The organism is Alistipes sp. cv1, from assembly GCF_900240235.1.
Taxonomy (GTDB): domain Bacteria; phylum Bacteroidota; class Bacteroidia; order Bacteroidales; family Rikenellaceae; genus Alistipes_A; species Alistipes_A hominis.
Genome location: NZ_OEPW01000008.1, coordinates 1 through 57,671, shown reverse-complemented (window position 1 = coordinate 57,671; position 57,671 = coordinate 1). Strand labels below are relative to the sequence as shown.

Annotated in this window: 48 protein-coding genes, 1 tRNA gene, 2 rRNA genes and 1 riboswitch (1 of these 52 running past the window's edge); of the genes, 19 read left to right on the top strand and 32 right to left on the bottom strand. The window is 52.0% G+C overall.

What is annotated here, in order from left to right; all coding sequences use genetic code 11:
* On the top strand, nt 1-477 hold the 3' end of the coding sequence (locus C1A08_RS11985) for a linear amide C-N hydrolase (protein ID WP_101573748.1). The gene continues 570 nt to the left of window position 1, outside the view; 477 of the gene's 1,047 nt are visible here — the last part of the coding sequence; its start codon lies beyond the left edge, outside the window; its stop codon occupies nt 475-477.
* Between the two features lie 454 nt (nt 478-931).
* Nucleotides 932-2,203: a hypothetical protein gene (locus C1A08_RS11975; RefSeq protein ID WP_055203293.1), complete on the top strand. Its 1,272-nt coding sequence runs from the start codon at nt 932-934 to the stop codon at nt 2,201-2,203.
* Between the two features lie 89 nt (nt 2,204-2,292).
* Here C1A08_RS11975 and C1A08_RS11970 read toward each other — a convergent pair whose 3' ends face one another.
* From C1A08_RS11970 to C1A08_RS11965, 3 genes are all read right to left on the bottom strand, one after another.
* Nucleotides 2,293-3,243, bottom strand: a complete 951-nt coding sequence (locus C1A08_RS11970; RefSeq protein WP_101573744.1) for a DMT family transporter — start codon at nt 3,241-3,243, stop codon at nt 2,293-2,295.
* Between the two features lie 130 nt (nt 3,244-3,373).
* Nucleotides 3,374-3,535, bottom strand: a complete 162-nt coding sequence (locus C1A08_RS13300; protein WP_172970774.1) for a hypothetical protein — start codon at nt 3,533-3,535, stop codon at nt 3,374-3,376.
* Complete coding sequence (locus C1A08_RS11965; RefSeq protein ID WP_055203288.1) at nt 3,528-4,097, bottom strand: zeta toxin family protein; 570 nt, start codon at nt 4,095-4,097, stop codon at nt 3,528-3,530. Before C1A08_RS11965 ends, C1A08_RS13300 begins: the two co-directional genes overlap by 8 nt.
* Before the next feature lie 276 nt (nt 4,098-4,373).
* Here C1A08_RS11965 and C1A08_RS11960 point away from each other — a divergent pair, with 276 nt between their 5' ends.
* The 6 genes from C1A08_RS11960 to mobV all read left to right on the top strand — a co-directional run bounded on the left by C1A08_RS11960 (nt 4,374) and on the right by mobV (nt 11,958).
* Complete coding sequence (locus C1A08_RS11960; protein WP_101573742.1) at nt 4,374-5,495, top strand: metallophosphoesterase; 1,122 nt, start codon at nt 4,374-4,376, stop codon at nt 5,493-5,495.
* Between the two features lie 483 nt (nt 5,496-5,978).
* Nucleotides 5,979-7,214, top strand: a complete 1,236-nt coding sequence (locus tag C1A08_RS11955) for a site-specific integrase (RefSeq protein WP_101573740.1) — start codon at nt 5,979-5,981, stop codon at nt 7,212-7,214.
* A gap of 18 nt (nt 7,215-7,232) precedes the next feature.
* Complete coding sequence (locus C1A08_RS11950; RefSeq protein WP_016564204.1) at nt 7,233-7,622, top strand: hypothetical protein; 390 nt, start codon at nt 7,233-7,235, stop codon at nt 7,620-7,622.
* A 310-nt stretch (nt 7,623-7,932) separates the two neighbouring features.
* Nucleotides 7,933-9,174 carry a primase-helicase family protein gene (locus C1A08_RS11945; RefSeq protein ID WP_016564203.1) on the top strand — a complete coding sequence of 414 codons (1,242 nt, stop codon included), beginning with the start codon at nt 7,933-7,935 and terminating at the stop codon, nt 9,172-9,174.
* A 254-nt stretch (nt 9,175-9,428) separates the two neighbouring features.
* A complete protein-coding gene (locus tag C1A08_RS11935; protein WP_016564201.1) occupies nt 9,429-10,397 on the top strand; it encodes a toprim domain-containing protein in 969 nt (322 codons plus the stop codon).
* 193 nt (nt 10,398-10,590) lie between these two features.
* Nucleotides 10,591-11,958 (top strand): MobV family relaxase, encoded by a 1,368-nt coding sequence (mobV, locus tag C1A08_RS11930; RefSeq protein WP_022508104.1) that lies wholly within the window; start codon nt 10,591-10,593, stop codon nt 11,956-11,958.
* Between the two features lie 89 nt (nt 11,959-12,047).
* Here mobV and C1A08_RS11925 read toward each other — a convergent pair whose 3' ends face one another.
* Complete coding sequence (locus tag C1A08_RS11925; RefSeq protein ID WP_016564142.1) at nt 12,048-13,274, bottom strand: MFS transporter; 1,227 nt, start codon at nt 13,272-13,274, stop codon at nt 12,048-12,050.
* Nucleotides 13,275-14,017: 743 nt separating this feature from the next.
* On the opposite strand from C1A08_RS11925, the gene C1A08_RS11920 reads away from it, so the two are divergent.
* A complete protein-coding gene (locus C1A08_RS11920; RefSeq protein ID WP_145996576.1) occupies nt 14,018-15,250 on the top strand; it encodes a hypothetical protein in 1,233 nt (410 codons plus the stop codon).
* Nucleotides 15,251-15,417: 167 nt separating this feature from the next.
* Here C1A08_RS11920 and C1A08_RS13565 read toward each other — a convergent pair whose 3' ends face one another.
* From C1A08_RS13565 to C1A08_RS11875, 9 genes are all read right to left on the bottom strand, one after another.
* Nucleotides 15,418-15,525 carry an Arm DNA-binding domain-containing protein gene (locus C1A08_RS13565; RefSeq protein ID WP_366465293.1) on the bottom strand — a complete coding sequence of 36 codons (108 nt, stop codon included), beginning with the start codon at nt 15,523-15,525 and terminating at the stop codon, nt 15,418-15,420.
* 139 nt (nt 15,526-15,664) lie between these two features.
* A tRNA-Arg gene (locus tag C1A08_RS11910) sits at nt 15,665-15,738 on the bottom strand.
* A 122-nt stretch (nt 15,739-15,860) separates the two neighbouring features.
* Nucleotides 15,861-16,982, bottom strand: coding sequence for a TlpA disulfide reductase family protein (locus C1A08_RS11905; RefSeq protein ID WP_101573736.1), 1,122 nt, complete (start codon nt 16,980-16,982; stop codon nt 15,861-15,863).
* A 28-nt stretch (nt 16,983-17,010) separates the two neighbouring features.
* The gene (gene ruvC / locus C1A08_RS11900; RefSeq protein ID WP_055203606.1) at nt 17,011-17,580 is read right to left on the bottom strand and encodes a crossover junction endodeoxyribonuclease RuvC; all 570 of its coding nucleotides are present in this window, start codon (nt 17,578-17,580) and stop codon (nt 17,011-17,013) included.
* A gap of 35 nt (nt 17,581-17,615) precedes the next feature.
* A complete protein-coding gene (gene lpxD / locus C1A08_RS11895) occupies nt 17,616-18,662 on the bottom strand; it encodes a UDP-3-O-(3-hydroxymyristoyl)glucosamine N-acyltransferase (protein WP_055203281.1) in 1,047 nt (348 codons plus the stop codon).
* A 29-nt stretch (nt 18,663-18,691) separates the two neighbouring features.
* Nucleotides 18,692-19,162, bottom strand: coding sequence for a pantetheine-phosphate adenylyltransferase (gene coaD, locus C1A08_RS11890; protein WP_055203279.1), 471 nt, complete (start codon nt 19,160-19,162; stop codon nt 18,692-18,694).
* 116 nt (nt 19,163-19,278) lie between these two features.
* Nucleotides 19,279-20,820 (bottom strand): glycine--tRNA ligase, encoded by a 1,542-nt coding sequence (locus C1A08_RS11885; RefSeq protein WP_055203277.1) that lies wholly within the window; start codon nt 20,818-20,820, stop codon nt 19,279-19,281.
* 29 nt (nt 20,821-20,849) lie between these two features.
* On the bottom strand, nt 20,850-21,803 hold the full coding sequence (locus C1A08_RS11880; protein WP_101573734.1) for a glycoside hydrolase family 43 protein: 954 nt from the start codon (nt 21,801-21,803) through the stop codon (nt 20,850-20,852).
* A 201-nt stretch (nt 21,804-22,004) separates the two neighbouring features.
* Complete coding sequence (locus tag C1A08_RS11875) at nt 22,005-22,361, bottom strand: hypothetical protein (protein WP_101573732.1); 357 nt, start codon at nt 22,359-22,361, stop codon at nt 22,005-22,007.
* A 335-nt stretch (nt 22,362-22,696) separates the two neighbouring features.
* Here C1A08_RS11875 and ruvX point away from each other — a divergent pair, with 335 nt between their 5' ends.
* The 5 genes from ruvX (at nt 22,697) to C1A08_RS11850 (ending at nt 27,890) form a co-directional block, all read left to right on the top strand.
* Nucleotides 22,697-23,131, top strand: a complete 435-nt coding sequence (ruvX, locus tag C1A08_RS11870; RefSeq protein WP_101573730.1) for a Holliday junction resolvase RuvX — start codon at nt 22,697-22,699, stop codon at nt 23,129-23,131.
* A gap of 11 nt (nt 23,132-23,142) precedes the next feature.
* Nucleotides 23,143-24,039 (top strand): diaminopimelate dehydrogenase, encoded by an 897-nt coding sequence (locus C1A08_RS11865; RefSeq protein ID WP_101573728.1) that lies wholly within the window; start codon nt 23,143-23,145, stop codon nt 24,037-24,039.
* A 27-nt stretch (nt 24,040-24,066) separates the two neighbouring features.
* Nucleotides 24,067-24,624, top strand: a complete 558-nt coding sequence (gene def / locus C1A08_RS11860; protein ID WP_055203269.1) for a peptide deformylase — start codon at nt 24,067-24,069, stop codon at nt 24,622-24,624.
* Nucleotides 24,625-24,801: 177 nt separating this feature from the next.
* A riboswitch (cobalamin riboswitch) is annotated at nt 24,802-25,008 on the top strand.
* A gap of 115 nt (nt 25,009-25,123) precedes the next feature.
* Entirely contained in the window at nt 25,124-27,256 is a 2,133-nt protein-coding gene (locus tag C1A08_RS11855; protein ID WP_101573726.1) for a ribonucleoside triphosphate reductase, read from the top strand.
* 1 nt (nt 27,257) lies between these two features.
* Nucleotides 27,258-27,890, top strand: a complete 633-nt coding sequence (locus tag C1A08_RS11850) for an anaerobic ribonucleoside-triphosphate reductase activating protein (RefSeq protein WP_101573724.1) — start codon at nt 27,258-27,260, stop codon at nt 27,888-27,890.
* Nucleotides 27,891-27,972: 82 nt separating this feature from the next.
* Here the strand turns inward: C1A08_RS11850 and C1A08_RS11845 are convergent, their stop codons facing one another.
* Nucleotides 27,973-28,524 carry a DUF4251 domain-containing protein gene (locus tag C1A08_RS11845; RefSeq protein WP_055203263.1) on the bottom strand — a complete coding sequence of 184 codons (552 nt, stop codon included), beginning with the start codon at nt 28,522-28,524 and terminating at the stop codon, nt 27,973-27,975.
* A gap of 264 nt (nt 28,525-28,788) precedes the next feature.
* Here C1A08_RS11845 and C1A08_RS11840 point away from each other — a divergent pair, with 264 nt between their 5' ends.
* From C1A08_RS11840 to C1A08_RS11830, 3 genes are all read left to right on the top strand, one after another.
* Nucleotides 28,789-29,106 (top strand): hypothetical protein, encoded by a 318-nt coding sequence (locus C1A08_RS11840; RefSeq protein WP_055203261.1) that lies wholly within the window; start codon nt 28,789-28,791, stop codon nt 29,104-29,106.
* Nucleotides 29,103-30,737, top strand: a complete 1,635-nt coding sequence (locus tag C1A08_RS11835; protein WP_101573722.1) for an ABC1 kinase family protein — start codon at nt 29,103-29,105, stop codon at nt 30,735-30,737. Before C1A08_RS11840 ends, C1A08_RS11835 begins: the two co-directional genes overlap by 4 nt.
* 240 nt (nt 30,738-30,977) lie before the next feature.
* Nucleotides 30,978-33,596: a fibronectin type III domain-containing protein gene (locus C1A08_RS11830; RefSeq protein WP_101573720.1), complete on the top strand. Its 2,619-nt coding sequence runs from the start codon at nt 30,978-30,980 to the stop codon at nt 33,594-33,596.
* 264 nt (nt 33,597-33,860) lie between these two features.
* Here the strand turns inward: C1A08_RS11830 and C1A08_RS13160 are convergent, their stop codons facing one another.
* The 7 genes from C1A08_RS13160 to lon all read right to left on the bottom strand — a co-directional run bounded on the left by C1A08_RS13160 (nt 33,861) and on the right by lon (nt 43,769).
* Nucleotides 33,861-34,151: a hypothetical protein gene (locus C1A08_RS13160; protein ID WP_145996575.1), complete on the bottom strand. Its 291-nt coding sequence runs from the start codon at nt 34,149-34,151 to the stop codon at nt 33,861-33,863.
* A 106-nt stretch (nt 34,152-34,257) separates the two neighbouring features.
* Nucleotides 34,258-36,072 (bottom strand): glycoside hydrolase family 2 protein, encoded by a 1,815-nt coding sequence (locus tag C1A08_RS11825; RefSeq protein WP_101573718.1) that lies wholly within the window; start codon nt 36,070-36,072, stop codon nt 34,258-34,260.
* A gap of 100 nt (nt 36,073-36,172) precedes the next feature.
* A complete protein-coding gene (locus C1A08_RS11820) occupies nt 36,173-36,793 on the bottom strand; it encodes a hypothetical protein (RefSeq protein ID WP_055203252.1) in 621 nt (206 codons plus the stop codon).
* A gap of 99 nt (nt 36,794-36,892) precedes the next feature.
* Entirely contained in the window at nt 36,893-38,317 is a 1,425-nt protein-coding gene (gene rpoN / locus C1A08_RS11815; RefSeq protein ID WP_055203250.1) for an RNA polymerase factor sigma-54, read from the bottom strand.
* Between the two features lie 171 nt (nt 38,318-38,488).
* Nucleotides 38,489-39,886, bottom strand: a complete 1,398-nt coding sequence (asnS, locus tag C1A08_RS11810; RefSeq protein ID WP_055203248.1) for an asparagine--tRNA ligase — start codon at nt 39,884-39,886, stop codon at nt 38,489-38,491.
* A 287-nt stretch (nt 39,887-40,173) separates the two neighbouring features.
* Nucleotides 40,174-41,346: a tRNA 2-thiouridine(34) synthase MnmA gene (mnmA, locus tag C1A08_RS11805; protein ID WP_153498204.1), complete on the bottom strand. Its 1,173-nt coding sequence runs from the start codon at nt 41,344-41,346 to the stop codon at nt 40,174-40,176.
* Nucleotides 41,346-43,769, bottom strand: a complete 2,424-nt coding sequence (gene lon / locus C1A08_RS11800) for an endopeptidase La (RefSeq protein WP_055203245.1) — start codon at nt 43,767-43,769, stop codon at nt 41,346-41,348. The genes mnmA and lon overlap by 1 nt, the downstream gene beginning before the upstream one ends.
* A 196-nt stretch (nt 43,770-43,965) precedes the next feature.
* Here lon and C1A08_RS11795 point away from each other — a divergent pair, with 196 nt between their 5' ends.
* Both C1A08_RS11795 and C1A08_RS11790 read left to right on the top strand, forming a co-directional pair.
* The gene (locus C1A08_RS11795; protein WP_180951580.1) at nt 43,966-44,736 is read left to right on the top strand and encodes a cellulase; all 771 of its coding nucleotides are present in this window, start codon (nt 43,966-43,968) and stop codon (nt 44,734-44,736) included.
* Between the two features lie 55 nt (nt 44,737-44,791).
* Entirely contained in the window at nt 44,792-47,419 is a 2,628-nt protein-coding gene (locus C1A08_RS11790) for a valine--tRNA ligase (protein WP_101573707.1), read from the top strand.
* Between the two features lie 426 nt (nt 47,420-47,845).
* Here C1A08_RS11790 and C1A08_RS11785 read toward each other — a convergent pair whose 3' ends face one another.
* The 11 genes from C1A08_RS11785 to rrf (C1A08_RS11745) form a co-directional block, all read right to left on the bottom strand.
* Nucleotides 47,846-48,979: a 6-bladed beta-propeller gene (locus C1A08_RS11785; RefSeq protein WP_101573705.1), complete on the bottom strand. Its 1,134-nt coding sequence runs from the start codon at nt 48,977-48,979 to the stop codon at nt 47,846-47,848.
* Nucleotides 48,980-49,724: 745 nt separating this feature from the next.
* A complete protein-coding gene (locus C1A08_RS11780; RefSeq protein WP_101573703.1) occupies nt 49,725-50,885 on the bottom strand; it encodes a 6-bladed beta-propeller in 1,161 nt (386 codons plus the stop codon).
* A 312-nt stretch (nt 50,886-51,197) separates the two neighbouring features.
* Nucleotides 51,198-52,322, bottom strand: a complete 1,125-nt coding sequence (locus tag C1A08_RS11775) for a 6-bladed beta-propeller (protein ID WP_101573701.1) — start codon at nt 52,320-52,322, stop codon at nt 51,198-51,200.
* Between the two features lie 70 nt (nt 52,323-52,392).
* The gene (locus C1A08_RS13155) at nt 52,393-52,671 is read right to left on the bottom strand and encodes a hypothetical protein (protein WP_125147129.1); all 279 of its coding nucleotides are present in this window, start codon (nt 52,669-52,671) and stop codon (nt 52,393-52,395) included.
* A gap of 401 nt (nt 52,672-53,072) precedes the next feature.
* On the bottom strand, nt 53,073-53,591 hold the full coding sequence (locus tag C1A08_RS11770; protein ID WP_118458585.1) for a hypothetical protein: 519 nt from the start codon (nt 53,589-53,591) through the stop codon (nt 53,073-53,075).
* Nucleotide 53,592: 1 nt separating this feature from the next.
* A complete protein-coding gene (locus tag C1A08_RS11765; protein ID WP_180951578.1) occupies nt 53,593-54,702 on the bottom strand; it encodes a 6-bladed beta-propeller in 1,110 nt (369 codons plus the stop codon).
* 94 nt (nt 54,703-54,796) lie between these two features.
* On the bottom strand, nt 54,797-55,117 hold the full coding sequence (locus C1A08_RS11760) for a hypothetical protein (RefSeq protein WP_101573695.1): 321 nt from the start codon (nt 55,115-55,117) through the stop codon (nt 54,797-54,799).
* Between the two features lie 273 nt (nt 55,118-55,390).
* A 5S ribosomal RNA gene (rrf, locus tag C1A08_RS11755) occupies nt 55,391-55,501 on the bottom strand.
* A 99-nt stretch (nt 55,502-55,600) separates the two neighbouring features.
* Entirely contained in the window at nt 55,601-56,776 is a 1,176-nt protein-coding gene (locus C1A08_RS11750; RefSeq protein ID WP_101573693.1) for a 6-bladed beta-propeller, read from the bottom strand.
* 180 nt (nt 56,777-56,956) lie between these two features.
* Nucleotides 56,957-57,178, bottom strand: a complete 222-nt coding sequence (locus tag C1A08_RS13150; protein WP_118458591.1) for a hypothetical protein — start codon at nt 57,176-57,178, stop codon at nt 56,957-56,959.
* 400 nt (nt 57,179-57,578) lie between these two features.
* Nucleotides 57,579-57,671 (bottom strand): 5S ribosomal RNA (gene rrf / locus C1A08_RS11745); the annotation flags it as partial.

Sequence of the window (57,671 nt, the reverse complement as noted above, 5' to 3'; positions counted from 1 at the left end):
AAGTCGTACCAGGTGATGACGAACTCGCCGGTCTTCGAACAGCAGTTGGCCCTCGACGACTACTGGAAAACCATCGGCGGCACCGTCTTCCTGCCCGGAACCAACCGGGCGGCCGACCGTTTCGTGCGCGCCTCGTTCTACATCAACGCCATCCCGAAAACCGAAGACACGCGCACGGCCCTGGCCTCCGTATTCAGCGTGATCCGCAATACGTCCGTCCCGCTGGGGATCAGCACGCCGAACGAGCCGAACATCTCGTCTACCCGCTGGAGAACCGTCTCGGATCAAAAGAACCTGACGTACTTCTTCGAATCGACCCTCTATCCGAACGTGTTCTGGGTCGATTTCAGGGACGTCGATTTCGTGCCGGGAGCGCCGGTCAAAATGCTGGATCTGGTCTCCGGGAAAACCTATGCGGGAAACGCCGCGGAACGGTTCCGCGACGCGGCCCCGTTCGAATTTCAGGGAATCGGTTGAAAACGCCCGCAACGGCGGCAATCCCCGCCGCTGCGGACAAGCGTTCCCGCCGACAGTACGCCACTCGGCAGAAGACATTGGCCGTAAACGCGACGACCGCCGAACTCCCGGATCGCAGCGCACGAAATATTTTATTCCCGATATTATTTTTTTCAAATAAAAAAACTATATTTGTCAAGACGTTGTTTTGTATCGACCGAAGTGTAAATGTCGAAGCGGACCGTACGGCGTTTTTGATTTAAATGAATGAAAATTCCAGCTTATGAAAGCATAAGTTGTCGGGGCGGTCGGAAATTTAAATACGGCGCGTGGAGTTTACATGATACGAAAGGATGTCCGTTTTCATTCTTCAAAGAATGAGTGCAATTAAAATTAAAAAAGATCAAAACTATTTTGTTTTGCCCTGCAAAAAGAGGATTTTATCCTCTTTTTTTCTATGAACCGATGAAAGGCTATGAATATTACCGTCCAGTATCCGATTACCGATTGCAGGCTTTTTCTGCATAAGTCCGGCAAATTGCGCAAGCCGTACTTCGTGTCCCCCGATACGGAAGGCAGGGAATACATCCGGCATTTCGGAGCCATGCAGGGCAGGCATTTCCAGGAGTATTATTACTGCGTAGGCGAAAATACGTTCTGCAACGCCAGACATGCCCTGCGGTTCAGCCGGCCCCCGTCTTTTTACAAAGACCAGATCGCCTGCCTGAAACGGTGCGCGAACCGTTTTTATTCGGACGGCGGCATTCTGGGAAAATTCGAGGTGAAAAGCGCTTACCGGATTCAACCCGATCGGCTGAACCCGGAGAACGGAAGCGCGTACCGGCAGTTGCTCGATTTCCATTTCGGGCACGAGGTGCGGATAAACGACGCCAAAGGGGGAAACGTACGCGCTTCGTTTTCCGACGCGGGTCCCGCCCTAGCCAAACTCTATCTATACGGCTCTACGGCCTGCGGTTCCCTGCATGAGATTCGAAAATACTGGGTGCAGTCCGGTCAATCCATCGTAATCGTCGAAGAACATGCCAAACGCGCGTCCGACTTCCGGCGCCTGCCGGCCGGCGCGACGGAAGTCCTGCTGAAAGACCAATGGAGCGCGCAGTACCTCAGGCTGTATCGCTACACGTACGACGGAATCCCCTGCTGGATCATCGAGATTCTTTCCAACGCTCCCGAAGCCAAAAAGATGTGCCGGAACCTGAAAACCCTTTTGCTCCGGATCCATGCCGAAAAACAAAGCGTCATCAAGGCCCTCGAATTCCTTTCCATCAACAAGGACAACGAAGCGGTCGATATCAGAAAAGCGACCCACTTCATTAAAAACACCCTGGTCAAACTGCAAAAAGACCGGCGTTTCGACCTGAAACAGAGCGATATCGTAAACATCGCCTTCGAAGCGGACGACAGCTTTTCACAGGACGATTACCGCAGACTGCGCCAGGCGGTGCTGGATCTGAATAACCGGTATATCATCGAAGACTTCGATTGCATATTCGCCCAAATCGACTTCGACGCCCTGTGCGAGGCTTACTATTGCCAGATCAACGAAGACGAAGACGAAATCCCCGAGGCGATCAGGGCTCCGCTCGAAGAGGTCGTACACAGCCGCAGCAAACTGAAGTTCAAACAATTTTCGAAAAGATACCGTTCGATATTAGAGGGTTGCGCCAGTTCCGCCCTGTTCGAAATCATCAAATACGGAGCCGTCTCCGTAATCGGAGGTATTTAGGATTCCTTTTGCGAACGAGATGCCCGGACAGCCGGCCGGATTCGTCGTCTGCGAATCTGCATCCCGTCGCGCGCCATCCGGACAAACGGTTATTTCCCGGCATTACGGCAACCTTTCCGATTCAGAGGCAGCCGCGGGAACAACTTGCGGAAACGCACGAGGTAAGACGCGATCCTGTTCCCCGCGACGATAAGACTCACGGCCACGATAATCAGTAAAATTCCGCACCCGATCCGCAGAGTCAGGGACTCCCCGAAAACCGCCACGCCGAAAAATACGGCCGTCACGGGTTCGAGAGCTCCCAGAATAGCCGTGGGAGTCGAACCGATGTATTGGATGGCGCGGGTCGTACAAAGAAACGATATCGCTGTCGGGAAAACGGCCAGGGCGACAAGATTCCCCCATAAATACCAGCGATCCGGAACGCTGACGGCGCTGCCGAAGTCCAGCCGGACGAAGAACAGCGACAGCCCGAACAGCAAGACGTAAAAGGTCACTTTGAGCGTCGCGACGGATTTCAGCGCCGGGCGGTTCACCCCGACGATATAGATCGCATAAGAGAGCGCCGAAACCATCACCAGGATCGTCCCCGTAAGATCGAGCGTCGCGCCGTCGCCGCTTTCGTAAAGCAGCGCGATGCCGCCCAGTGCCAGCAGGATACACAACGCCGTCCGCATGGAAAGCTTCTCCCGAAACCAGAAGGCCATAATCAGCGCCACGAAAATCGGATAGACGAACAGCAGCGTAGAGGCTATGCCTGCGTCCATGTAGTTATAGCTCAGGAACAGGGTCAGCGAAGAGAGGGCCACCAGCAGGCCCAGGACGATCAGCGGCAACACTTCCCGGCGGCGCAGCCCGAAATCGCGCCCGCGGGCCTTAAGCATAACGCCCAGAATCGGGATCGCGAAAAGATACCTGAAAAACAGCACCGAATCGGGATCCATACCGGCTTTATAAAGCGGGAGGGCGAACAGCGGGTTCATACCGTACGTCGCCGCGGCGACGGTTCCCAGCAGATAACCTTTGGCTTTTGCATTCATACCTCAGATTTTGCTGCAAAAATAGCATTTATTCCGACGTACGGTTAACCGTAAAGCGATCCGTACCGCCGTCACGCCGCAAAAAAGAAACCCCGGCCTGTTCCGGCCGGGGCACATTGGAGATTAGCCTCTATTGTAAATCCTTCGCTTTGACTTTCACGATCTTGCCGTCTTCACGCGCGAAAACGAGTTCTCCGTCCTCTTTTTTCTTCTGCTCTACGAGCCGTTCATACGCAAGGGCTACGCCCCTCAGTATGTTTTCTTCCATTTGCTGGACTTCTATGTCACTCATAATTCTTCAGCGTTTTATATATTAACGTTTCAACGATCGATTTTGTTTTATCCCGATTGCCTTTGGCGATCACTTTAGAAGGCGGGCGGGAATTGTCCAGCAAGATCCAGTAGTCGCAAACGGGAATATAAATATCGAACAGATTCTTAATTCCGCTGCGATACCGCCTCCGAACGACTTTCTGATCGATGTTATGCCCTCCCGCTTCCACCCGCATCTGTACCCTGCCGACGGCCAGTTCCGGCGAATTCAGCCAAAAATAGACCAGCGACACATAATATCCCTTGCTTTGAGCGGTTCGGATCAGACTCGCATACGAACGCGTAGCCAAAGTCGTTTCGAACGCAAAATCGACGCCGTGGTCGATCAGCTCATGGATTCTCCGGAGCATCAGCCGTCCCGCCTCGATCGCAACGCTACCCGGATTGAAAGGGGACAGCCCTTTCGCAATTTCGTCCGCGTTGACGAATTCCTTACACTCCAGCATTTCGGGCAGAACGGCGTAAGAAGCAGTCGTTTTCCCCGCCCCGTTGCACCCCGCTATGACGTAAAGGTTCGGCATATTCTCTGATTGACATCACAAATATAAACGATTTGGCGATAATGCCGCCACATCGGAATGCAATTTTATTTTCGAGACGCCCCCAATGCCTTCCAAAACCTCCCGGGCAAATGAATATTCTCCACCTCCTTCGCCCGAACAGCGGAACGATTTCATCGGATCGGCAGACTCAACACCGGGCTCCGGCTTTTACGGCGCTCGATTTTTCCGTTTTTTCATTTATTATTAACGTGCGGCAAATAATTTAACCGTATATTTGTATAAAATGTTTATCCCATGAAACGATCGGTTTATATCATTCTCGCATTGCTTTTTGCCGCACGACTGTCCGCACAAGGGCCGTTGGGTGAACCGCAAATCCCTGTGTACCCTACTCTGAAAGACAGCGGTTCTTTTACCATGATTATGGTTCCGGATCCTCAGAGTTACACCAAATTCGCCGCCAATCAGCCCTTGTTCGAATTGCAGACCGCATGGATCGCCCAAAATACAGAACGCTTACGCATCGCAGCCGCCCTGTTTACGGGGGATATGGTGGAGCAAAACAACCTGCTCACGAGCGGAGGAGTTCCCAATCCCTACAATGGGGATCAGACCTCCCGTCAACAATGGGAATCCGTATCGAGAGGACTGGCCCGTCTGGACGGCAAAATACCTTATATCATCGCCCAGGGCAATCACGACGTAGGGTACGTCGCGGCGGAAAACCGCTATTCATCCATGCCCGAGTACGTCTATCCCGAACGCAATTCGTGTTTCGCCAATTCGCTCGTCGCCACGGGCTGCAATTATCAGGGGATAAACACCATGGAAAACGCGGCATTTGAATTTCATAACAAAACATGGGGCGATATCCTGGTAATAGCTTTTGAATTCGCTCCCCGCGACGAAGCGTTGGATTGGGCCCGTCAACTGATCGAATCCGAAAAATTCCGCAATCACAAAGTCATCGTTCTCACGCATTCGTTCCTGGGCACCTCGGGAGAACGTATCAAGCAGGAAAGTTATAAATTGACGCCGCGAAACTGGGCGCAGGAAGTGTGGGACAAACTGATCTACCCCTCGAAAAACATCTCGCTGGTACTGTGCGGACATACGGGAACGCCGCCTAAGATCGATTCCTCCGACAGCATCGATTACCGAAGTACGGCCGCTTATCGCGTAGACAAGGCCGCGGACGGTCGCAATATCCCTCAAATGATGTTCAATTCGCAGAACGGGGACGGCGACTGGAATGGGAATGGCGGGGACTGTTGGTTGCGCATCCTCGAGTTCATGCCGGACGGTAAAACCATTTACGTGCGGACATTCTCTCCTTTATTCGCATTATCGAAACGTACGGCCAAATACGCTTGGCGCGTCGCGGATTACGATCAATTCGAAATAAAAATCGATTGAAATTCGACTTGCCTTTTGTTAACTTAAGGTAAACGGAGAAGAAAAACCGGTTTCGGCAAAGCGGTTTCCCGTACGGCTCCGAGCCGGATGCCTTGCCGACGAGCGCATCCTACATCTATCTGACTGACAATGCGTATTACACACCGATAGTCAAATAATAAGGCAAACAAATAAACGCGCGCAAAAGCGGAAAAAGTTTTTCTCAACGTTTTTCCTAAAATAAACACCTAACGGAATAGCAAATTTGAGTAAAGCGTAGCGAACAGACTGAAAAAGCGTTCGTTACGCTATATTTTTCTCTTGTTCAAAAGCCAAGAAGAGACAGAATATGGACAAACGCAGCAAAAGTTCAGTTACTTTATCATTACCCGTGCGATGATGCAAATTTCTTGCGAAACCTAAATTTTGCATCGTTTGGCGTTATGTGTCGTATCTGTCGGTAACTCACTATGAATTAATTTTGTAACCAAAAAAAAGTGAGTTATGAGAAGTACATTTAAGGTATTGTTCTACGTGAAGAAAGGCAGTGAGAAACCCAACGGCAACCTGCCTTTGATGTGTCGCATTACGGTGGACGGAGAGATTAAGCAGTTCAGTTGCAAGATGGATGTTCCCTTGCGCCTGTGGGACGTGAAGAACAACCGTGCTTCGGGTAAGAGTGCCGAAGCGCAAAGAATCAACCGTGCCGTTGACAAAATCAGAGTGGAGATAAACCGCCGTTATCAAGAGTTGATGCAGACGGACGGTTATGTCACTGCTGCCAAGTTGAAAGATGCCTATCTCGGCATCGGTATCAAACAGGAAACCTTGCTAAAACTGTTTGAACAACACAACAGCGAATTTGCCAAGAAAGTGGGACACAGCAGGGCAAAAGGAACATTCCGACGTTATGTTACCGTCTGCAAGCACATCCGTGAGTTCCTACCCCATACCTACAAGCGTGAAGATATTCCGTTAAAAGAGTTGAACCTCTCGTTCATCAACGACTTCGAGTATTTCCTGCGTACTGAGAAAAAATGCCGCACCAATACCATTTGGGGCTACATGATTGTGCTGAAACACATTATTTCCATAGCGAGGAATGACGGTCGTCTGCCGTTCAATCCCTTTGCAGGGTACATCAACTCTCCCGAAAGCGTGGACAGAGGGTATATTACGAGAGAGGAGATACACACAATGATGAACACCGATATGCCCGACAAGACACACGAGCTTGTCAGGGATTTATTTCTGTTCTCCACCTTTACAGGTTTGGCATATTCCGATGTCAAGAACCTTACGGAAGACAACCTGCAAACATTCTTTGACGGAAATCTGTGGATTATCACCCGAAGAAAGAAAACTAACACGGAATCCAATATCCGATTGTTGGATGTTCCCCGAAAGATAATAGAGAAGTACAGGGGTATGACAAGAGATAATAAAGTATTCCCCATGCCGAGTAACACGACTTGCAACAAGAAGCTGAAAGCCATTGCCAAGTTGTGCGGTATAAAAGTCCACTTGACCTATCATTGCTCAAGACATTCGGCAGCGACCACTGTGCTGTTATCCAACGGAGTACCCATTGAAACCGTCAGCCGACTTTTGGGACATACCAACATAAAAACGACCCAAATTTACGCAAAAATCACAGCCCAAAAGATTAGTCAGGATATGGAAACATTGTCGCACAAACTGGAGGATATGGAAAAGAACATTTGCAATGCCATTCAGTAACCCTTAAATCAAACGATAATGAAAGAGGAAAGAAACATCATAACAATGAACGAGTTCGGCAATGTAGTTATGCCGAAAGATATACAGGCAACCGCCATGAGTGAGTGGGAGCTTTGCGAGTTGTTCAATGTAACCGCCCCGACTATCAGGGCAGGGATAAAGACACTCTGCAAGAACGGCATTCTGAATGAGTGTGAGATAAGGCATACCATCCGACTGTCCGACAAGTGCAGCATGGAGGTTTACAGCCTTGAAACGATAATCGCCCTTGCGTTCCGTATCGGCACATACAGTGCGAAGCAGGTGCGCAATGCCGTTCTTGAAAGACTGTACTTGCGAAAAGAGAAAACAAGCATCTTCTTTTCGCTGAACACCAACGGCATAGCCAAAGCCGAATACTTCTCGTAGCTGAATTGGTTGCACGACTGACGGAATCCATTCATTCAGTCACGAATAGAGTAATCAAGCCAGCGTGTCAGCATATAATCTGACCGACATATCAACAGGAACTCCAATTTTTTCTCCCGAAAAGCGTAATCCCCACATTCGTTTTTTGGGAGTTTTTTCGTCTGTCCTGCCCGACTTCCGTTCCAAACCATTGAAAGTTTTTTCTTCGGGGGCTATTTGTCACCGTTCTGCCGCGTTTTGCGTAACAACTTATCCGATAAATGCTTATACTTTTGTAGCTGGTATTTTTCAAACTTAAAACCATTTGATTATGTCAGCTAACAAACAACAAGACAGCCACAGACCGCCATCGGATGGTGGCATGGCAAAGGAGGAATTCATCCGAGTGGGGACTACGCTTTACAAGATTGTGGAGCAGCCCAAACTGAACGGAGGGTATGTAAGGAAACGCATAGCATGGAACAACGAAACCCTGCGCCAAGACTACGGCAAGGACTACATCGGCAGCGTTCCCAAGTATGACGGCTTCTGCACCGTACCCGAACACATCGGCTACCATCCCGTGGTCGGCAAGTTCCTTAACCTCTATGAACCGATAGACCACCAACCTAAAGAGGGCGATTTCTCGCATATCCAATCTTTGGTAGGTCACATCTTCGGGGAGCAATACGAGTTGGGCATGGACTACCTACAACTGCTCTACTTGTACCCCATTCAAAAGCTGCCTATCCTGCTGTTGGTATCAGAGGAACGCAACACAGGCAAAAGCACATTTCTGAATTTTCTAAAACTCCTATTTCAGAACAATGTAACCTTTAACACCAACGAGGATTTCCGTAGCCAATTCAATTCCGACTGGGCCGGCAAACTGCTTATCGTGGTGGACGAGGTGCTGCTCAACCGTAGGGAGGACAGCGAGCGGTTGAAGAACCTAAGCACCACACTTTCCTACAAGGTGGAAGCCAAAGGCAAAGACCGTGACGAGATAGCGTTTTTCGCCAAGTTCGTGCTATGCTCCAACAACGAGTACTTGCCTGTAATCATTGATGCAGGGGAAACACGCTATTGGGTACGCAAGATAGACCGCTTGCAGTCTGATGATACCGACTTCCTGCAAAAGCTGAAAGCGGAGATACCCGCCTTTCTTCATTTCCTGCAACACAGAACACTATCCACCGAAAAGGAAAGCCGTATGTGGTTTGCTCCATCGCTGTTGCATACCGAAGCCTTGCAGAAGATAATCCGCAGCAACCGTAACCGACTGGAGATAGAGATGCACGAGCTGATACTTGACATCATGGATAGTGTCGGCACGGACACATTCTCGTTCTGCTACAACGACATTCTTCTGTTGCTGGTACACTCGCAGGTAAAAGTGGAGAAGCACCAAGTCCGAAAGGTGTTGCAGGAGTGTTGGAAACTTACGCCTGCACCCAACGGACTGACCTATACCACCTACCAATTCAACTACAATCGGGAGTGTCGGTATGAGCCTGTAAAACGGGTCGGTCGTTTCTATTCTGTCACGAGGGAACAACTTGAATCCCTGTAATATCATTCTTTTTTTTGTTGAATTGATGAATAAGGATATAACTATGCTGACAATAAACAATATACACTCTCAACAAAATCTCAACAATCGAAAAGAGAAGTTGAGAGAGGAACAGCACCCGATTGTTGATTTCTCTTTTGGCGAGTGGTTTGTTGAGAAGATGTTGAGCAAATATCTTTCTGTAAATAAATGTGTTATATAAGCCATTCAACAAATCAACGTTTTTACAATCATCATCAAATCTATAGAATATCATGAACATACAAGAAGTTAAACAAATCAGAATCGCAGACTATCTGCAAAGTTTGGGTTACACGCCCGTCAAGCAACAGGGCAGCAGCTTTTGGTACAAATCACCGCTGAGAGAGGAAACGGACGCATCTTTCAAGGTAAACACAGAACTCAACAAATGGTACGATTTTGGACTTGGCAAGGGCGGTAACATCATCGCATTGGCAGCGGAACTCTACCATACGGAAGATGTAACCTGCCTGTTGAAGCGCATAGAGGAACGGACACCATACATCCGCCCTGCATCGTTTTCTTTTGGCAAGCAGCAATCCGACAACCGCACTTATCGGGTATTAAGAGTTGGCGAGCTGTCATCACCTGCGCTCATTGCCTATCTGCAAGAAAGGGGGATAGACATTGAACTCGCCAAAAGGGAGTGTAAGGAACTGCGGTTTGAGAATGCCGACAAACCCTATTTCGCCATCGGCTTCCCGAATATGGCAAGAGGGTATGAAGTGCGTAATAGATACTTCAAGGGATGTGTCGCCCCGAAGGACATCACCCATATCCGACAGCAAAAAGAGCCACGAACCGTCTGTTATCTTTTCGAGGGCTTCATGGATTATCTCTCGTTCCTGACCATCCGAGTAAAGAACAATCCGCAACACCCACGATTGAATGCACAGGATTACGTCATTCTCAACTCCGTTTCCAACCTCTCGAAAGCGGAAAGCATATTGGCAACCTATACCCGAATCGGCTGTTTCCTTGACAATGACACAGCAGGACGGAACGCATACGCCAACCTGCAACGGATGTTGGGTGACCGCTTGCAGGATATGTCGGTTCACTATGCAGGGTATAATGACTTGAACGAGTACCTGTGCAAAAAACTCTTGTCCCAATCGACAGAGCCGATAAAGGAGGAGAAGCAAGTACAATCCGCAAGGCGGATGATGCAGCCACCGAAAAAGAAAGGGCTGAAAATATAGAGGGGAACAGGTTCGCTTTCCCAAGGGTATTTAGACAGAAATACCATAGCTCAATAGGGCGTTTTCTTCACGCATTACACGGTAATGCTAAAAACTCCCTATCGAGCCAAAGGGAAATCCCTTTGGAAACCCTGAGAGCCAATGCCACAGGCAGAGAATACACTCATAACAATAACCGTAAAAATCAAACTACATGGGATATTTTTCATTGGACATAAAGAAAGCAAAAGGTTCATCGGACACCGTACAATCCGACCATATAGAGAGAAGAATCATACCTAAAAACGCAGACCCGACAAGAACGCATCTGAACAGGGTACTTATAGAATACCCCGATGGCGTTCATGGCAGGGATGAAGCGATTGCCCACAGGCTGAACACGGCAGGCATCAAGCGGAAGATTACACATGACCAAGTCCGTGTAGTCCGAGTGGTTCTGTCGGGAACACATGAGGACATGATGGACATACAGGAAAACGGAAGACTTGACGAATGGTGCAGCGACAGCATCCAATGGCTGCAAGCCACATTCGGCAGGGAGAACGTGGTTGCCGCCCATCTTCACATGGACGAGAAGACACCGCATATCCATGCAGCCATTGTTCCCATCGTGACAGGTGAAAGGCGCAAAGCCAAGAAAGAGCAGGAAGACGGCAAACGGAAGTATCACAAGAAAGCAAATACCGTCCGTTTGTGTGCCGATGACCTGTTCAACCGTCAGACCTTGATTGCGTACCACGACAATTATGCAAGGGTTATGGCTAAATACGGATTACAGCGAGGTGTGCGAGGTTCCGAAGCACGGCACACCACCACGACACAGTATTATCGGGACATACAGAAAAAGAACGCTGCCCTTGATGCAGAAAACAAGCGGTTACAGGAGCAGAAAACCGAAACCGAACAGGAACTCAGACAAGCCAAGAAAGAGGTACAGACCGAGAAACTGAAAGGTGCAGCCACCACCGCAGCGACCAACATAGCTGAAAGTGTCGGTTCTCTTTTCGGGAGCAACAAGGTCAAGACTTTGGAAAGGGAGAACACCGCCCTGTATCGGGAAGTTGCCACCCATGAGGAAACCATTGAGATACTGCAAAACCGCATACACACGATGCAAACCGAGCACAACCGCCAGTTGTTGGAAATACAGCAGAATCACCGTAAGGAGATGGCGGAAAAAAGTGTCAGACACAAAGATGAAGTATCAGGTTTGAAACGCATTATCGAAAAGCTGTGTGCATGGTTTCCTATGGCAAAGGAAATTATGAGAATAGAGAGCCTGTGCCGCCTTGTCGGGTTCAATGAAAGGCAGACCACGACATTGACTTATGGTAAGCCTTTGATATACGAGGGCAAACTTTATTCGGAGGAACATAATCGGAGTTTTACGACAGAAAGAGCAGGCTTTCAAGTGGTGAAAGACCCTGCGGACAAGTCTAAACTGACACTCGTAATCAACCGCCAGCCCATAGGCGAATGGTTCAGGGAACAGTTCGACAGGCTACGGCAGAGCATACGACAGCCAATTCAACCACAAAGGAAAAGTAGAGGAATTACATAAGTAGTTAAAACAGATTGCAATAAGCCTCCGATAATCGTATTTCCCTATCAGAGGCTTATTGCTGTTTAGATTTAGTTACGTTTCATAAATCATGATTTTTGTTTTTGATTGTCGACCTTTCTAAGTTGTGGAAGACATAAGGCTATTATAGCGAGAAGCAGAATAGCCATACCTGAGAACAAAAACCAACGGTTTACCCCGATTTGGTCTGCAAATGCACCCGACACTACCAACCCAAGCGGCATGGCAAACGACATGATGCTGCCAAGAAGTCCGAAAACACGCCCTAAATACTCGGGTTGTATCTGTTCTTGAAATAGCGCGGTCTGTACTCCATTATAGAATGGGGCAGAAAAGCCCATCAACGTACAACATATCGCAAATATCATAAAACCATTGGTTGGTAGCAAGCCGGAAACAGTCAATGACACTCCCATAAGAAAGATAGAGCCGATGATATTTGCCATGCGCTTTTTGAAACCTCCCCATGCGCCCAATAGAAGTCCGCCCAACAACATACCAACTGCAAAAACAATTTCCACCACGGAAGCATGCAAGGTACTTCCCTCGAAATAATTCATACTCATCAGCGGAAATAGCGCATTGATTGGCATATAAATGAACATATTGATTGCTCCTATCCAAAGCAATGTGAAAAGAGCTTTATTTTGTCGTATTGCGTTATAGCCAATGCGCAGTTCGGTGAAAAAGTTTTCTTGCTGCAGCGCTTCAATCGGTTGTTTTGGGATGTGAACCATTGCAACAGTGATACAGGCAATTATTGCTCCGAATACGTCAAGGGCAACCGCAGAATTCAACCCCCATTTTGCATAGAGAAAAGCGGCAATTGCCGGACTTAGGATGAAACTTGCCGATTGGATGGACTGGGTGTAGCCGGCACATTTGACTAACTGTTCTTCAGGCACTAAAAGAGGTGTTACCGCACTTAACGCAGGGGAATGGAATGCAGTGCCAACGCTTCTAATGAAGAGGATGAGCATTACTATCCATACAGGTAGTTCCGCTGACAGGGAAATTACGGTAAGTACCAGTCCAGCACAAGCTATGATGACATCTGCACCAATCATGACCATTTTCCGGTTCCAGCGGTCAACAAGTACTCCGATTGCAGAACCTAAAACCGCTTGAGGTAGAAACCCAACCAAGGTCGCCATTGACAACACCATCGCAGACCCTGTTGTATTTGTCAGATGCCAGATGATGGCCATTTGAAGAACCCCACTTGTTATCAGGGACACAGCTTGCCCCGCCCATATTGTATAGAAATCTTGTTTCCAATTTCTGATTTTTTCCATTTGAATTTTTCCTTTTATCTTTTGAATGTTTCTTGATTTTATAGCACAAAAAATCTCTCGACAAGCCTGAAATAGCATGCCGGATTACAAAGACAATGACATTCAAATCGAATTAATTAGATTTGAATGTGGAAAAATTACCAAGGTTTATGATATGCAATATTAACGGTGTTTTTACCTGTTAATATTGTACAATTGTTCATAATCATATTGAAAACCACTATATATGTTGCGACTTATCTTAATTGGGATGGTATTATATGCACACCGAATCCGCTGCAAAGTTACAATAAATTATTCGATTTTTGCACTAACTAAAGTAAAGAATTTCAATGCTTCCTGAATTTTGCCTTTCCTTTTTTATCCAAATCTGCAAAAAATAACGGCATAAGCAAATAGGTATATATCGAAAGGCAAAAAATGGCGAATACTGTTTGTATTGGATACTATATCAAAGATTTGTCGTATCTTTGCACCTGAAAGAGTTATTTGATAGTAAAACACCGCAAAACGCTGAAAATCGCACGGTTTCCTAGTCGTTACCATTACTTTTCAGATACTCCGTTAAATGTTTATTCATCAAACGGTTAGACGAAACCGTTCAGAATTTAAAATAAAATCGCTAACATTTAAAGCAAATGTCCGGCTCGATAAGTCGGGGCAAACGGCAGAACAGCCCCTTCTGAAAAACAGAAGAGGCAATTGTTCGTTCAATATTTTCTAATATGAGAAATTCCCTTTGCTTGGAACTACTGGTTTCTGCCGCGGTACTGTTGCTGTCGGGCTGTGAAGTCGGGCCCCGATCCCGAAGAACCTATTTCTTTGAAAAAGAAAAAAGAGCAATCATCATTCCCGTTGCGTTCAACGACACGATTACGGGACGTTTCTTGTTCGATACCGGCGCTACCAACGGCTATCTGATCCTGGATTCCTCATTTTGCGCGACTCATCCTTTGCCGGCGTGGAGCGACAAACCCGATCACGTGTGTTTTTCACCTCACACGGCATGGGAAACTTCGGAAAGCTCCTCATTCCGGCAGGCGATTCATAAGAAGCCGACGAGAGCGGCTATTTCGAATGTCGATCTGGTTTATAATTATCTTCTGATCCGGAATCAAAAATACGGTTCGACCGAGGATTTACAGGGAACGGTCGGCTTTCCCGATAACGATTCGACCCATGTCTGGGAACTTAATTTCGAGCATAATTATCTGGAGATACACGAAGCCGAAAAGTTCCGGAGACCCGCCGACTGTTACTGGCTCCCTTTTGTCAACGAGCGAGGAAGCATGAACACGGTCCATATACAGTTTCCGTTGACCGTTAAAAGCGCGACCGGAGATACGGTGACAATCGACTATCCTTATTTGATCGATACCGGCATGGCGCAGGACTTCGTATTGCTCCCGTCTGCGAAAGAGATCGAGTTTTTCAGGAAAAGAGAGGATGCCGTTCTGATAAATCGCGGTCATGGAGGTGGCTATCGGAGTCGTTATGACGTCAATGCAATCGCTTTCGATGGTTTTAAGATCGATTCAATGCGCATCTATACGGATGAATTCGCTACGCAATTAAGCGCTTATGCACGAGGGATCATCGGTTTGAATTTTCTGAAAAGGTTTAATGTATTTTTTGACTTCGATTCACGGCAGGTCGGATTGCAGCCGATCAGGAACTTCAGCCGAATTTTCAATAATTTTTCCGGAAGATTCTATTTTTCAGTAGACACGACCTTGGACGGGAGACGAATCGTCACGATGATGCCCGATTATGTCAAGAACAATCATTACAAGGAGGCCGGCTTGCAAAAGGGAGATGAAATTGTTGCGATAAACGGATTTACCCTAAAAGACTTATCGTTCGATAATGCAGTTAAAATCAAGGAAAGTCTTACGAGAAAACTGGATATCGTCAGAGACGGGAAGCCGATGAAAATCACGGTACGCCTCGACGAAGACGATTTGAAAGGAGAATAAAAAGAGGCACGGATTGTCGACATGCGACACATGTGCAGCGTATCGCTCCGCTCGTTGGTTTTGAAGTCGACGATTTGTTTCTCGTATTCCCTGATCTTCCGCTCGATCAATGCGACAATCTTTTCCCGACCGGGATAGTGACGGCGCGGACGACTCTTGGCCGCGGTTCAAAATTGCGGGGCGAACGATAAATGCAGGCTGATATACTTCCGTTTCCCTGCTTTGGTTAATCTCAGCATCAGAGGATGCTTCCCGTTAGCGAGTGTGAGGTGTATAACACGACTCCGACCGTTGTAGTCATGTCGATTTCCGGTTTACACTTTCGTTTACAAAATCCTTTCAAAATACCCCGAAATCCACCCGAAACAACAATAAAAAACGACCTGTCGTTTCCGACAAGCCGTTTGCAATCAGTGACTCCGACAGGATTCAAACCTGTAACCTCTTGATCCGTAGTCAAGTGCTCTATTCAGTTAAGCTACGGAGCCTTTCCCTTTTGCGAGTGCAAAGATAAGCAAAAAATTATTCCTTACAAATTTTTTCCTCAAGAACTTATGAAAACCCCGGAAATCGGGAACATTCATTTCAATACGGGGAACGGACTCCCGCATTAATTCGCAGGGGCGGAGTTTTCGGAAGCGGCAGCGCTTTTTGAAGGCTGCGGCACCAGCAATTCCCCCAACTTCTGCAAAAGCGCGCTTCCCATCAGGTTACGGGCCAGGATCGTCCCATCCGGGCCAATCAACACGTTCGACGGAATCGAACGAACCCCGTAGGTTTCGGCTGCGGCGCTCTCCCAGAATTTCAGGGTGCCAACCTGCGGCCAATCCATTTTAAACATTTTGATGCCGTCCAGCCACGCCTTTCTGTTTTTGTCGAGCGATACCGCGTAAATCTCGAAACCTTTCGAATGAAATTCTTTATAAGCCGTCACGAGGTTGGGAATCTCCGCACGGCAAGGCGGACACCACGAAGCCCAGAAATCGAGCAACACGTATTTTCCCTCGCCGACAAACCGCGACAACGGCAACTCCATCCCAGCCGTATCCGGAACCGAAATATCGACATATTTTTGCCCCGGTTCGGTTCTCGCCAGCGCAGCGGCCATCTTTTCGAGCAGCTCCGCATAAACCGAAGCGCTGGCCGGCGGGGTCAGCCCGTCCAGCGCCTGACGGATCTCCTTCGCAGACATCTCGTACGAAAGGCCGCGAAACAGCACATAAGCCGCCGCCACGCTGCCGGAATGCTTCCGGACGAATACCCGGCCGAGACTATCCCTTTGTTTCTCCAGATCGAAGGCGATCCGCGTACTGGACAGCTTCACCGAATCGCTGTCCAGCAATTTCGCGACGGAATCGGCCTGCCCGAGGAACTGCCGGTAAAGGTCTTCCGTCGCCGAACCCGTCACCCGGATATCCTGCGGCCGGTCGGCCGCGCCGACGATCCGGATCATCGGGCTATTTTCGAGGAAAAACCGCACCAACGGAACGTCCGGAGTTTCGACGGCGGCAAAAATCGGCACCGCGCAGTCGCCCGAAAATTCGAACGCCCCGTTTTTTACTTCGGCCGAGTCGATCACCCGCGGCAGCTTGCCTTCGAATACGGTCAGGTATACTTTTCCGGCAACGCCGGCGATCTCGCCGGCGATCCGATAACCGGTCTGCTGTTTCGGCTGCGCGCACGAACACAACACGGCCGCAGCTACGATCGATGAAATCAAATATTTTTTCATATGCTTTCGGAATTATTCCGTTCTACAATCACTTTTTGACCCGTTCCGGATGATCGGAAATAAAACGCTCCCAACTTACGGAAGCGGGACCGCCGCCGAGCGCCTTTTTCCGACAGCGACTTTCGAGCGTCGGCACCGGAGCGGACTGGAAAAAGTGGCAAACGGCGACGGCGAGTCCGTCGGTCGCGTCGAGACGCCGCGGCAGCTCCTCCAATCGCAGCAGTTTTTTGAGAATTATCGCGACCTGTTCCTTCGACGCGGCGCCCTGACCGGTAATCGCCTGCTTGATCCGGCGCGGGGCGTATTCCGACACCGTCACGCCACGGCTCAGCGCGGCGGCCATCGCCACTCCCTGCGCCCGTCCCAGCTTCAGCATACTCTGTACGTTTTCGCCGAAAAACGGCGATTCGAGCGCCACTTCGTCCGGACGGTACTGGTCGATCAGCGCCCCGACCCGCTCGAAAATATACTTCAGCTTTTGGTACGGATCGCCGATCCGGTGCAGGTCGATATCGCCCAGCACGATGCACGAGAGCGCATTGCCCTCGGTACGGATCACGCCGTAACCGGTCGTGTTGGTTCCGGGGTCGATGCCCATAATCACCCTGCCGTCCACCGAACGATCCTCCGCAATTATTCTGCCGAAAGCTGCGCTTTCAGTTTTTCAAGTTCTTTTTCGAGCTGTCTCACCTTATAACTCAGATCGGGCAGGTTGCGGAACACGGCGTGCGAACGGTGGTATTTGATACCGGGCATCGCCGGGTTCCCCATGTAAGTCTCCCCGTCGGGAATGCTGTTCGAAATCCCCGACTTGGAAGCCAATTTCACGCCGTCGCCGACGGTCAGATGTCCGGCGATGCCGACCTGTCCGCCCAGCATACACCCGGCGCCCACTTTCGACGAACCCGCTACGCCGACCTGCGACGCGGCCACCGTATTGGCCCCGACCGTCACATTGTGGCCGATCTGGATCAGGTTGTCGAGTTTGACGCCCTTATGAATCACGGTCGAACCCATCGTAGCGCGATCGATACAAGTATTGGCTCCGATCTCGACATCGTCCTCGATCCGCACGTTGCCGATTTGCGGAATTTTGTGGAATTCGCCCTTTTCGTCCGGGGCGAAACCGAAACCGTCGGCGCCGATCACCGATCCGGCGTGGATCGTCACATTGTTGCCGATAACGCAGGCTTCGTAAATCCTGACGCCCGGATACAGCGTCACGTTGTCGCCGAGCCGCACCCCGTCGCCGAGATATACCTGCGGATATATTTTGCAATTCTTACCGGTCTTTACGCCCTGTTCGATCACCGCATAGGCGCCGATGTAAGCCCCCTCTCCGACCGCGGCGGACGGATCGACCGACGCCAGCGGACTGACACCCGTCTTCTGAGGTTTGTTGGCGACATAAAGTTCGAGCAACTTCGCAAAGCACGAATAGGCATCCTCTACCTTCACCATCGTCGCCGCTACCGGAGCCGTCGGCTCGAACGATCTGTTGACAATCACGATGCTCGCCTGGGTATCGTAGATATAGTGTTCGTACTTCGGGTTCGACAAAAAAGCGAGAGTTCCGGGTTTGCCCTCCTCGATCTTGGCCAGCGAGGTGACGACGGCTTTCGGATCGCCAACGATTTCCCCGCCGAGGAAACCGGCGATGAGTTCCGCAGTAAATTCCATATTTTCCAGTATTTTATCGGTTCAAACAATTACATATAATTCTTAATATCGATGTTTTCCGGCATCAGCGGGGTCGGGTCGCCGCCGAAAGCGAGCAGCTCGCGAATCACGCTCGACGAGATGGCCACGTAATCGGCCGGGGTGAACAGCAGCACGGTGTTGATCTCCGGAAACAGCGCCCGGTTGACCTGCATGATGTTCCGCTCGTACTCGAAATCGACCGTATTGCGCAACCCTCGGAGAATCGTCTTGACACCCAACTGTCGGCACAACTGCCCGGTCAGCTCGGTGTAGATCCGCACCTCGATCCGCGGTTCGCCGCGGTACAGGTCGCGGATCAGTCGCGCCCTGTTGTCGGGGGTCAGCAACCCCGCCTTCTCGCTGTTGACGCCGATGGCGATCACGATGCGGTCGAAAAGTTCGAGCCCCTGATCTACGACGAATTTATGTCCCAACGTAAAGGGATCGAACGACCCCGGGAAAAGTGCAGTTCCTTTCATAAACCGTTTTTTTGCGCATCCTTTTCCGATGCAAGATACGTATCTTTTCGAAACCCGCAAACAGCGAAGGCTGCCTCTCGCGGGGCAGCCTCTCGTTCCTGCGGGTATTTACCCGATTAACACAGCTTGGCGAAAAGTTTCCGGAAACCGGTCTCCTCGGCGATCATGCCGGACAGATCGGCAATCGCGACGCGTTGCTGTTCCATCGAATCGCGGTGCCGCACGGTCACCGTCTTGTCTTCGAGCGTCCGGTGGTCGACCGTAATGCAGAACGGGGTTCCGATCGCATCCTGACGACGGTAACGCTTGCCGATACTGTCTTTCTCGTCGTACTGTACGTTGAAATCGCATTTGAGCGCATGTTGTATATCGCGGGCCACTTCGGGCAAACCGTCCTTTTTGACCAGCGGCAGCACGGCGGCCTTGACCGGAGCCAGCGCCGCCGGAATATGCATCACGATACGGCTCTCGCCGCCTTCGAGCTGCTGCTCCTCGTACGAAGCGGACAGCACCTGCAACACCATCCGGTCGACGCCGATCGACGTTTCGACCACGTAAGGCACATAACTTTCGCCGGTCTCGGTATCGAAATACTGAATCTTCTTGCCGGAGAACTTCTGATGGTTGCCAAGGTCGAAATCGGTGCGCGAATGGATTCCCTCCACCTCTTTGAATCCGAACGGAAATTCGTATTCGACGTCGGTCGCGGCATTGGCATAGTGGGCCAGCTTGTCGTGGTCGTGGAAACGGTAGTGCTCGTCGCCGAAACCGAGCGCGCGGTGCCAACTCATGCGCGTCGCCTTCCACTTTTTGAACCACTCGAGTTCCTCGCCGGGACGCACGAAAAACTGCATCTCCATCTGTTCGAACTCGCGCATACGAAAAATGAACTGCCGAGCGACGATCTCGTTGCGGAACGCCTTACCGATCTGTGCGATCCCGAACGGAATTTTCATCCGGCCGGTCTTCTGCACGTTCAGGAAATTGACGAAAATACCCTGTGCCGTTTCGGGCCGCAGGTAGATCGTGTTGGCGCCCTCGCTGACCGACCCCATCTTCGTTTCGAACATCAGGTTGAACTGGCGCACTTCCGTCCAATTGCGCGTACCGGAGATCGGACAAACGATCTCGCTATCGACGATGATCTGGCGCAGTTCTTCCAGGTTGTTGTCGTTCAGCGCGGCGACCATCCGGCTGTGCACGGCGTCGCGTTTGGCCTTGTGTTCGATTACGCGCGGGTTCGTCTCGAGAAATTTCGCCTCGTCGAACGCTTCGCCGAAACGCTTACGGGCCTTTTCGACCTCTTTGGCGATCTTCTCGTCCTGTTTGGCGATGAAATCCTCGATCAGCACGTCGGCGCGGTAACGCTTCTTCGAATCGCGATTGTCGATCAGCGGATCGTTGAACGCCCCGACATGTCCCGACGCTTCCCATATCTTCGGGTGCATGAAGATCGCCGAGTCGATCCCGACGATATTGTCGTGCAGCCGCACCATCGACTCCCACCAGTAACGCTTGATGTTGTTTTTCAACTCCACGCCTTGCTGCCCGTAATCGTATACGGCGCTCAGACCGTCGTATATTTCGCTCGACGGGAAAATAAACCCGTACTCCTTGCTGTGAGCAACCAGCTTTTTAAAAAGTTCTTCCTGTGTCATTATCGTAAATGGATTATTTTTTCATCGGTTTATTCCGCCTGCTTTTCGACCAGGCAGAGCGATCCGTCGGCCTTCTCTTCCACCCGGAAAAAGCGCGGACGCTCGTCGGGCGGCACGTTCGGCCGGTGGATGCTCAGCAACAGTTCTCCGTCGAACGTACGGAACAACATTCCGTGCCCTCCGTCGCGCGCGAAGAGCGCCTCGGGCATCTGCAACCACGGCCCGGCAACCTCGCCGCTCTGCGAACGGGCCACCCCGATCGCGTACCCACGGTCGCCGAACGACGACCACAGCATCAGCAGTTCGCCTTTCCGGTTCCGGTATAGGAACGGTCCGTCGGTCACGTAATTGCCCGGCGTATGCGGCCTGACCCACGGCGCGGACGACGCGCGGAACAGCGTCGCCGGTTTTCCGACGGCTTTCTTCAGGTCGCGGCTCAACCGGACGGCTTCCACCGTTCCGTCGCCCAATTGCGTCCATTCGTGGCAGAAAACCATCCACGGATTCCCCTTCCCATCGACGTACAGCGTCCCGTCGAGCGCCTGCCACGTTCGCGGCGTCAAGCGTCCCTTGCTGTGCTCGCGAAAAGGGCCTTTCGGACTGTCCGCAACGAAAACAGCCGTTCCGAGCAGACTGTCTGCCGCACCGCGCACCGTCGCGAACAAATAATATTTGCCCTTATAAGCATGGCACTCGGCCGCCCAGAAACATTGATCGCCCCAAAAATCAGGAGTCCGCTGAAAAATTGCGCGGGGCCCCTGCCAAGTCTCCAGATCGCGGCTCGAAAAAACGTCGAACCCGTCTCCGCGGGTCGTCCCGTACATATAGTAAGTCCCGTCCGACGAATCGGCCAGCACGAACGGGTCGCGGATATGCACCCCGTCGGTCGGAATGCCCGCCGGCAAAACGTTCCCGTCCTGCGCATACAAACTGCCGAACGACAGCAATGCGAACAGCCATACCGGAAAACCTGGTTTCTTCATATCAAAAAAAGAGTCGGTTAAATTTAAACATACGGAGTGCAAGTATATGTTTTTATTCGGAGATTTCCAAAAGAAGTTCTCCGCAAGAAATATTGCATCCGACTATATATAAGAGATTTAACGGACAAATACGAATAAAAAAGAAACTGCCGGCGAAAAGCGGAAACGTCCGTGCGGCAACGCCGGGCTGCAAACGGCCTTTCACGATTTATCTTCTCTCTTCAAACGATAGCGGACGCCGCAATCGAGGATAAAATCCAGGATGTCTTTAAAAGTAGCTTCCACCTCGGAAGGTACAAATACGTTCGAAGCTTCGCCGTACCGTTTAAAAATGATTGCCGGCAAATCGGTCAACGAAACGTTCAGACGCCGGGCCATTCCCATCGCGTCGCGCTTATCGACGGTCGCATAAACCTTGTAAGCATAGTCCGGCTCGTCGTAATCGTCGTGTTCGAGCAACACGACCAAACTTTTGTCGTCATCGAAACCGACGACGACGGACGACCATATCGGAAAATCGTCATGCGACTCCACTATAACTTCCTGTAACGTCATCATACGCTCATCTTCTTTTTTAAACCGATACCCTTAATTGCATTTTCACGCGTCTTTCGTCCGCCTCGCGGTTTCCTTATTGCGATCGCAGCGGGATCGTCCGGAAAACACATAATCTCCAGAATGCAAAACAAAGATAAGTTTTTTTCTTAACTTTGCACAGAATAACGCGCGTTTCATGCCGTCTGTCGCCCGCTAGTCCGTCTGCGGATCAAGCTATAAACCAGCCGGATATCTACCAGGGAATCACCAAACGCCCCCGGGAGAGTCCCATGGAAACGTTGCGGGCAAGGCGGCCGGACGCAGCAATCGGATCATTCAACGGATTATCGTCGCATATGGGGAGAATACTGGCTATCGATTACGGACGCAAACGGACGGGCCTTGCCGTGACCGACCCGTTGCAGATCATCGCCAACGCCCTCGACACCGTTCCGACCCATACGCTGATGGACTACGTCAAGAGCTACGCCGCGGCCAACGCGGTGGACGCGATCGTAATCGGCATGCCGCTGCAGATGGACGGGTTGCCGTCGGAGTCCTATACCTACATCCGCCCGTTCGTCGAGAAGCTGCGCAAAGAGATGCCTGCGATGCGGATCGAACTGTTCGACGAGCGGTTCACCTCGAGGCTGGCGCTACGGGCGATGATCGACGGCGGCGTTCCGAAAAAACGCCGCCGCGAGGACAAAGGGCTGGTCGACCGCATCAGCGCAACGATCATCCTGCAAGGATACCTCGATTCGCGGGACAATCATTTAACAAATAAATAACACAATAGAAGATGAAAAAGATCAGAGCAGCCATCGTCGGATATGGCAACATTGGAAAATACGTCCTCGAGGCGTTGCAGGCGGCCGAAGACTTCGAAATCGCCGGTATCATTCGCCGCGACGCCGCGAACGTGCCCGAAGAACTGAAAAACTATACGGTAGCCACCGAAATCGAATCGCTCGGCAAAGTCGACGTGGCGATCCTCTGCACGCCGAGCCGCAGCGTACAGAGCTTCGCGCTGAAATTGCTCGAGAAAGGGATCAACACGGTGGACAGTTTCGACATCCATACGCAGGTCGCCGAACAGCACGCGACGCTCGGCAAGGCGGCCGCGCAGCACGGCGCCGTTTCGATCATGTCGGCCGGCTGGGACCCGGGCAGCGACTCGGTGGTGCGCGCTCTGCTCGAAGCCTGCGCCCCGAAAGGGATTACTTACACGAACTTCGGCCCCGGCATGAGCATGGGTCACACCGTAGCCGTCAAGGCGATCGACGGGGTTAAAGCCGCGTTGTCGATGACGATTCCGACCGGGACGGGCATTCACCGGAGGATGGTTTACATCGAGCTGAAAGAGGGCTACGATTTCGACAAGGTGGCCGACGCGATCAAAAAAGACGCCTATTTCGTACACGACGAGACGCACGTGATGCGGGTGCAGAGCGTGGACGCGCTGCTGGACATGGGACATGGCGTCAACCTGACGCGCAAGGGCGTTTCGGGCAAAACGCAGAACCAACTGTTCGAATTCAATATGAAGATCAACAATCCGGCGCTTACGGCCCAGATACTGGTCTCCTCGGCGCGGGCTTCTATGTTGCAGAAACCGGGATGCTACACGCTGATCGAAATCCCGATGATCGACCTGCTTCCCGGAGACCGGACGGAACTGATCCGGCATCTGGTATAACAGGATTAAAAACAGCAAACGAACGATATGTTACTTCCGATTTATATTTACGGTTCGGCGGTTTTGCGCAAAGAATCCGAAGACATCGCCAAAGATTATCCGGAACTGGACAAATTTCTCGAAAACCTGTGGGAAACCATGTACGAAGCCGACGGAGTCGGACTGGCCGCCCCGCAGGTGGGCCGCAACATCCGGATCTTCGTGGTCGACGCTTCGGTGAACGCCGACAAGGATCCGAGCCTGGCCGGTTTTAAAAAAGCCTTTATCAACGCGCACATCTACGAACGCTCCGGCGACGCCGTTCCGTTCGACGAAGGATGTTTGAGCCTGCCGGGAATCAACGAACGGGTCGAAAGGCCGTCGCGGATCAGGATCCGCTACGCGGACGAAAATTTCGTTGAGCACGACGAGGAGTTCGAAGGTTTCGCGGCGCGGGTCATCCAGCACGAGTACGACCACCTGGACGGCAAACTGTTCATCGACCACGTGTCGCCGCTGCGCCGAACTCTGCTGAAAAGCAAACTGGCCGCGATGACCAAAGGGAAATACAAAGCGCACTATCCCTGCAAACTGGTGAAAAAATAGTTTCCGCCCGTTTCCGGGATCTCTTTCAGGGCCGTTCGCCGTTTCGGGCGAGCGGCCTTTTTGCATACCGTCTTTCCTCGTCGCTTTCGGCGATGACAGCCAACCGTTTAATCGAATAGGTTTATAAGTTGTTGATAAGTATTCCGCCGAAAATGTTTTCCGTCGAAACGATTCGCTATGTTTGTGAAAACATTCGGTTCTCGATGCCGGGCGTCTCGCCCGGCAGGAGATCAAAAGGGAATCCCGTGAAAGTCGGGAACTATCCCCGTAGCTGTAAGTTCCTGCCAAAGGCCGCGCAAACCCGAATGCCACTGTCGGTTTACCCGATGGGAAGGCGCGCGACCCGGAACAAGTCAGAAGACCTGCCGGATGAATTGCATTGTAGCTTTCGGGTGAAGAGCGATCGAATGTCGGGGCCCTCCGTACGCGGCCCGATATCTTTTATCCTCCCGGAGTTACCATTTTATCTTATTGTTTAACTGTTTAAAATTCAAACAAGATGAATGGACAGACTCATTTACGGCAAATCGTAAAACGGACGGGCGAGATCGCCCCGTTCAGTCCGGAGAAAATCGAACAGGCGATCTTCAAGGCCATGCGGGCCTCCGGTGTGCCGAACCGCAAAGAAGCCCGCCGGCTGTGCAGCGAAGTGGTGGCCTCGCTCGAAAAAAACAGCGCCGAACAGACGCCGCACGTCGAACAGGTGCAGGACGCCGTCGAACAGGCGCTGTACCGTCGCGGCGATTTCGCGCTGCTGAAAAACTACATGCTCTACCGTCGGCAGCACGAACAGCTCCGCGAATCGAAAGAGCTGTTTTCGAACCTCGACGTGATGGACGACTACCTGTCGCAGGACGACTGGCGGGTCAAGGAAAGCGCCAATTCGGCCTACTCGCTGCAAGGCCTCAACCAGCACATTTCGACGATGATTACTTCGCAGTACTGGCTCGGCCGGCTCTATTCCGAAGAGGTCGCCGACGCGCACAAAAGCGGAGCTATGCACATCCACGACTTGGGCTTCCTGAGCGTCTACTGCGTCGGCTGGGATCTGAAAGACCTATTGACGACCGGGTTCAAAGGAGTCGAAGGCAAAGCGCAGAGCGCGCCGGCCCGGCACCTGCGGACAGCGCTCGGACAGATCGTCAACTTCTTCTACACGATGCAGGGCGAAGCGGCCGGCGCGCAGGCTTTCTCGAATTTCGACACCTTCCTCGCGCCCTACGTCCGCTACGACGGGCTCGACTACGCGCAGGTCAAACAGTGCTTGCAGGAATTCCTGTTCAACCTGAACGTTCCGACGCGGGTCGGTTTCCAGACCCCGTTCACGAACATCACGATGGATCTGACCGTCCCCGACTTCCTGAAAAACGAGCCGGTGGTTTGCGGCGGCGAAGTAAAAGAGGAGACCTACGGCGATTTTCAGCCCGAAATGACGCTGCTCAACAAGGCCTTCGCCGAGGTGATGTACGAAGGGGACGCGGCGGGCAGCCTGTTCTCGTTCCCGATCCCGACCTACAACATCACGCCCGATTTCGATTGGGAAAATCCCGATTACGACGGCATCTGGCAGATGACCGCCAAGTACGGCATCCCCTACTTCTCGAACTTCGTCAACTCGGACATGAAACCCGACGACGTGCGCAGCATGTGCTGCCGGCTGCGGCTCGACAAACGGGAACTAATCAAGCGCGGCGGCGGACTGTTCGCGTCGAACCCGCTGACCGGGTCGGTCGGCGTCGTGACGATCAACCTGCCGCGACTCGGTTACGAATCGGGGTCCGAGAAGTCGTTTTTCGAACGGCTGCGCCACCTGATGGAGCTGGCCCGCGAAAGCCTCGAAACCAAACGCAAGGTCATCGAGCGCTACACCGAAAAGGGACTCTATCCCTATTCGAAATTCTACCTGCGCCACATCCACGACCGTTTCGGCTGCTATTGGAAAAACCACTTCTCGACGATCGGCATCAACGGGATGAACGAATGCTGTCTGAACTTCCTCGGCGTCGGAATCGCCACCGAAGAGGGCGCGGCATTCGCCCAAAAAACGATGCGCTTCATGCGGGACGTGCTGGCCGTATTCCAGGAGGAAACCGGCAATATCTACAACCTCGAAGCCACTCCGGCCGAAAGCACCGCCTACCGGTTCGCGATGCTCGATACCAAGCGTTATCCGGATATCATCACGGCGAACCAAGCCGACCGACTGCTGAAAGGCGCCAAGCCTTACTACACCAATTCGACCCACCTGCCGGTAAACTTTACCGACGACCTGTACGAAGCGCTCGAAATGCAGGATCCGCTACAAGCGTTGTACACCGGGGGAACGGTGTTCCACGTCTTCACCGGCGAAAGCGCCGTATCGCCCGCAGCCGCCCGAGACATGGTGCGCCGCGTGACCGGCCGGTTCCGGCTGCCCTACATCACGCTGTCGCCGTCGTTCAGCATCTGTCCTTCGCACGGCTACCTGTCCGGCGAACATTTCGTCTGTCCCAAATGCGGCGGGAAGGCGGAAGTATACAGCCGTATCGTCGGATACATGCGCCCGGTAAGCCAGTGGAACGACGGGAAACGGGAGGAGTTCGCCGACCGCAAGCTGTTCGACCGCCGGATCGTCCACGAAACAGCGATCTGACATGCGAATCGGAGGTTTTGTCAAACAGAGTCTGATCGATTGGGAGGGAGTACTTTCGGCCGTCGTATTCACCAAAGGATGCAATTTCCGGTGCGACTACTGCCACAACCCGTCGCTGGTACTCCCTTCGCTGACCGATCACCTACCCGATCTGTCCGAAACGGTCATTCTCGACTACCTGCGGCGGCGCAGGGAGTGGATCGAAGGAGTCGTCGTAACCGGCGGCGAGCCGACCCTGCACCCCGGACTGACCGGCTTTCTGGAGAGAGTCAAAAGGCTCGGATACCGGATCAAGCTCGATACCAACGGGACGAATACGGAACTATTGTCCGCCCTGATCGACATGGGACTGGTCGACTGCGTGGCCATGGATATCAAAACGATCCCCGACCGCGAACACTACGCGAAAATCTATCCGGCCGTCACCGACCGCCAGATGGACAACGTGCAACGGTCGATCGACCTGCTGCGCAACAGCGGGATCGACTACCGGTTCCGCACGACGCTGATTCCGGGCGTCCACGACGACGCCGTCCGGGAAGAACTTTCGGCCCGATTCGCCGGCGACCCGCTCGTTTTCCAGCAATTCCGCCATACGAGCGGCATCCTGTCGGACTACCCGCCGGAACGGTAACATTCCGCACCATGCACGCCGCCCCGCGCCAATCAGGATTTCTGACTGGCGCGGGGCGGCGGATTTTCCGGAAACGCCTTTATTAGTGAAAACGTCCCTTAAAGACCCTCGAATCGACAGAGGGAAGCACCCTTCCTTCCATCGTAATCCGGTTGCTGCTGTAATTCGGATCGACGGTCACGCTGGCGCGGTCGGCGCCCGGAATCAGCATGATATCGACCCGCGCGGAGATCCCGATCCCCTGAACGTTCATCCCGTAGTAGAGATATCCTTTTTTGTCCGTCCGGACGGTGACATCCGACACGTTTCCGCGCACCGTAATGCCGCCCACGCCGTTCGGCCCGGCCAGCACCGTATTGAAGGCTATCTGCACGAACGCCTCGTCGCCGTCGCGGGAAACGAAATTCGTATTCGAACTGACGCTGGCCGTACGCCCCCGTTTGAAAATAAGCCGGTCGACTTCGACTACGAAAGCGCCGCTTTCCAAAGCCTGCACCGCACCGAGGTGCAACACGCTGTCCATCGCGGCCCGGCGCGCTTTCTCGACCTGTCGGGCCGCTTTGCGGGAATTCGTCTGCGCGGACAATCCGCCGCCCAGCAACGTCAACAAAACGATCAAAACAATCTTTTTCATAACACGCATTATTATTTCGGTATGCCTCTGTTAAAAAAACGCCGCGCGATCCGATCTCCGTATACGGACCGTATAAAATCTACGCAATCTGCATCTTATCCAGCAATTGTCATGCCGGGGCGGTTCCCGTTGCGCCCGGCGGAGGAGATTCGCCCCGCGAAGTGCGGCCGGCGGTCTTCGTTATGACAAATTTACGGCGGAATTGGCAAACATCTTGCATTTTCCGGCAAATTATACGTAATATTGCACTGTGATTACGATACGATGAAAGCACTGTACAGCAACATCATGCGACTGATCCTCACGATCGGACTGTCGGAAAGGGATCTTTTCGTCGACAAAGTTTCGAAAATCATTTCGGAAAAGATGGACGCCGACCCGCAGCGCAGCGAGCACATCGCGGAGAGCCTGCTGCGGATGGCCGAATCGCTGAAGGACGAACTGCTGCTGCGGCAGTTGTTCGCGCAGACCCGCGACGCGGAACCGCCCGCGGCGGACAACCGCGAGCTGATCGAGAAGATGGATCGACTGAACCGCACGCTCGAAGAACTAAACAGGACGCTCAACAATAAAACGTTATGAAAATCGTCAGCATCTACATATCGTTCCTGCAGATGAACCGGGCTTTCCAGATCATGGGAATCCTGATCAAGCATTCGTTCGGGGAGTTGTTCGCGCACACCCGTTTCGGAAAACGGCGCCGCAAAGTCCACAAAATCGTCCACACGACTCCGGAACGGATCCGGATGACCATCGAAGATCTCGGCCCCACGTTCGTCAAATTCGGGCAGATCCTGGCCGACCGCCCGGATATGGTTTCGGAGAAATTCCGGATCGAACTCAAAAAACTGCAGTCCCGCGCCGTCCCGTTCGACAGCGAATACGCCATCGCGCTGATCGAAAAAGAGCTGAACGCTCCGCTCGAACAGGTTTTCAGCGAATTCGACCGGCTGCCGCTGGCCGCCGCCTCGATCGGGCAGGTCTATCAGGGACGCCTGTTGTCCGGCGACGAGGTGGTCGTCAAAATCCAACGTCCCTTCGTCGAGAACAAGATCAAACTGGACATTTACCTGCTGAAATACCTGTCCAAACGCTTCGCGAAGCAGTACCCGGAACTGGCCGCGATGAACATCACCGGCCTGATCGACGAATTTTCGGCCACGATCCTCAAAGAATTGGACTACACGATCGAAGCGTCGAATATCAACCGCTTCCGGATCATGTTCAAGGACAACCCGTCGGTGCACATTCCCGTCGTCCATACGCAGCACTGCACGAAAAAGCTGCTCGTGATGGAGAAGATCCACGGCATTCCGCCCGACGACCTCGGGGCGTTGCAGGCGGCGGGACTCGACCTGTCGCAAATCGCCCGCAACGGCGCCGACGCCCTGCTCACGATGATCCTGAAGCACGGATTCTTCCACGCCGACCCGCATCCGGGCAATATCTTCGTGATGGAAGGCAACGTCATCGGCTTCATCGACTTCGGGATGGTCGGGGCGCTCACGCCCCGCGACCTCGACTTCCTGGCCGATTTCGCCATCGGCTTCGTCTCGCGCAACAGCGACACGATTTCGCATGCGCTGGTCACGCTGTGCGGTAAGAAATTCTTCGAACACCGCGAAGAACTGAAATTCGAAATCCACCAGATGATGATGCAGTATACCGGCATCCCGATAGAAACGATCAACTTCGCCGGAGCGATCCAGAACTGCGTCGACATCATCGTCAAGTACAAATTGCAAATTCCGTCGGGCATCTTTATGCTGATCAAGGCGTTGGCCACACTCGAAAAATTCGCCACGTCGCTCGATCCGTCGCTGGCGCTGGCGCCGGTCATCGTCCCCTACGCCAAAGAAGTCGTCAAGGGAAAATATTCGCCGCGCCGCATCGCCTCCGAAATCTACGACACGCTGAACAATTACGTCAGTTTCATCCGGGATTTCCCGAACGACGTCAGCGAGATCCTCTACAAACTGAAAGAAGGCAAAATCAAACACGACGTCATCCTCGACGACAACACGCTGTTTATCAAAACCATCCGAATGGTCAGTCGCCGGATCGCCTACGTCATCATGCTGATCGGACTCTTCATCGGATCGATCGTCCTGATCGTGTTCGACCGCGACAACGGTTACGGACACTTCATCCTGATCGCCACCTCGATCCTGATCCTGCTGCAAATGCTGAAGTGGCTGTTTTCGAGACGGTAACCCCTCTCCTACTTTACGACAATCCGTTCCGCGCCGCCACAGTCTTCGCCGCACCGGGCAAGCCCGCAGGAAGAATCCTGCCCCGAATCGTACGAAATTCGACTCCGGATAAGACGAAATTCGGAAATTTATTCTACATTTGTTTACAACTTAACCGTTGGAGCTGTTCCTGTGGAATGGTCCGACCCCGACAAACCACAACGCAATTTTATTTGATTTTTAAACTAAATTTTTCCATCTATGAAAAAATTTTTCAAAGTCAGTACTTTGCTACTGTTATTGCCGGCGTTGATGTTTATGTCGTGCAAGAAAGACAATGCCGACGCGTCGTATCCGACGCCGGCGCCGACCAATGCGGCCGTACAGGCGGGCGACGGTAGCGTCACGCTGAGCTGGACCGCGCCGGAAAGCGAGAATCTCAAGGAGTACTCCATTACCTGGACACCGGGAGACGGGCAGGCGACCGTCCAGGCGGGAACGACGCTGTACACCGCCACCGGACTGACCAACGGAACCGCCTATACCTTCTCCATCGCCGCCGTGTACAACAACGGGCAAAAATCGGAAGTGGTGACCAAGCAGGGCACTCCGGCCGCATCGGTCAAACCGGAACCGACCGACCTGGTCGTAACCCCGTGGGATAAAGAAATCACCCTTTCTTGGCAGGCACCCGAAAACGGCGAGGGACTGAAAGAATACGCCGTAAGCTGGACGCCCGGAAACGGAAGCGCTACCGTAGCGGCCGGCACGACCACCTATACGGCGACCGGACTGACCAACGGAACCCAGTATACGTTCTCGGTAGCGGCCGCATACGACGACGGCAAAAAGTCGAACGCCCTCGTCGAACAGGGCACGCCGTTCTCGGCTGCTCCGACCGGACTGGTAATCACGGCGCCCGATAAAAAAGCGAACCTTTCGTGGAAAGCTCCCAAGAACGTCGAAGGATTGAAAGAATACGCCGTAAGCTGGACGCCCGGAAACGGAAGCGCCACCGTCAAGGCCGACACGACCGGATACGAGGCGACCGGACTGACCAACGGAACCGAATATACGTTCTCGGTAGCGGCCGTATACGACAACGGCAAGCAATCGGAAGCCGTAACCGGCACCGCCACGCCGGTGGAAGCGTGGCCGGAAGCGGGTATGCAGAACGCGACCTACCTCAACAACGGAGTCGTCCAACTGGGTATCGACCTGACCCACGGCGGATCGATCTTCCACTTCTCGGAAGTAAATACCAAGCGCAACCTACTGAACCATGCCGACGAAGGACGTTTCGTCCAGCAATCCTATTACGGAGAAGCGGACGGCAGCAAATGGGACGGTAAGGATTGGGTGTGGAACCCGATTCAGGGCGGCGGATGGCGCGGTCAGAAACCGGAAATCCTGTCGCAGAATATCACCAGCTCCAGCTTGGAAATCGTTTCGGTTCCGGTGCACTGGGCTTCCGGCAAGCTGCTGACCGAATGTCAGATGGAAGAAAAAATCACACTCGACGGCGACGTGGCCCACATTCACTATACGTTCCGCAACACGGGGGCGGACGCGACCGACCATCCGGCTACCGAACAGGAAGTTCCGGCCGTCTTCGTAGACTATGCCCTGAAGAACCTGGTATATTACAAGGGCGACAGTCCGTGGACCAATGCCGCGCTGACCACGGTCGTTCCGGGCTGGCCGAACGAAAAGCATACCCGCGACGAACACTGGGCCGCTTACGTGGACGACTCGCAATGGGGCATCGGCGTTTACTCGCCCGGATCGCCGTTATCGACCAACTACCGTTTCAACGGCGGTTCGTCCGGTCCGACCGGCGGCAGTTGCTCCTATTTCGCGCCGCTGCGGACTTTCGCCATCACCAAAGGACTCGTCTTCGAATACGACGTCTACCTGAAGATCGGCACGGTCGACGAAATCCGTTCCCGTTTCGCTCAGATCCGGATGAACGGCGAAGACGTAGACGACGATCCGAACTTCCCGAAAGGATATTTTTATATCAAGGACAGCAACAACCTGACCGTAGAGGAGGAAGCCTCGTCGCCTACGACCGGCTATACCTACAAACTGACCGCCACGGGCGCCGACGCATCGTTCACGACCCAGCGGGTCGCCGACGGCATATCGGACAAGGTGCTCACGTTCGAATACAAAAGCGGCAAGGCGATTTCGCTGGCAATCGTCCTGGACGATATAACGCAGACCGTCTATAAGATCAAACCGCTCTCCGCGGCATCGCAATGGACGACCTATTCGTTCGACCTCGGCCAGCAGATCGCCGAGGCCGCATGGGGCGGGATAGGCTCCCGTTTCCGGCTCGTGATCGGCGACGGGGCCGGAACCGAGCTCGAACTCCGGAACCTGCATATCCGGGCGCGCAACGCCGAAGAATCCACGCTGGCCGCAGCCCTCTTCCTGGGACTGCAGACCGAATCCGCCAACCAACTGGGGCGTTTCGAAGACCTTACGGATTATTTCAGCTACGAAACCGGTTACAGCTACCTGTACGAACCGTCCGAACCCGAAGCAGGGAAACCGGACGACCCGTATATTTTCACGGCGTCGCTGACCCGCGACATCGCAGCCGACGAGAATTACCTATCGTTCGAATACAAATGCGCGAAGAGCGCCAGTCTCGAACTGTTCCTGCAGATCGCAGCGGGCGGATCGATCCCCAACCTGTCGATTCCGGCCTCAAACGACTGGAAGTCCATCACGTTCGACCTGACCGCAGGCAAGGCCCAGGTATTGCAGAACTTCCCGAATGCGGGCAAAAAGGGAGACCGGCTGCGTTTCGATATCAACAACATCAACGGAACCCCGCTGTACATCCGCGCGATCCGTCTCCACAAGAAATAGGACGGGAAACATTTTCCGATACCGAACAAGACGCCGTGTGTTTCACACGGCGTCTTGCCGTTAAAAAGCCACCTACGGAACAGACTATTTTTTCGACCGACCGATAAAATGATATAATATAGACAAAAGCCCGAATCATACCGGTCGAACCTACGGGGGAGCAAACGATCGTTCGCTCCCCCGTAGCGTTTGTAAGGAATCGCAAAAACAAAAAAGAGGGAACCGTCGCGGTTGCCTCTTTTCCGGGGAATTATCCCTAAACTACTAACCCAAACTTAAATAAATGAAGAAACCTTGTTGCTTGTCCACTTTACTTCTTTCCTTCGATGTATTATACTTCAAACTCTGTGCCAATCTTTGCATCCGGATCGTTTCGGGTTTATAAACCCTTTTTAGAATCCCTCTGTCGTATTTATGAATTACCAAAATACGTGCCACATTTTCCGGTTTCTCGCCAAACTGCCGTTTCGGCACGCATATCCGGACAAAACGTCCGGTCGGCGGAACGGCATCTCTTTCCCGGCCTCCCGGATAAAAAATGCGGCAGGATCCCATACCCGCCGCATTTTTTGAATAAGACCACCTTGTTTTTACTATCTAAAACTCGGTAGTAGAACGAAAAGGACGCACCGTTTATTGTGCACTCCGTTTCTTTTTTTGTTTACTTGTCCAACGATTTACAGATCGCTTTGTTCAGCGCGCTGATTTTCGCCTCGTCCACCTTGATCAGCTTCCGGTCGTAGGTCATCAGCCCGTTCACCTCGATCTCGACGTCGCTGGTCTGCGTATAGACGCCGGCCGAAAATCCGCGTTTTATCATATCCTTCAGCATACCGGTATATTTGAGGTAGGCGTCGGTCACCTCTTCCGGGCTCTTGAACTGCACGTATCCCCAATTGCGGTCGGGCACCCACAGATGCCCGTCGACGGCATACCCGATACCGCCGTACTCGCCGAGCGCCGTCACGCGCTTCGTGTCGTACAGGTACAGCTCGGGCTGCGGATAATTATGCAGGTCGAGGATATCGCCGCAGGAGGTGTAGTGGTTTCCGCCGCTGGCCGAATTCACCGACCGGGTCGGATCGTAGGTTTTGGTCCATTCGGCGATCTCGTGCGTTTTGAACTGTCCCCACGCTTCGTTGAACGGAACCCACACGGCAATACAGGGATTCGAATAGAGGTAGTCCATGATCTCTTTCCACTCCTTGCGGTAGTTGGCCTCCGATTCCGCGCCGCGTTTCCATTCGGCCCCGTCGAAATACTGCTTCATCTGCCACTGCGGACCGCCGTCGCCGCTGGGCATGTCCTGCCATACCATGATCCCGTGACGATCGCAAAAAGTATACCAACGAGCCGGCTCCACCTTGACGTGCTTGCGGATCATGTTGAATCCGAAGTCTTTCGTCTTGATCACATCGTATTCGAGCGCTTCGTCGGTCGCGGCCGTATACAGGCCGTCGGGCCACCAGCCCTGGTCGAGCGGGCCGAAATGGAAAATATCCTTGTTATTGAGTTGCAGCCGCATGATTCCGTCGGCATCGCGGGCGGTCGAATACTTACGCATCGCTGTATAGCTGTCCACTCGATCGACCTCCTTGCCGTCTGAAACGAGCGCGACCTTCAGGTCGTACAGGAACGGGGAGTCGGGGCTCCACAGTTTCATGTCCGCCGGCATCGCGACCTCCACCGGAACGCCGTTCACTGCCTTCGCCCGGGCAATCTCTTTTCCTCCGTCCAGCACGGTCACCTCTACCATATCGGAAACCTGCGCGGCAGCGGCGTCGACCTCCACGCGCAGGGTCTTCCGGTCGATATCGGGCGTGGTGCGAATCCCGGCGATGTACTTCGCAGGCACCGGTTCGAGCCATACGGTCTGCCATATCCCGCTGACGGGCGTATACCAGATCCCGCTGGGATTATTCACCTGCTTACCGCGCGGTTGGTAACCGACGTCGGTCGGATCCCAAACTTTTACCTTCAGCGTATTGGTTCCTTTCTTATTCAGCGCGGCGGTAATATCGAACGTAAACGGGGTATAACCGCCCGTATGCCGACCGACCAGGACGTCGTTGACCCATACGTCCGTTTTCCAGTCCACGGCCCCGAAATGCAACAGCACCCGCTCCCCGGCCCATTTAGCAGGCACGGCGAACTCGCGCGAATACCATAGTTCGTTCTCTCCGCCGAGACGCTTCTGAACGCCCGAAAGACTCGATTCGACGGCGAACGGCACCAAAATTTTTCCGTCGTACTTTTCCGGCTGCGCGCCGACCGGAACGATGGCGTAATCCCACAGCCCGTTCAGGTTCTGCCACCGGTCACGCTCCATCAGCGGACGCGGGTATTCCGGCAGCGGATTCTGCGGATCGACTTGGTCGGCCCACGGAGTTTTGATCTTGTCCCCGACCGGCTGCCATTGGGCAAAACCGGCGGTTCCGAATAGCAGTGCAGCAGCGAGTAAAATTGATTTTCTCATACTTATCTTGTTAGGTTAATCGTATTGTTAACAAAGATAAGTTTTTTTCGAAAACCAAACATACAAAACGCCGACAAGCGATCCGCAATTTTTTTCGAAATCAGAAAAAAAGAATAACGACCACCGAGATAACCGCTCCGCCGCCGGCTCCGGCGGCGACCTGGGCCAAATTGTGGCTGCCCAGCCGCAGACGGGCGCTCCCGAGCAAGCCGGCCAGCAGCAGGCATCCGACGAGCGCCTGCTGGAGATTGGCCAACCCGGCGTAACACACCACGGCGAGCATACCGAGCAGACCGCCCGCGGCAGTCATATGCAGGCTGATTTTCCAATACAGGTTCACGAAAAACGCGAAGGCGACGCAACACAGCGCGGCGATCAGAAAACGGGTGATCAGGAATGCGAACAGCATGTTGGACATCGCCACGATGCACATCAGGTAACAAACGGCGACGATTCCCATCGGCAGCATCCGCGTTTTCTGATCCTGCAACGACCAGTCGGGAATCACACGGAACCACCGCAGCACCCCGATGGAAAAAGCCGGCAGCAGCAGCGTATTGAGCGCCACGATGCCCAGCAGGAAAAACTTCACCCGCGGCGGCATGTTGACCATCACCGTCGGCCCGTACAGCATCAGTAGTACCGCCCACGTCGGAATGACGAAAGGATGCATCAGCGCCGAAATACCGCGGCTCAAACGGTTCCATACGGAATATTCCATGACTTTCCCGGTTTTCGGAAACAAAGATAGCACAAATATCGGGGAACGGTGCTCCCGGAGGGCAGAATTCCGCAGCCGGCGCGGCGGTACGGCGTCCGCCTACAACTGCCTGCGCAACCGGGCGACCGGAATCCCCAGCATCTCGCGGTATTTGGCCACCGTGCGGCGCGCGATGCGGTATCCCTTGTCGTTCAGGATATCCATCAGTGTCTCGTCGGTCAACGGCTTGCGCTTGTTCTCCTTGTCGATGCACTCAGAGAGGATGTTCTTGATCTCGTACGACGACACTTCCTCGCCGCTGTCGGTCTGCATCGCTTCGGAAAACAACTGTTTGAGCGACAGGATACCGAACTGCGTCTGCACGTATTTGCTATTCACCACGCGCGAAATGGTCGAAACGTCGAGCCCCGTAGCGTCGGCGATGTCCTTGAGGATCATCGGCCGCAGCTTCGACTGGTCGCCGTCGACGAAAAATTCGCGTTGGTAGTCGAGAATCGCCTGCATCGTCCGCATCAGCGTGTCGTGCCGCTGCTTGATCGCCGAGATGAACCACTTCGCCGAATCGATCTTATTCTTGACGAACTGGATCGCCTCCTTGTTCTGCTCGGCGCTTTGGCCGCTGCCGGCGCTCATGCTGCGGATCATCTCCATGTAACGGCGATTCACTTTCAGATCGGGAATGTTCGACGAATTCAGGCTCAGCTCGAAAATACCGTTCTGGTAGTCGAGCGTAAAATCGGGCATAATATAGGGCTGGGCCGAACTTTTGCCGTCGCTGTACAGATTACCCGGCTTCGGCGACAGGTGCACGATCTCCTCGATCGCGTCGCGGAACTCGTCTTCGCCGACCGACAGCCGCGTCATCAGCTTTTCGTAGTGTTTTTTCGTAAATTCGTCGAAGTAGTTGGTCAGGATTTTCCGGGCCAGCTTTTCGGATTCCGACAGCTCCTCGCGCGCGTTCATTTGCAGCAACAGGCACTCCTGCAGGTTGCGCGAACCGATCCCCACCGGCTCCAACTGGTGGATCACCCGCAGGATGCGTTCGAGCTCCTCCTCGGAAGTTTCGATGCCGAGACTAAAGGCGATGTCGTCCGAAATGGATGACAGGTTTCGACGCAAATATCCGTCGTCGTCGATGCTGCCGACCATGTATTTGGCCAACGTCATCTCGCGTTCGGACAGATTTTTGAATCCGAGCTGTTCGATCAGGTACTCGTGCAGCGACATACCTTCGGTCAGGTAAACGGGACGTTTCTGGTCGTCGGGAGAGTAGTTGTTGGCGTGATACTTGTAGCGTGGAGTATCGTCTTCGGCGAAATATTCTTCGACGGATACCTCCTTGGGCTGCTCCTCTTCCTGATCTTCGGACGGTTCTTCTTCGAGTACGGGATTCTCCTCGATTTCCTGCTTGATGCGCTGCTCGAGTTGCAGGGCCGGAAGCTCCAGCAGTTTGATCATCTGGATCTGCTGCGGCGACAGCTTCTGGAGCAATTTTTGAACTTGGCGTTGATTAAGATTGGACATAGCTTTTCAATTTTCAATAACTGATTCAATAGATTTACGTATCTTCTGTATAATTACAAAGATAATTATAAATCTATTGAAAGGCAGCCCGCAGAAAGGGGACTTTATAACAGGATAAGACTTATCTTATATCCTGAAACCGCCGTCCCGTGTGCAAGAATTTAACCCGGACTAAAACTCCGCGTTCTTCGGCGTCCGGGGGAACGGAATCACATCGCGGATGTTACCCATTCCGGTCACGAACAGCAGCAGCCGCTCGAAGCCGAGGCCGAAACCGCTGTGCGGAGCGCTTCCCCATCGGCGGGTATCGAGGTACCACCAGATATCTTTCTCGGGTACGCCGACCTCTTCGATGCGCCGGCGCAGTTTGTCGAGGTTCTCCTCGCGCTGCGACCCGCCGATGATCTCGCCGATCTTCGGGAACAGCACGTCCATCGCGCGAACGGTCTTGCCGTCGTCGTTCTGCTTCATGTAGAACGCTTTGATCTCCTTCGGGTAGTTAATCAAGATGACCGGTTTCTTGAAATGCCGTTCGACCAGGTAACGTTCGTGCTCGCTCTGCAGGTCGAGTCCCCAACTGACCGGGAATTCGAACTTCACGCCGCTTCTGACCAGGATATCGATCCCCTCGGTATAGTCGAGGCGGACGAAATCGTTTTCGACGACGAACTTCAGGCGGTCGATCAGCTCCGCGTCGTACATTTTGGCGAGGAACTGCAGGTCGTCCTGACAGTTATCGAGGGCATAGCGGATCAGGTACTTCAAAAAGTCCTCGGCCAGTTCCATGTTGTCTTCCAACTCGAAGAAAGCGACTTCCGGCTCGATCATCCAGAACTCGGCCAGGTGGCGCGGGGTGTTCGAGTTTTCGGCTCGGAACGTCGGGCCGAACGTATAGATCTGCGACAGGGCCAGCGCGCCGAGTTCGCCTTCGAGCTGGCCGGAGACGGTCAGGTTGCAGGGTTTCCCGAAAAAATCCTGGCTGTAATCGACCGCGCCTTCCGGGGTTTTGGGCACATCGTTCAGGTCGAGCGTAGTGACGCCGAACATCGCTCCGGCGCCTTCGGCGTCGCTGCCGGTGATCAGCGGCGTATGCAGGTAGAAAAATCCGTGGTCGTTGAAATATTTGTGGATCGCGTAAGCCATCGCATGGCGGATACGGAGCACGGCACCGAAAGTGTTGGTACGCGGGCGCAGGTAGGCTATTTCGCGCAAGAATTCGAGCGAATGGCCTTTCTTCTGCAACGGGTACGTTTCGGGATCGGCTGTGCCGTAGATCTCGATCGACGAAGCCTGTATTTCGACGGGCTGGCCGGAGCCGAGCGATTCGACCAGCGTGCCGGCGACTTTGACGCAACTGCCGGTGGTGATCTCCTTGAGGAGGTTTTCGTCGAATTTGGCTACGTCGGCTACGACCTGGATATTATGGATGATCGATCCGTCGTTGACGGCGATGAAAGCTACGTTTTTATTTCCGCGTTTGGTTCTGACCCAGCCTTTGACGACTACTTCCGTACCGAACGCCGTTGATTTCAACAGCTCTGCAATTTTCGTTCTACCTCCGCTTAACATAATCTCTTATTTATAGAATTAAACCGAATGACAAATATCGCATTTTTTATTCAAAAGATGAAGTTTTCGGGTAATTTTTAGGGGTCGGAAACGCTCGTCCGGACGCCGACCTGCTCAGCGTCCTGCAATCCGGCGTCAAAAAAGGCTGGGCCTGCTGAACGCCCTGTACGACGCCCGGAGAGCCGAAAAAGACGAGCTTAAAGCCGAATAACAAAACGGAGCGGGGAGCGTTTTGGGACGCTCCCCGCTCCGTTTTACCCGGCCCGCATCCGCAGGCCGCACTTGCCTTAACAATGAATCACCCCCGATCCGATCAATTCCTCGCCGTCGTACCACGAGGCGAACTGCCCGGCCGTAACGCCGCGCTGCGGCTCGTCGAACACGATATACCCGCCCTCGGGCGTCACATGCAGCACGCCGTCCTGCAACGGCTGCCGGTAGCGTATCCGCATCCGGAACCGCGCGCTCGCGCCCGGCTGCAACGCCCGGTCGGGACGTACCCAGTGCATCTCGTCCGGCAGAATGCGCAACCCGCGCCGGTAAAGTCCCGGATGTCGCTGTCCCTGGCCGACGTACAGCACGTTGCGCTCCACGTCCGTCGCAATCACGAACAACGGCTCCGGCTTACCTCCGACGTTCAGGCCCTTGCGCTGCCCGATCGTGAAGAAATGCGCCCCGCGATGCCGTCCGACGCACGTTCCGTCCGTCTCGCGGTACGCGTACGGCGCAGCCAACTCATCGAGCGTCGCGCCGTCGGCCAGCGGACGGTAGCCGTCCCACGAGGCCGGCACCTCGACGATATCGCCCTCGCGGGCCTCCAACCACTGTTGCAGGAACACCGGCAGATCGACCTTGCCGACGAAACAGATGCCCTGCGAATCCTTGCGGGCCGCCGTAGCCAGGTGCTGTTCGGCGGCGATCCGCCGAACCTCCGGCTTCAGCAGGTGTCCGATCGGAAACAGCGCGCGCGAAAGCTGCCGCTGGGTCAACTGACACAAGAAATAACTCTGGTCTTTGTTCGGGTCGCTGCCCGCCAGCAGACGGTGCACCGTGCGCCCGTCGATCTCGACGTCCTCGCGGCGACAGTAGTGACCCGTAGCCACGTAATCGGCCCCCAGGTCAAGCGCCGCTTTCAGGAAGGCGTCGAACTTGATTTCGCGGTTGCAAAGCACGTCCGGGTTCGGCGTCCGTCCCCGGCCGTACTCGGCAAACATATAGTCCACGACGCGGCGGCGGTATTCATCGCTCAGGTCGATCAGATGAAACGGGATGTCGAGCCGCTTGGCCACCAGTTCGGCGAACATGTGGTCGTCGTACCACGGGCAATCGCCTTCGAGCGTCCCGGTCGTATCCTTCCAGTTGCGCATGAAAAGCCCCACCACATCGTATCCCTGCTCCTTGAGCAGGTAGGCCGCCACGCTCGAATCGACGCCTCCGGAGAGGCCCACCACTACCCGCATCACATCACCGCCAATTTCAGCACGTCGCTGTTGGTCTTCACATAATTGAACTTCAGGCCGCCGAGGTACTCGGGTTTGATCTCCGAAATATCTTTGCGGTTATCCTCGCTGAGGATGATCTCGTGGATACCGGCGCGCTTGGCGGCGAGGATTTTCTCCTTGATCCCGCCGACGGGCATCACGCGGCCCCGGAGGGTCGTCTCGCCCGTCATCGCGACGCGCTCCTTGACCTTGTGGCCGGTGAAAGTCGATACGAGCGAAGTCACCATCGTGATACCGGCGCTCGGCCCGTCCTTCGGAATCGCTCCCTCCGGCACGTGGATGTGCACGTCGTATTTGCTGAACATCTCCGGATCGATCCCCAGCTCCCGGCTGTGGGCCTTGACCCATTGCAGCGCGATCGTGGCCGACTCTTTCATCACGTCGCCGAGGTTGCCCGTCATCGTCAGGGCGCCCTTGCCCGGCGTCAGGATCGACTCGATATACAGGATATCGCCGCCGACCTCCGTCCAAGCCAGCCCCGTCACGACGCCGACAATGCCGCCGACCTCATACTCCTCCCTCTGGAAACGCGGCACGCCGAGGATTTTCTCCACGTCGGCAGCCGTCACCTCCGGCTTGAACTGTTCGTCGAAACCGATGTTCTTCGCACGCGTGCGGACGATCTTCGCGATGTTCTTGTCCAGCGCGCGCACGCCCGATTCGCGGGTATACTCGCCGATCACCTTCTCGATCACCTTCGGCCCCATCCTGAACTGCTTGGCCGGGACGCCGTGCGCCTCGAGCTGCTTCGGGATCAGGTGCTTGCGGGCAATCTGTATCTTATCCTCCAGGATATAGCCCGGAATATTGATCATCTCCATCCGGTCGCGCAGCGGCGCCGGGATGTTCGCTACGTTGTTGGCCGTTGCGATGAACAGCACTTTCGACAGGTCGTACTCCGTATCGAGGTAGTTGTCGTGGAACGTCGTGTTCTGTTCCGGATCGAGCACTTCGAGCAGCGCCGACGACGGGTCGCCGTGGTTGCTGACGGTCACTTTGTCGATCTCGTCGAGGATAATCACCGGGTTCGACGAGCCGGCGCGCTTGATCGTCTGAATGATCCGCCCCGGCATTGCGCCGATATACGTTTTGCGGTGCCCGCGGATCTCGGCCTCGTCGTGCAGGCCGCCGAGCGAGATACGCCCGAACTTGCGCTTCAGCGCAGCCGCCACCGACTTGCCGAGCGAAGTCTTACCGACCCCCGGAGGACCGTACAGACACAGGATCGGCGATTTCAGGTCGCCTTTGAGCTTGATTACGGCCAGGTGCTCCAGAATCCGGTCTTTCACTTCGTCGAGCCCGAAATGGTCGTTGTCGAGCCGTTTTTTCGCATGGGCGAGGTCGAGGTTATCCTTCGTATAGGTGTCCCACGGCAGGTCGAGCATCAGTTGCAGGTAATTGAGTTGCACCGAATATTCGGCCACCGCCGGGTTCATCCGTTCGAGTTTGGACAACTCTTTGAAAAACAGCTCCTTCACCTCCGGCTTCCAACGCTTCTTCGCGGCGCGTTCATGCAGGTCGTCCAGATCCTTGTCGGCCGGATCGCCGCCCAGCTCGTCCTGGATCGTGCGGATCTGCTGCTGCAAGAAATACTCGCGCTGCTGCTGATCGATGTTCTGCTTCACCTTACCCTGGATTTCGTTTTTCAGCTCGGCGATCTGCTGCTCGCGCACCAGTATCTCCAACAGCCGGCGCGCACGCGCCAGCAGGCCCGGAGCCTCCAGCAAACGCTGGCGGTCGGCGTCGGGCAGATCCATGTTCGAACAGATGAAGTTGATCGTCCCGCGTTTGTTATCGATATTCTTGATCGCAAAAGTCGCCTCTTTGGGCATCTGCGGCGAAATATTGATAATATTCAGCGCGACGTCCTTGATCGAATCGACCAGCGCCTCGAACTCGATGTTCGTCGGCTCGGGAATCGAATCCTTCAGCGGAGCGACCGAAGCCCTGAAATAAGGCTCCGTCATGATGAAATCGCGGATTTCGATCTTGTCCAGTCCGTGCAGGATAACGGTCAGATTGCCGTTCGGCATTTCGAGCACTTTCAGGATGCGGGCCGCCGTTCCGACACGGTACAAATCGTCCGGGCCGGGTTGTTCGACCTCCGACTCCTTTTGCAGCACGGCGCCGAGGATACTTCCGCCGCTCTCCACCTCGCGAACCAGTTTCATCGACTTGTCGCGGCCGACCGTAATCGGCGTGATCGACCCCGGGAAAAGCACCGAACTGCGCAACGTCAGAATCGGCAACACCTCCGGAATCACTACGTTTTCTCCCATATCACCATCTTCGCCCGCCATGATCGGGATTACATGGTGACGGCCTTCGAGCATATCTGATATGCCTGCGAAGTCCTCTTTCTTATTATATTTTTTACTCATCTTCGTCTCTGTTTAATCCGCAAATATAGTGCATTTTAACTAAAATCAACAAACTGTTCCCGGCGAAATGCGCCGTCGCCCGCTTTTCGACACAGGTCAAAACAGCCGCCAATCTTAAAGTTTTTCAAAATAGAAACGAAAAAACAGCCCCTATTATTGCAAATCGCTATCTTTACGACGTAAAATGATACGAATCGTGAAAAGCTACATTCTGAGCCTGTTGCTCGTATTTTCGGGCATCGCTTGCTGTCCGGCCCGGCCGCTGCCGAAAGCGTGGGTGCGCGACAGTCTGCCCGCGCTGACCGAACGGTGCAGGCAATTGCTGTCCCGCGCCTACATGGCCGAAAAATTGATCGGCGAAACCCGCTCGCTGCCCGGCTGGGAGGGTTTCAACGTTCGACTTTACGAATACCGTACCGGCCGAGACGTTCGCACCGGAGCCCCCAAAACCGGCAGGGTATATCTGCTGAATCCGGAGCCGGAGCGGCTGGCGCGGTGGATTGCCACGACCTGCCTGGAAGTCAAAGGAAGCCTCGGTTTCGAATATACCGACCGGCTGCTGCGGTGGATACGCGGGCAGTCGGGGGCGCAGTTCCCGGTGCGGGGCGTCGTTTACGAAGCGATGGAGCGGCCCGGGCGCTACGAACCGTACGTGTTCAAGGACGGCGTGACGGTGTACGTGGCCGACAACGCCCGCTTCCCGGCAGACGGGCACTGCACCCCCGAACAGTTGGCGTTTTACCTGACCCTGACCGATGCCGACCTGAAACCCCGCACGGGCCGTTACGCCCGCATTTGCAGCACGACGCGCGAACAGTACAAAGCCGCCGGCGGCCGCGACGAAGTGGGCGACAGCGACTCCGACCGCCGACTGGCATGGCTCGATACGGTGCGCAGGCTCTACCGGCGGGCGATGAAATCCGACCGCAACGAACTGATGATCGCCTGGGCCAAGGCAAACCTGTAATAATTGCCGGAAAATTGTTATTTTTGCGAGATTAATGCTAAAATTCGGAATACTTATGGAAATCGGTGCAAAATACACCCCGCAGCAGATCGAATCCAAGTGGTACGACTACTGGATCCGCCACAATTTTTTCCACTCGACGCCCGACGGAAGGGAACCCTACACGATCGTCATCCCGCCGCCGAACGTGACCGGAGTGCTGCACATGGGGCACATGCTGAACGAAACCATACAGGACGTGCTGGTACGCCGCGCCCGGATGCAGGGCAAAAACGCCTGCTGGGTTCCGGGAACCGACCACGCGTCGATCGCCACCGAAGCCAAAGTCGTCCAGAAACTCAAAGCCGACGGAATCGATAAAAATTCGCTGACCCGCGAAGAATTTTTAAAACACGCTTGGCAGTGGAAAGAGAAACACGGCGGCATCATCCTGAACCAACTGCGCAAACTCGGCGCTTCGTGCGACTGGGAGCGTACCAAATTCACGATGGACCCGGCGCTGAGCGAAAGCGTCATCAAAGTATTCGTCGACCTGTATAAAAAAGGTAAAATCTACCGCGGCGTACGAATGGTCAACTGGGACCCCGCCGCGCAGACCGCCCTTTCCGACGAAGAGGTCATCTACCGCGAATCGCAGGGGAAGCTGTACTACCTGCGCTACAAAATCGAAGGAACGTCGCGTTACGTCGTCGTAGCCACGACGCGGCCGGAAACGATCCTCGGCGACACGGCGCTGTGCGTCAACCCGAACGACCCGCGCTACCGGGATCTGCCGCAGGATGCGCGCGTGCTGGTGCCGCTCATCGACCGTTCGATTCCGGTGATCCGCGACGAGTACGTCGACATCGAATTCGGAACCGGCGCGCTGAAAGTGACCCCGGCCCACGACGTGAACGACTACATGCTCGGCGAAAAATACAACCTCGAAATCATCGACATTTTCAACGATGACGGTACGCTGAACGAGCACGGCGAACGCTACGCCGGCATGGACCGTTTCGAAGTCCGCCGGCAGATCGAGAAAGACCTCGCCGACGCCGGCCTGCTCGAAAAGGTCGAAGCCTATACCAACAAGGTGGGATATTCGGAACGCACCAACGTGCCGATCGAGCCGAAGCTGTCGATGCAGTGGTTTCTGAAGATGACCGAACTGGCCCAGCCGGCTCTCAAAGCGGTCATGGAAGACGAAATCCGGCTGGTTCCGGCCAAATTCAAGAATACGTACCGCTACTGGATGGAGAACGTCAAGGACTGGTGCATCTCGCGGCAATTGTGGTGGGGCCAGCAGATCCCGGCCTACTTCCTCCCCAAAGGGGGGTACGTGGTCGCCGAAACGCCCGAAGAAGCGCTGAAGCTGGCCCGCGAAAAGACCGGCGACGCTTCGCTGACGGCAACCGACCTACGCCGCGACCCCGACGTGCTCGACACGTGGTTTTCGTCATGGCTATGGCCGATCTCGGTGTTCGACGGCATCAACCGCCCCGAAAACGAGGAGATCAAATACTACTACCCGACCAACGACCTGGTCACCGGGCCCGACATCCTGTTCTTCTGGGTCGCCCGGATGATCATCGCCGGATACGAATACCGGGGCGAAATGCCGTTCAGGAACGTCTACCTGACCGGCATCGTCCGCGACAAACTGCGTCGCAAGATGAGCAAATCGCTCGGCAATTCGCCCGATCCGCTCGACCTGATCGAACAGTACGGGGCCGACGGCGTACGGCTGGCGATGCTGCTGTGCTCGGCGGCCGGCAACGACCTGTTGTTCGACGACGCGCTGTGCGAACAGGGACGCAACTTCGGCAACAAGATATGGAACGCTTACCGGCTGGTAAACGGCTGGCAAGTGGACGACTCGCTGGCGCAGAGCGACAGCAACCGGCTCGCCGTATCCTGGTTCGACGCGATGCTGAACCGTACGCTCGGCCAAATCGAAGAGGATTTTACCGAATACCGCATTTCGGAAGCGTTGATGAAGCTGTACCGCCTGTTCTGGGACGAGTTCTCCGGATGGTACCTTGAAATGGTGAAACCGGGCTACCGGCAACCGACCGACCGGGCGACGATGGACGCTACGAAAGCGTTCTTCGACAGGTTGCTCCGGACGCTGCATCCGTTCATGCCGTTCATCACCGAGGAAATCTGGCAGCACATGGCTCCGCGCAAAGACGGCGAAAGCATCACGGTCGCCGCGCTGCCCGCGCCGCAGCCGTTCGACCAGGCGCTGCTCGAACGCATCGAACAGCTCAAAGAGGCCGTCTCGTCCGTGCGGAACATCCGCAAGGAGCACAACATTCCGAACAAGGAAGCGCTGGAACTGTACGTCATCGGGGACGACAATTATCATCGCGAATACAACCCGCTGCTGCAAAAAATGGCGAACCTGAACCGCGTGGAGGAGATCGCCGAAAAGCGTTCCGACGCAGCCGCGTTCATCGTCAAAACGACCGAATATTTCGTCCCGCTGGGCGGCAGCATCGATGTGGAAGAAGAACTCAAGAAGCTGAAGGCCGACCTCGCCTACCAGGAAGGATTTCTCGCCTCCGTTCTGAAAAAACTGTCGAACGAACGTTTCGTACAGAACGCCCCGGCCAAAGTGATCGAAACCGAACATGCCAAACGGCACGACGCGGAAGCCAAAATCAAGGCGCTAAAGGAACGTATCGATCAGTTACAATAAAATTTCACAAGACGAAAAGAGCCCGGAAAGATTCCGGGCTCTCGTTTTAAAACATGAAGTTATCTTAAAAAAAACATCCATACAGGAAAATATCTCCGAAAAGACTTCTACACTACGTCAACGTGCAGACTGTAAATTAAAAACTTTCTCATATAATAATTTCCGCACATCTTCATTAGCCGTTGGATTCCCAACCAATGTCACCCGATTTGTCGAATCCAGTAAAAAACTATGGTAATGAAAATCCTGTGGGATATGCGTATTCAATCTACCAAAAACACCGGATTCATCGATATATACGACATGTATGGATTTATAAGCCTTTTTCTCTGGATTGCATCTTTGTGATATTTTCTCTCACGGTACGGTACAACTTAAAAAGCAACCTACCAACAAAAGTATAATTCACCGTGTAATTTTCATATTTTATTTCAATTGTTGGATACCGATAGCACATCCTCCCGCATGAATATGATCAATAATATGATCGGGTAAAGACACGTCTTTCGGATTCACATTCGTGGTCATGAAATAGGAAAAGATAAACGGATCATCATATTCGGTAAACAAACTGTTTGAAAATAACTCGACCGGTTGACTCTCATATTTAATTCCATTTTTTCTATCAACGATGAAACACCGCGATTTTCCATGATCTCTCAACTTTCCGATGATTAAATCTCCTTTTACAGCAACATAATCCTTGATAAAACAATAATTTTCGAATTTATCCAATTTAGACTCTACGTCCTTTTTATTTTCATCGGGAACATTGCACGCTCCAAAATCGAAACGAATTATCTGTCTGAGATTCAAATCTCGACTCAACACATACGCATTATTATCAATAGGCTGATTATAAACAACATTCTGTTCGCAATCCGTAAAACGATAAGATGAAAACACATAGGCGGGATCGATATATTCATCATAATACAATACTTGATTCTCCATTTTACATTGTGAATCCGTTTGCCCGATCTTATATCCTTTCGCACGTCCGCTATTCCAGGACGCTAATCCGAATATTATTTTTCCCCCTACCGATTTGAGAATATCCGCCTCAAAATCCAACGTATGACTCGCTATGAAATTAAAATCAGAATCGTACAAATTAACCTTATCGGTATGTGAATCCAATACATACAATACTCCGGACTCCCTGTCTATATCAAAATCGGTTATTTGTAAATATTCGTAAAGGGCCCTGCCTTTTCTTTGGAATTTTCTAATAAATTTCCCGGATCGATCGAATTCCAGAATCGCATTCAATCGTTGATCCAATATGAATAATGAACTATCGACAAATTTCACTTTATCAACCCGCCCGAAAAGAGCATCGGAAACGGTATCGAATGCAACAAACTCCATTTTAGACACAATATCCTCCGGAATCTGTTCAAAATTTCGGCTTGTTAACGATTCGTAATCTATAATAGACACGGGTACATCATAGTCTACCTTCTTCCGAGAATCGCATCCCACGAGGAACAACAATATGCCAATTAATAAGATTGGCTGTTTATCAAAACATATAAACAGACGGATGAGTTTCGACATAACATTCTCTCTTTCTCAAAAATCTGCCCATCCGATTTTCCATAAATTTACAGAAAACCGAAAAAGGCAGACTTTTAGTATTCAACAGATTTTCCCGCTGTTACCCTTTAATTGCAACCAGACAAGTCTTTACAATTTACCGTATTCTCCGACTTACAGTTTCCCGTAGCTTCAGATTTAGTACCTCCGCAAGGAGTGTCCTCACTTTCCCCGCTCGCCAACGCTTCTACATTGGCCGAAAGAAATAAAATTCGATCGGTATTGTCAGAAACCAACAAATAAGCGCCGGCAGCCCATGCGACCGCAAACGAACAAATCGCTCTTTCATAACAATTAACAATCAATAAATAACAAAATTAACGCGATCTTCATTACAATATTAACGATAATTACCATTATCGACAAACCGTCATCACTAAAAAAGAACTTATTAGAAACTATCATCGTTACAGGCTACAGGCGATTTGCTTATCGTAAACGTTCCGGGATCATCGATTCCTATGTAAAAAAGTCCTTCGAAAAACAGGATTGCCGGCAGTCGGCCGGCCAGGGGACGATAAACCCACGGACGTTTCGCCCCGGCCAGAATGATCGAAACCGAACATGCCGAACGGCACGACGCGGAAGCCAAAATCAAGGCGTTGCAGGAGCGCATCGCGCAACTGGGATAAAAACATTTACAAAACAAGAAGCCCGTTGTGTGGAGACAACGGGCTTCCTGTTTTTATCGTTAAAAATCGACCATTCAACGAACCTCATACAAGAACAGGATCGGATTATCGTCCTCTTTCATCCTCTCTATTTTTTCCTTAAACCAAGGAGCCGCTCCCTTAGCGACATGCTCGACATAAATTTTCAACGACGCCTGATTCACCGACGGAAGAAACGCAATATATTTATTTCCGATATCCTGCGTCGGCAGCATTCCGTTGCACGGAATTTGAGTTTGAGTATCCAGGATCATCGGGAAAGCCTTCACCTCGTTCGTCCGCGTATCGAGCACGCAAAAGCCCCGGTTATTGACCGAAAAATACAGCTTCCCGGAACTCTCTTTGATATTCGCCAACCCGGTGACATAATCACGATCCCACCCCCGCTGCAAGTACTCCTGATCGGACAGCCGATCGCCTTTTTGCAAAGATTCAGGCAGATTGTATTTGCCGAAATCGATCCGGTAACGGGGAACGACGGCGCCTTCGTCATATTGATAAATCGTATTGGCAAAACGCCGTGCGAAATAGGGTTTCGTACTGGTCTGTATCAACGCTCCCGGCGGATAAAACGGCCCGAGATCGATCAACGGCAGATCCAGCACCTTCTTTTGACGCAACGACCGATCGTCATTGGGCAACTCAACGAGAAAATCATCTCCGTTTTGCGCCCGCATATCCATGCAGATCAAGCGATCCTTCGCAATGGCAAACTGAAAAAACAATTCGTCTGTCAGTACCTCGCCGATAAATTTGCCGTTATAATCGAACCGCATAAATTTGGAAGGCACATCCGAATAAACGACGAATTGCCGCCTGTCGTAATCGAAACAACAATCCCGGATCTTTATGTATTCGCCCGGACCGCGTCCTTTCCGGTCGATCGAAAACAAAAACCGGCCTACCGTATCGAATACGCATATTTTCCAACTCCGATCATCATAAACGGCGATCCGGTCTTCGAAAACGAATACCTTACTGATATCCCCTAAAAGAGCTCCCTCGGTCGTCTCGAAAAAAATCACGCGACTCTTCGAAAAAATCAACGAATCGGGCACGCAATGATCCTCACCGGAAAACAAATTCCGGACATCCGCATGCACGAAGGAAACCGAAGCGCCATCCTCCCCTCCCTTGGCATGACACCCTATAACACATGACAAACATGCAACTATCAAAAATAACCTTGTCTTCATTCCGTCGTTCGGATTCGTTCATATATCAACCACCCCCTACGCATTCACGCAAGAAATCGTTTCCACTCCGTTACAGGGCGTGTCCATAAGCTTATTTTACGAACGCCATCCCACAAAACGATCACGGCCGCCGTATGACCCTGAAAAAACGCCTTTCGCCTTGTCCCAAATCAACCATTAGCGGCGACACCCCCATACGACCGCAACGAATACGGAACTGACTTTCTCCGGCAACCGTCCCTAACCATGAACAAATATCAAAATTAATCGGATTTCACTACAATATTAACGATAATTGTCATTACCGACAAATTAATTATGAATCGTCCCCATCGTGTATAAAACCAATACTCCGCCGCCGTTAACAAGATGCTCTTCCACGACCGGTTCCGCACGTTCAAAACCATCCGCTACCAAACTTTTGTAACTATCGTCTCCTGCAAGAAAACAAACATATTTATCATTATAACTACATAACGGAAACCATAAGCATTTAAAACTGCTCTCCGCCGAATTCACAGTAATCCCTCCGTTTTTTCCATCATAAAGAAAACAATCTAAAAAATCACCAATACTGACTTCCAATGCAATATAATCCCTACACATCACAGGAGTGCCATAAAGATAATGATAACCATTCTCATTAATTGCGTGTATATCACCACGACTATCCCGGGGAATTTTATTCGGCCCGAAATCGACTGCAATATTGAACATGGTGTCTGCATTATTTTTTGAAAAGACAGTGAAAACATCGGAACCGCACGAATGAAAAACAATGCGATCTTCCGTTGTCGAAAAATAGGTTTGCTTGCCGATTGGATCTTCCTCGGAATAAGTAAACAACCTGCGTTTTATGCGGCAATTGGAATCCATAACAAAAAGCCTGTGCGGTGATTGCTTACCCGACAGGCTGCCTCCGGGTAATGGTGCGAATGCAAAAAGAAAATCACCGTTATCAAAACACTCGACATCCCAGACTACCACGGGTAATTTCTTCTTATTTAAATATTTCCCCGATCGGGAATCATAAACATAAAGTATATGTCGATAATTGTCTATGACATAAATAGAATGATCGTCGACCGCAAAGTTTTTAATTTCAAGATATTCCTGCGGCCCTCTTCCCTTACGATCAATTGCGAACTTAAAATTCCCGGCTAAATCGAAAACAACGATCTTATGATTCCGAAAATCCCCGATATAAATATTCCCGTTTTTCATCACGAGCTTATTAATTTCCGAGAAAGCAGACTCTTTCACATCTTCTAACAAAATATAATCGACTGAACGAACAGACGTAGCAATAAGAGAATCCGGAAACCGATCAAACATAATAGTCCGGTCTATCCTAACGTTTTCCTCATTTTTTACTTTAGAGCAACAAGCAATAAAAACAAATACGCTGAACCAGAGAATACTATTTGCCTTTTTCATTTCGTTAAAATAAAATATAAGAACAGAACCAAATCTCGATTCTGGTTCTGTTCATTATCAAATAATTCAATTAACTTTTGTGTGTCGGGCAACGTTTTGAATTACATCCACTTCCTCCTCCCTGACAGGTTATAATCTCCACCTTACATTTTTTACCTTTGGAGATTTGCACGCCACAAATGGAACTATACATATATCCGTCCGGATACTCATACTGTCCGCCTTCATCACGCGTTAACGCCTCGACATTTGATAAAAGAAGTGCCCCCTCACTGGTTTTGTCCGCTGTTAGTAAATAAGCACCGGCAGCCAATACGACCGCAAACGAACATAGAATTACTTCTTTCATGATAATTGATTTTAATAATCAATAAATGGCAAGATTGAACACAATCTTTATTACAATATTAACGATAATTACCATTATCAACAAACCGTTATCACTAAAAAAGAACTTATTAGGAACTATTATCGTTACGGGCTGCAAGTGATTGCTTATCGTAAACGCTCCGGTTCATCAATTCCTATACAAAAAAGCCTTCCGAAAAGCCTGGCTGCGGGGGACAATAAACTCACGGACGTTTCGCCCCGGCCAAAGTGATCGAAACCGAACACGCCGAACGGCACGACGAGGAAACCAAAACCAAAGCATTGCGGGAACGTATCGCGCAGTCGGGACATACACACAAAACAACCGGCCTGCTGTCCTGCGACAGCAAGCCGGTTGTTTTCACTTACATACGAAAGAAGTCACTCGTCGGAGCGGATAGCCGATTCGTACAAACGCCAGATTTTGTCGCTCCCTATCGGATTGCCGACGGCCCGAGGCTGATTACGACCGTTTAATAAAAACGTATGGTAAGCCTCCCGGTCGATATGATAAGTCGCGGCGAAAGATCCCAACGTATCGTAGAGCACAGGCAGCGTAAAGTGAATCATTTTCATCTGGGCATGGATCGCCTGCATATCCGGGACGTGAACGACCAGAACGACCGGAACGCGCATACGCCCTCGCACCACATTCCACATCCGCAGGCTCTGCAACTTGCAACCGACGCAACCCGAAGAATCGAGGTAGTGGACAATCTTGGGGCCGGGCATCCGTACGGTACTTTTCGCCAGATCTTCGGGCGCATACAGCCGGCTCAAGTCGATGCGTTGCTCCATAAACGATTCCAGTTTCCGGTACTCGGCTCCTTTCCGTGAATCGCAGCCGGTTCCCATACTCAGCCCCATCCCTACGATCAGCAAAAAGTATCTTGCCAACATCCTAGAAATCCTTTACCTTAAAACATGCCAAAAAAAGATTGGCGTCCGTCTCCATACTGTCTATCATCGCCTTGTATTTGCCCGAAAATCCGTAATCTTTCGCCATATATTGCAGCGTTATCGCATGATGCGGACCGTAACACCAATCCCCGTCGCACGCATAGATAATGCTGGTCAAATAGTCGAAAGTACGATCCCCGCTCATATTTTCAAGCGTTTTATCGTACCGGATCGCATTTCCGGAATTTTTCGAATAAAGGTACATATCGTCCATCCCGGAACGTAACAAGATATGCGATCCGACATTGAAAAACTCCACCGGAAAAAAATAGTTTCGCTTCTCATATTCGGGCAATTCCGCATTGGGATCCATTTCCCGGCGCTGCTCGTCGTTCAGCAATTTCACGTCCTCGTCCCCACTCTCTATAATATAAGCCGGGGATACGGTACGTTCCGACACGGCGACACGGTAAACCGTATCCCCCAAGGTAGGATAGTATAGAATATCCCCGTTGTCCAAATAACCGCTGGCCGACAGGAACGACAAACCGTATTTTGGCGTCCGGTTCCTTATCATGCCCTGGACGACGTCTCCTTTCAGGTCGATCCAGTGCAAATCGTAATCCCGCAGCAGCGAATCCTGATACTGTTCCTTGTTGTCGTTTTCATACCTCAGGATCATATCGTCGCGGAAAGCGATCACCTGTTTCGGCGTAAAATCGACTTTAACCACATGTTCGAGATTCAGAAATTCGTCGAAAATAAAAATCTTGCGAACGACGTCGTCTGCGACCAATATTTTCTTGCTGACCGGATCGGCCGCGAGAAAACACAGCATGAAATACTCGTCGGGCCCGTTCCCCCGCGCTTCGAACTTTTTCAGAAATTTCCCGTCTCGATCGAAACAGAGCAACTTCGTTCCCATCCGGTCGAGTAAATAGAATTTGCCGTTCAGCAATTTCAGGCAGCGCACATAATCGAACATCGATTCCGGGGTGGTCTCCAATTGAACGAAACGGAGCGAATCGAATAATTCGGCTCCGGAAACTCCGTCTTTTTTCGGTTCGATCCACAACCGAGTAAGCGAATCGGACGAAGCCCGGCGATACATATTGCGATTTTTGCAGGAAACGACTCCTGCAAAAACCGCAATAACCAAACACAAAACTTTCGCGATTTTCATCGACTACAAGCTATGAAATCGATCAACCGATCATACAATCCGGACATCCGGCAAGTTCTCCCCCCTCGACATACATACACACCGGAGTCTTTCCCTTAACGAGTTGGGGCGGATCGGTCGGACTAAGTCCAGGGAATGCTACATAACAAGGAGGCTCCAGAATATAAGAAACTATTCTATAACCCATTTTGGGCGGCTCCGGTTTTTCATCTTGCGTCAGCGCTTCGACATTGGCCAATAAAAAATCACCGCAACCGCCAAGTCCGCTGTTTTTCAGATAGACGCCCGTAGCCAATAATGTAAAAATGCCCGCGATTCCCCAAAAGATAAATGCTTTTTTCATAACAATAACGTTTTGATAGTTTAATAAATAATTGGTAATAAATAACACATAACATCATTGCAATAATAATAACAAACCCGGTAACGGACAAGCAACCTCACCAAAAAGGAATCAATTAACTACCAATCCCGGCTTCGAATCGTCAGGCGGGCTTTCTCTTCATGTTCCGTCCGGAACAGGCGCGGAGCGCTCCGTTTCTTCCCCCCCCTCATCCTCCCCTGCGTTACGCTCCCGCACAAAAAAGAGTCCCCCGATTACTCGAAGGACGACTCTAAGAGGCGGCGACCTACTCTCCCACATGTTACTGCAGTACCATCGGCGTAAACGGGCTTAACTTCCCAGTTCGAAATAGGAAGGGGGAACTTCGCTGCTATAATCACCAAAATCTTTATTGTTATACCTACAACATCATACAGACTCAGCGATACCTTTAGTAAAAATTCCTTCTGTTCAATCCGGTTCCCTTGTCTAAAGAACCGAACTTTATGGATTTAATTGATAAATAATTAGACAAGGATTATCGTCGACCTCGATAGACGGGATGATTTGGCGCAATCGTGCGGTTTGTTCGGGATAATCCTTTTCAAAATCGTTATATTCATCTCTCCCATCCACGAACGGTTTCATATTCAATGCACTTATTTCTGTAATGATAGCCTGCTGCGAAATTGCGCGTATTCGACCGAAAGGAAGAAAATACTTTGTCTCATTGACGACCGGTTCGCAGAGCCGACTCGCTCGCGTTTGTTTGTCATATACCAGCAAACGAGGTTGCCCTTCAAATACGAAATAGAATATCCAATAACGTTCGGTCTGCTGGAAACAGTTAATCTTCTGAACAAATCCGTTCGCTTCATTCGGGTCCAGATGTTGTAACTTCTCAAAACGGTTCACTTGTTCCGGCCAACCGTATTTTCCAAAATCCAATCGGAACAAAGGAGTCGCGCCCTTTTCTGAACAACTGTAAATAAGATTCTCACGCGGAGCAAGAAAATAACCGACACCGTCGTACGATGAAAAAGCATATGCATCGTTATAATACATGCTTTCCCATCCCTTTTTTATCGGAATATCCCCTCTCACAACTTTATAGTTTTCATCCAATATCCAGAGTTCATAAGAACCATCTTGCGCATATCCCCCCGCATATCCAACAACACCGTCGCGCATAGGGCATATAGCAACTAATTCTTTCGGCAATTCGGTTTGAGAAATTAGGGAAGTTCCGTCCAGATCGAACGAAAGTATTTCCGACGAATTCCTTGTCAGCAAATTCAACGTACCGGATTGGTCGTCGATAAAAAAATCACGTAGCTGAATGTATTCTCCTGGCCCTCGACCTTTCCGACTGATTTTACGGATTGCTTTGCCTTGCATGTCAAAAATAAATAGAGATTGACTGGCATAAAAATCACCGATATATATCTTGCCGTCATGAATCAGAACTTTATCGATTCGTCCGACCAATACGCTATCGTTTGTTTCCAGCCTTACAATCCGGATATCTTTGATAAGAGACAATCGTTGCAACTCAACCGTATGCTCGTCCAGATCTATCGTAATAGACTGAAATTCACATGTATTACATTGCATCTGACACGAAAATAAAAATAAGCACGAAACCAAGGATGCAACACTCACAGACAATACTTTATTCATGAATTCCAATTCTAAAATAGCCCCAAACGTTAAATGATATCAGCTTTACGGCCTTATTTGGATGGACCCGCACTGCAATTCTGCGGAGTACATAACTCATTCCCCCTGCAGCACAATGCACCTCTCCACTCGCCGAATAATAATACGCCTTACCCGTTCTATCCGTTTTTAAAGTAAGCGTTACCCTTCGACAGAAACCGTAATTTCTGAATTTTTCGGCCCTGAAAATTCATAATAACAACCATTCGAAGATCTTATGTAAAGATCTGAGTTACCTTCGTCTCGCGCCAATGCTTCTACATTAGCTAATAGACACGGACTTTCATAAGTGGTACTTTCATTTAGCAGGTAAGTGCCAATAACTGACGCAACGGCAAATGAACACAAAATCATCTTTTTCATAACTATTATTCTAATAAATTAATAAATAATGAAATCATATAAGATCATCGTTTCAATCCATTTCATATCAAAGAGCTACTCTCCATTAGTCGAAAGATTAAACGAAACGACTGCAAATCCACAAATTACCCTTACCGTATATAATGAAGAAACTTTACTCATACATGAACATTTAATAAGATAATAAAGATATATATATGACGATAATAATAAAGATAATAGCAATATCCAAACGCATATTTACAAAAAAAAACAAAAAAAACAAAAAAAGAACCAAAAAGATACCAAAAAGCAATCACCTTCTGTTCGGAAGCGAAGCTCGTTCCCTCGCACCACGACCGATACTACCCCTATCAATATCCGCACAAAAAAGAGTCCCCCGAATGCTCGGAGGACTCTAAGGAGGCGGCTACCTACTCTCCCACATGTTACTGCAGTACCATCGGCGTGAACGGGCTTAACTTCTCTGTTCGGAATGGGAAGAGGTGGAACC

Excerpts from the sequence above, each read along its gene's own strand:
- C1A08_RS11975 (WP_055203293.1), top strand. The coding sequence starts at position 932 with ATGAATATTACCGTCCAGTATCCGATTACCGATTGCAGGCTTTTTCTG.
- C1A08_RS11970 (WP_101573744.1), bottom strand. The coding sequence starts at position 3,243 with ATGAATGCAAAAGCCAAAGGTTATCTGCTGGGAACCGTCGCCGCGGCG.
- C1A08_RS13300 (WP_172970774.1), bottom strand. The coding sequence starts at position 3,535 with ATGAGTGACATAGAAGTCCAGCAAATGGAAGAAAACATACTGAGGGGC.
- C1A08_RS11965 (WP_055203288.1), bottom strand. The coding sequence starts at position 4,097 with ATGCCGAACCTTTACGTCATAGCGGGGTGCAACGGGGCGGGGAAAACG.
- C1A08_RS11960 (WP_101573742.1), top strand. The coding sequence starts at position 4,374 with ATGAAACGATCGGTTTATATCATTCTCGCATTGCTTTTTGCCGCACGA.
- C1A08_RS11955 (WP_101573740.1), top strand. The coding sequence starts at position 5,979 with ATGAGAAGTACATTTAAGGTATTGTTCTACGTGAAGAAAGGCAGTGAG.
- C1A08_RS11950 (WP_016564204.1), top strand. The coding sequence starts at position 7,233 with ATGAAAGAGGAAAGAAACATCATAACAATGAACGAGTTCGGCAATGTA.
- C1A08_RS11945 (WP_016564203.1), top strand. The coding sequence starts at position 7,933 with ATGTCAGCTAACAAACAACAAGACAGCCACAGACCGCCATCGGATGGT.
- C1A08_RS11935 (WP_016564201.1), top strand. The coding sequence starts at position 9,429 with ATGAACATACAAGAAGTTAAACAAATCAGAATCGCAGACTATCTGCAA.
- mobV (WP_022508104.1), top strand. The coding sequence starts at position 10,591 with ATGGGATATTTTTCATTGGACATAAAGAAAGCAAAAGGTTCATCGGAC.
- C1A08_RS11925 (WP_016564142.1), bottom strand. The coding sequence starts at position 13,274 with ATGGAAAAAATCAGAAATTGGAAACAAGATTTCTATACAATATGGGCG.
- C1A08_RS11905 (WP_101573736.1), bottom strand. The coding sequence starts at position 16,982 with ATGAAAAAATATTTGATTTCATCGATCGTAGCTGCGGCCGTGTTGTGT.
- ruvC (WP_055203606.1), bottom strand. The coding sequence starts at position 17,580 with ATGGGCATCGACCCCGGAACCAACACGACCGGTTACGGCGTGATCCGT.
- lpxD (WP_055203281.1), bottom strand. The coding sequence starts at position 18,662 with ATGGAATTTACTGCGGAACTCATCGCCGGTTTCCTCGGCGGGGAAATC.
- coaD (WP_055203279.1), bottom strand. The coding sequence starts at position 19,162 with ATGAAAGGAACTGCACTTTTCCCGGGGTCGTTCGATCCCTTTACGTTG.
- C1A08_RS11885 (WP_055203277.1), bottom strand. The coding sequence starts at position 20,820 with ATGACACAGGAAGAACTTTTTAAAAAGCTGGTTGCTCACAGCAAGGAG.
- C1A08_RS11880 (WP_101573734.1), bottom strand. The coding sequence starts at position 21,803 with ATGAAGAAACCAGGTTTTCCGGTATGGCTGTTCGCATTGCTGTCGTTC.
- C1A08_RS11875 (WP_101573732.1), bottom strand. The coding sequence starts at position 22,361 with ATGATGACGTTACAGGAAGTTATAGTGGAGTCGCATGACGATTTTCCG.
- ruvX (WP_101573730.1), top strand. The coding sequence starts at position 22,697 with ATGGGGAGAATACTGGCTATCGATTACGGACGCAAACGGACGGGCCTT.
- C1A08_RS11865 (WP_101573728.1), top strand. The coding sequence starts at position 23,143 with ATGAAAAAGATCAGAGCAGCCATCGTCGGATATGGCAACATTGGAAAA.
- def (WP_055203269.1), top strand. The coding sequence starts at position 24,067 with ATGTTACTTCCGATTTATATTTACGGTTCGGCGGTTTTGCGCAAAGAA.
- C1A08_RS11855 (WP_101573726.1), top strand. The coding sequence starts at position 25,124 with ATGAATGGACAGACTCATTTACGGCAAATCGTAAAACGGACGGGCGAG.
- C1A08_RS11850 (WP_101573724.1), top strand. The coding sequence starts at position 27,258 with ATGCGAATCGGAGGTTTTGTCAAACAGAGTCTGATCGATTGGGAGGGA.
- C1A08_RS11845 (WP_055203263.1), bottom strand. The coding sequence starts at position 28,524 with ATGAAAAAGATTGTTTTGATCGTTTTGTTGACGTTGCTGGGCGGCGGA.
- C1A08_RS11840 (WP_055203261.1), top strand. The coding sequence starts at position 28,789 with ATGAAAGCACTGTACAGCAACATCATGCGACTGATCCTCACGATCGGA.
- C1A08_RS11835 (WP_101573722.1), top strand. The coding sequence starts at position 29,103 with ATGAAAATCGTCAGCATCTACATATCGTTCCTGCAGATGAACCGGGCT.
- C1A08_RS11830 (WP_101573720.1), top strand. The coding sequence starts at position 30,978 with ATGAAAAAATTTTTCAAAGTCAGTACTTTGCTACTGTTATTGCCGGCG.
- C1A08_RS13160 (WP_145996575.1), bottom strand. The coding sequence starts at position 34,151 with ATGGGATCCTGCCGCATTTTTTATCCGGGAGGCCGGGAAAGAGATGCC.
- C1A08_RS11825 (WP_101573718.1), bottom strand. The coding sequence starts at position 36,072 with ATGAGAAAATCAATTTTACTCGCTGCTGCACTGCTATTCGGAACCGCC.
- C1A08_RS11820 (WP_055203252.1), bottom strand. The coding sequence starts at position 36,793 with ATGGAATATTCCGTATGGAACCGTTTGAGCCGCGGTATTTCGGCGCTG.
- rpoN (WP_055203250.1), bottom strand. The coding sequence starts at position 38,317 with ATGTCCAATCTTAATCAACGCCAAGTTCAAAAATTGCTCCAGAAGCTG.
- asnS (WP_055203248.1), bottom strand. The coding sequence starts at position 39,886 with ATGTTAAGCGGAGGTAGAACGAAAATTGCAGAGCTGTTGAAATCAACG.
- mnmA (WP_153498204.1), bottom strand. The coding sequence starts at position 41,346 with ATGCGGGTAGTGGTGGGCCTCTCCGGAGGCGTCGATTCGAGCGTGGCG.
- lon (WP_055203245.1), bottom strand. The coding sequence starts at position 43,769 with ATGAGTAAAAAATATAATAAGAAAGAGGACTTCGCAGGCATATCAGAT.
- C1A08_RS11790 (WP_101573707.1), top strand. The coding sequence starts at position 44,792 with ATGGAAATCGGTGCAAAATACACCCCGCAGCAGATCGAATCCAAGTGG.
- C1A08_RS11785 (WP_101573705.1), bottom strand. The coding sequence starts at position 48,979 with ATGTCGAAACTCATCCGTCTGTTTATATGTTTTGATAAACAGCCAATC.
- C1A08_RS11780 (WP_101573703.1), bottom strand. The coding sequence starts at position 50,885 with ATGAAGACAAGGTTATTTTTGATAGTTGCATGTTTGTCATGTGTTATA.
- C1A08_RS11775 (WP_101573701.1), bottom strand. The coding sequence starts at position 52,322 with ATGAAAAAGGCAAATAGTATTCTCTGGTTCAGCGTATTTGTTTTTATT.
- C1A08_RS13155 (WP_125147129.1), bottom strand. The coding sequence starts at position 52,671 with ATGAAAGAAGTAATTCTATGTTCGTTTGCGGTCGTATTGGCTGCCGGT.
- C1A08_RS11770 (WP_118458585.1), bottom strand. The coding sequence starts at position 53,591 with ATGTTGGCAAGATACTTTTTGCTGATCGTAGGGATGGGGCTGAGTATG.
- C1A08_RS11765 (WP_180951578.1), bottom strand. The coding sequence starts at position 54,702 with ATGTATCGCCGGGCTTCGTCCGATTCGCTTACTCGGTTGTGGATCGAA.
- C1A08_RS11760 (WP_101573695.1), bottom strand. The coding sequence starts at position 55,117 with ATGAAAAAAGCATTTATCTTTTGGGGAATCGCGGGCATTTTTACATTA.
- C1A08_RS11750 (WP_101573693.1), bottom strand. The coding sequence starts at position 56,776 with ATGAATAAAGTATTGTCTGTGAGTGTTGCATCCTTGGTTTCGTGCTTA.
- C1A08_RS13150 (WP_118458591.1), bottom strand. The coding sequence starts at position 57,178 with ATGAAAAAGATGATTTTGTGTTCATTTGCCGTTGCGTCAGTTATTGGC.